Here is a 57,671-nt window from a genome sequence, read left to right on the forward strand (position 1 = left end):
GTAATAGCTTAGAAACTCTAGGGCGTGGATGTTGTGGATGGCTAAATAAGCATGGCGCTGAATTCCCTATAGTTACTGGTAAGTTTATCCACAAAACTGCAATTGAACTGTATAACTTTGATGGAGCTCTACCTAACCATTTCGCTATGCCACTTTCAGAGTTTGTCAAATCTACCAAATCACATGTTGCAACGTTAAATTATGACAAACTTTTATATGAATCATTTATAAACACAGAGGTCCTCAAAAACTATGACAGTGCTTTGATAGATGGCATGCTAGGCAGAGGATTCGAGGCTGAAAATTTCAACAGAAAATATGGCAAAGACTTTGGCTACTATATGCATCTTCATGGGTCCCCTTTATTTTTTGATGCAGATGCAAAGACCGTAAAAGCTCGGTTAAGTGGTCTATACTTAGCGATGGAAAGCTACGGACCTCATATCGTATTAACTCATGTTAAGCACAAACGCTCTGCCATTCTTAATTCGAATGTACTAACAGCATACTGGCATCAATTACAACTAGCACTACATGAAGCAACGGAGGTAATACTATTCGGTTACTCTGGCCAAGATATACATCTAAATAAAACCATTCAACCGCATGTTATTGAAGGTGGCAAGCATGTAAGAATTGTTGAATGGAGTGGCGCTGGAGAAGAAAGAGATCGAGTCGCATATTGGCATGAAATATTAGGTAGCAAGGCCACCTTGTTAAGACTAGACAGAGTATTAGATTTTACAGACTGGTAATTACAACGCCCAACGAGTCTAGGACTCGTTGGGCGTTTCATATTCCTCCACCCTTCACATCATAGGCTCAGTCACTCACGCCGCCGTCTTGCTGGTGACCTCCACAGACATCAGCTTGAGCAGTGCACCGTAGACGATGAAGGCGACCAGGACACCCACGACAGGTGGCATGAAGGGCGAGGCCCAGGCACACAGGCAGGCGATGGCGTAGGCAGCGAGCCCCGGCCAGTGATAGTCGACACTCGGCATCTCGGCGAGGCGCGGATACTGGCCTTTATGCCCAAGCCAGAAATTGGCCATGATGACGCCACCGATCGGCGGGATGAAGGTGCCGAGCAGAATCAGGAACGGGATCAACCATTCATACATGCCGAGTACCGCAAGCAATGTGCCGATGGCCGCGCCACCAAGAGTGACACGCTGACGATGCGGAGTGCGCAGCAGGTTGCAGCCGGCAATGGCGAAGTTGTAGATGGTGTTGTCCTGCGTCGTCCAGATATTGAGGAACAGCATCAACACGGCAAGGCTGACCAGCCCCTGGGCGATCATCACGTCAACGATATCGGCTTGCTGGTAGATCATCGCGCCGAGTGCGCCGGTCACGACCATCAGGCCATTGCCGACGAAGAAGGCCGCCAGCGTGGCGATCACGGCAATCTTGGGCGAGCGTGCGAAGCGGCTCCAGTTGGTGGCCTGGGTGCCGCCACTGATGAAGGTACCGATCACGGCCGTGATGGCAGCCGTCCAGCTCATGGAGTCTGCCGGCACGATGGCGGCAAGCCCCGTCATGCCACCGATATCCACCATGCCGGTATAGAGGCTGAACAGAATGAACAGCAGCATGGCAGGCACGGCCACACGCGAGAGCATGTCCAGCCCGCGATAGCCGACCATCGCCGTGAGACAGAAGGCAAAGCCGAAGATGACCATCAACGGTGTGGTCAGCCATTCCGGCAAGCCCAGCGTCTTGACCAGCACGATGGCGATGGTCGCCGTACCCCAGGCATACCAGCCAATCTGGGTGAAGCCGAGCACGATATCTGACAGACGACTGCCCTTCTCGCCAAAGCACAGACGGCCCATCAATACCGAATTGAGACCACTCTTGCAGGCGATATAGGCCAGGGCGGCTGCATAACCGCCGAGCAACAGATTGCCGATCACGATGATCCACATCAGCTCATTGAGCTCGAACGCTGCGCCCAATGACCCACCCGCCCACATGGTGGCAGTGAAGAAGGTGAAACCGAGCAGCACCATCGAGGTGGAGAGCAACCCACGTCGCGCCGACGCCGGCACTTCACTCAAGGGATAATCATTGCCTGATTCGCCGTCTGTCGCGGCGCTATTACCGTGTTCTGCCATGAGTGCCTTCCTGGAGCTCGGTCATCAATCTTCCGAGTCTCGTGATGAGTGGGGACATATTGCGCGAGGGACGCCCAGCCAGCGGGCTGCAGCGGCGCTACGGTACCAGATCGCAATATTCAGGCCAGTTTTTGCGACACAGCTGCCAAGTTGCCTCTGGCGCAACGCTTGAAAGCTGTCTCAGGCGTCAGGTTGCTGACTCGCGCGCGACAGGAAAACTCATCGGATCGCAAGGCTGAGCGGCAGATCATGCGCTTTGCCAAACTCCTTTGGCTACCGCCTGAAACTCCCCAATGCATTGGGTTGTGGCATGAAAATGCCGAACGCACCACATGGGTGCGTTCGGCATTTTAAGCGTCAGGGTCATCACTTGACGTTTGACCAGGGTTGATTCTACTGCAAGCCTCGTCGTTATCTTGACTTAGTGTTCAAGATCAAGTTTTTTGACGAACGTCGCACTCTGACGTCCAGTCGCCGACTTCATTTCTCTCAGATCAAGCACTGGCTAGCACACCTTCACTGGCATTGACCTCTTCAGTGTCCATCAGACGCAAGCGAACCGGCACCGATTTACAGGCCGGTGTATTGCTGCGCGCATCACGGTGATCCAGAGGAATCAGGTCATTGGTTTCCGGGTAGTAGGCCGCCAGACAACCGGTCGGGATGTCGTAGGCCTTGAGCTTGAAGCCGGCCATGCTGCGTTCGACACCGTCCTCCGACACGGTTTCCAGCCGCACCCGATGGCCCTCCTCGAGCCCGAGCGTCTCGAGATCCTGCGGGCTGATCATCACTACCATGCGCGTGCCGTAGACATCGCGATAACGGTCATCATTCGAGTAAACCGTGGTGTTGAACTGATCATGGCCACGTAGCGTCATCAACAGGAAGGTACTGTCCATGTCCAGCGTCTCGTGAGTTACCTTGTCGAGACCCTCCTCATCGGTCCCCAGGCCTTCGGGAAACAGGAAGTTGGCGCGCCCGGAGTCGGTATGCCAGATACGCTCACGCGGGGCGATACGAACATGAAAGCCGCCCTGCGCCAGGCGAGCGTTATAGCGGGGGAATATCTGCGGAAACACGGCCTCGATGCGCTCACGAATCCGCGCGTAATCGGCCTGCAGCCAATCCCAGTCCAGCGTGGGATGCCTAGGCAAGGTGGCCTTGGCCAGCTGACAGGCAATGGCAATTTCCGAGTGCATGCTCGGGTCTGCCGGCGCCATCACGCCGCGCGATGGCGCCACGTTGCACATGCCATCCTCGACACTGGTGGTCTGCTCCGCGCCCTTGCCATCGGCTCCTGCCTGGAGGTCACGCTCACTGTGCCCAAGGGTCGGCAGCACCCAACCGTGCTTGCCGGGCTGAAGATGGCTGCGATTGAGCTTGGTGGCGATGTGCACGGTCATGTCCAGTTCACGCACCTTCTCGACCACGCGCTTCTGATCCGGAATGGCACGAAAGAAGTTACCCCCCATGCCGATGAATGCCTTGACCTCGTCGCGCAGTATCGCTTCACAGCATTCCGACACATCATGCCCTGGCTCGCGCGGGCATTGAATGTCGAATACACGATCGAAGGCGTCCAACATCTCGGTGGTGGGCAGATTCTCGATACCGACGGTACGGTCACCCTGTACATTGGAATGCCCGCGTACCGGACAGGCGCCTGCCCCCGGCTTGCCAATATTGCCGCGTAGCAACAGCAGATTGATGATCTGCTGGATCGTATCGCCACCGCGGGCATGCTGGGTGATGCCCATGCCCCAGCAGCAGATGACACGCTCCGCTTCCATGTAGGTCTTGGCCGCCTTCTCCAGTGACTCACGCGAGAGACCGGACATGTCGACCAGGTACTGCCAATCAAGCGCGCGACAATGGCTGGCAAAAGCCTCGTAGCCATGGGAATGCTGGGCGATGAAGTCGTGATCCAGAACCCCCACCGCATACGGATCATCCGCACGCAATGTGTCATCAGACTCGATGACGTACTTGCACATGGCCTGAATCGCAGCCAGATCACCGCCGATTCGCAACTGGTGATACTGGGTGCTGATCTCCACGCCATCACGACTGAGCATGTCCTTGGGCGATTGCGGGTCAGCGAAACGGACCAGTGCACGTTCGCGCAGCGGATTGAAGGTCACGACCTCAGCACCCCGCCCGCGTGCCTCATGCAGATCGCCCAGCATCCGTGGGCTGTTGGTACCGCTGTTCTGCCCGAAGATGAAGATGGCATCCGCCTGCTTGAAGTCTTCGAGATTCACCGTCGCCTTGCCGATACCGATCGATTCCGGCAAGGCACGCGAGGTGGTTTCGTGACACATGTTGGAGCAGTCAGGGAAGTTGTTGGTGCCATACATGCGCCCAAACAACGAGTACAGGAATGCCGCTTCATTGGAGGTGCGACCTGAGGTATAGAACTCGACCTGATTGGGATCCTCGTAACGCTTGAGCCGCTCGCCGATTTCGGCATAGGCCGATTCCCAGCTCACCGGCTCGTAGCGATCTATCACAGCGTTATAGCGTAAAGGATGCGTCAGGCGCCCTTCCCGCTCCAGATGGTGGTCCGTCCACTCGCGCAACTCGCTTAGCGTGTTGTCTGCGAACAGGCTGTCACTGACTCGCTCACGCGTGGCCTCCCATGCCAACGCCTTGGCACCGTTCTCGCAGAAATTGGCACCCTTGGGCTTGTCACCATTCGGCCAGGCGCAGCTGGGACAGATGAAGCCATCCGGCTTGTTCATCTTCATCAAGCTGGTGTGGCCCTTGATGGGTAGATGCTGCTGCCAGATGAAGTGCTCCACCGCTTTCAGTGATGGCCAGCCTCCACCGGGTGAAGTGCCTACCTGGCTCCCCGCGAGGTGCGCGTCCAGCGCCGGTGCATGGGAGCCCTTGTCACTCATGATCGCGCCTTTCTGAGGCGGTATGCCTGAAGCGGGACTTTTCTGGTCAGTAGACGGTGCCTCTGCAGTAACCTGCGATTGGCGTTTGACGTCATCAGACGGTTGAGGGGTAGGCACATCGGTCATGGTCAAGCTCCAGCAGGCATGCGGGGTCATCCAGGGACAATCAGTTACCAGTACCTGCATGCGCGAAGGGCCTTTTTCAAGAGGCTGCTCCCATGTTCACCTGCTTCCCCCCTTGAAGTTGCTGTCAGTCGACACCAAGGTTATACAGACCTGACACAAGCAGACCTGACACAAGCGCGGTGATTTCATGTATTTGTCACCGCTAGAATTGCAATGACCTGACATCGATGAGGATATTGGAGATGAATAGCGATATGAAAAGCGACATGACCATCTTTGAAGCCCTGCGCAAGAGCCACGATGAACAACGCCGTCTGCTGGGCATGCTGGTGCAGACAGAAGGTGATAGCGCACCGCGTGATGATCTCTTCAACCGTCTAAAGGCTGAGCTGGCCAACCACGCCGGTGCCGAGGAACGCGCGCTGTATATCCCGATGATGGAACACGACATGACGCAGGAAAAAGCGCGTCACAGTGTGGCAGAGCACCATGAAATCGATGAGCTGGTAGAGAAGCTCGAAGCGACGGATTACAGCTCCTCTGCCTGGCTGACCACGGCCAAACAGCTTGAGCACCTGGTGACGCACCATCTGGAAGAAGAAGAGCAGGAAGTCTTCCAACTGGCAGGGCGCGCCCTTGATGACGCCGCCAAGCACACGCTGGCAGATGAATATCTCGCCGACATGAAGGCACGTGAAACTGCCTGACTGACGCTGTCAGCACTTGTTGAAACCCGGATACTGATGCGGGTAGCGGCGAGAACAGATATTGTCGTTGGCGATGTCGTTGGCGAGAGAGAGGGGCTGGCCATGATGGCCAGCCCCTCTTGCGTTGTTACCTGAATGACGCCCGTGCCTGGACTCTCCGCATGGCTTACCTGCGACGCGCTGGACGGGTGGTTGCTCCGCGCTTGTGAGCCCCCTTCGAACCGCCTTTGTCATCGTGCGATTTACGGGCAGTTACCTGAGCTTCGGGACGCCCCACATAGCGCGCAATCCAGATGGTGTGCTTGGCGCCAGAACTGCCGTGAGCATAGACCTGCTCGGCCTTGGCCTTGAATCCCGCCTTGGAGAGACGCTGGGAAAAGCGCGGATCTGCACTCGCCGACCACACCGCCAGAATGCCACTGGGCCGCAGTGCACGCGCGCAAGCCGCCAGCCCTGCGGCACTGTAGAGCCAGTCATTGTCATCTGCCGTCAGCCCTTCAGGGCCATTGTCGACATCCAGCATGATGGCATCGAAGCCGGCAGGCGCCTCACGCAGCACCTCGGCCACATCACGATTATCGACGAGAGCCCGCGGATCACGAATCGGATAACCCGCCTTCTCACCCAGCGGACCGTCGTTCCAGGCCACCACACCCGGCACCAGCTCAGCCACGATCACCTCGGCATCGGCATTGAAATGCTTGAGCGCCGAGGCCAGCGTAAAGCCCATTCCCAAACCGCCAATCAATACGCGCTGAGCCGTCCGGCTTGTCAGCAGGCGCGCCGGAATCTCCGCCAGCGCATCTTCAGAGCCATGCATGCGGGTGTTCATCAGCTGACCGCCCTTGCCACTCTCGATCTTGATGACGAAATCCTCGCCATACTCAAACAGACAGAGTGAGTCTGTCGTGCCGGGAATCGGAGCAGTATCAAGCAGCACAAAACGTTTCATGGCACATCCACAGGGGAAAAATCGCAGAGGAAGAAGTCACAGGGGCCGTCAGACCGCGCCCTGTCAACAATATCAACATGACGGACATCCACTCGACATGAAGGAGCGTTAGTCTAACAGCCTCGATGATGTTGCTGATATCCAAGAGGGAAAGTGCCGGGTAATGGCTTCAATGGCTGACGGCTGCGCTGAGCACAGCGTTGGTACGTGGCTCACGACTCAGCATTTTCTCTCTACCACACAAAGACACTCACCACCGAGACAGTCACTTTGGAGACAACTCTCAAAGAGGCTGAAGTAATATCAGGGCGTATATTGCTGGCACATTCTTCTAGCTTCTCTAATACTTCTGCTTGAGGCGTTGGAAGAATGACTGAAGGGACAGCTGAGAGAACGGCTAACACTGCGTTTTGTAATGCCTCATGTGCTATTGCAACAAACGAACGTACAACGACCCAAGCACTGCAGGCACGTTCGTGGACGTCATCACACTCTCTTGAAATAGCAACGTACCTAGAGAATCCAACGAGATTCCATTACATCGAAACCGAAAAAGGGGACATTTCGATGCCACATACCCAGCCTGAACAGCTAGCGACGATCAACACACAAAAGGTCGCTGAACGCTTTCGCAGTCTCCATCCCATCGTGGCACTCGTGTCGGCCACTCGACTCATGCAATACCTTGAACGTGAAGGCATGCAGCTGACAGAGCATCGAGCGCTGTGCGCCGACATCATCCGCAGCGCCTTGCCAAGTCTGGAAGCAGGCCCGGGGAATGACCCCAGCAATGTCCCTGTCCTCGATGGCGCACGCGAGGCAGAAATCGTCCCTTCCGTAGCCGAGCCCGCCATTGCCAATGGCATTACTGATGACATGGTCGAGGCCGCCGCGCTAGCCCCACCTGCCACTCTCAACTCTGCCTCTGTCGCGGCAGGTGCCAGCGAGCCTGCAACGGTGCATGACAAGCCCCGCGGCATGATGTCCTGAAGCGACGCCATCACAGCAGCGTGTCATCTCCCGACAGGCTGGCAAGACACTCGACAGACGGACAAGACGCTAAACAGGCTGACAATGACGCCCGTCGCTGATCCCTCAGCGGCGGGCGTTTCAGTCTACAAGTCTCTTCGTTCCCTTCGAGCAGCACACTCCCTGTGGCGAAGCAGGGAAAAGCCGCGCCTCTCCTGGATGACAAGACCCCAAATATGAGAAAAAACGCACATGAGGGTTTAAAACTCGCTGCGTATCCGCATGTCAGTGAGTGCAGGACGTTGAATATCTGAAGACGAATTTATCTAGCCTCTAGATCAACGGATAGGGAGTGTGACGACATGAGTCAATTACAGCCCCCGCAGCATCAGGACCACCAACCCGGCGATGAACATCGCATGCAGCCCGCACCGCAATACATTCGTGACAGTTACCGCGGCAGCGGCAAGCTCAAGGGCAAGGTCGCCGTCATTACCGGCGGTGACAGCGGCATAGGTCGTGCGGCGGCCGTGCACTTTGCCCGTGAAGGGGCAGACTGCATGATCACTCACCTGGGCAGTGAAGAAGTGGATGCAGAGGAGACGATTAGCCTGGTCGAGGCAGAGGGGCAGCGCGCGATTCGAATCGCGGGTGATGTGGGCGACCCGGCTTTCTGCCGCAAGGTGATCTCCGGTGCGCTGGAGGCCTTCGGCAAGCTCAACATCCTGGTCAACAACGCAGCCGAGCAATACGACTGGGGCGATGTCACCGAGATCGAGGATGCCCAGCTGGAACGCACCTTCCAGACCAACATCTTCAGTCACTTTTATCTGATCAAGGCAGCGGTCCCGCATCTCGACAAGGGCGACACGATCATCGCCACCTCCTCGGTGAACGCCTTCAAGGGCAACGATACCCTGATTGATTATTCCGCCACCAAGGGCGCCATTCAGGGCTTGGTGCGCTCACTCTCCGGCACGCTGATGGACAGAGGCATTCGCGTCAATGCCGTTGCCCCAGGCCCGGTATGGACCCCGCTGATACCGGCGAGTTTCAATGATGAACAGGTCGCCGAGTTTGGTAGCCAGGTACCGATGGGTCGCCCAGGCCAACCAAGCGAGATGGGGCCGGCTTACGTGTACCTCGCCAGTGATGACTCGTCCTACATGACAGGACAGACCCTTCATCTCAATGGTGGCGTCATCCTCAATACTTGATCATTCAACACTGGATCATGCAACGCTGAATCACACGGCACGCAATGATCCGACGCCACTGAATGACGCACTGACGGGCAGGGGCCGATGCAAGGATATCGGCCCCTGCTCGTTTCATCTTGAGCGTCACACTTGTCGTGTATCCTGCCGTGATTGCCGTACCAGACGACTCTTGAGCCTCCTCGATGGCTCTGTTCCAAGCTCCGTGGTCTGCACTCCGATGCCAGTCAGGCATCACCTCCCCCTTCCTGCGTCAGCGCAAGACGCTCTGCCGCGATTTTGCTACCCTGCGCTCCCGAGCTTCACGATCAATCGAGACTTCCTGAATGCCCCCAGCGCCACGCCTAGCTCTTTGTGTATCCGTTCGCGCCGCAGTGATCGCACTGTGTCTTTCTGCGTCTACCCTGTCACCGGCGGTACTGGCAGCGGACGGCATGGACTTCGATCAACCGGAAGCCTTCGCCACGCTCAAGAAAGCCGTCAGCTATTTCGACGAGATGGAGACGCTGCCAGAGGAGGCCTGGATCAGTCGTGACCAGACATCGGCACGCGATGATATGGACGACATGATCAAACAGGCGATGGAGGCACTGGACGTACCGGAGCTGACCCAGCTGCGCACGACGTATCGCAAGGTCGAAGACAAGATCAGCGACACACGTCAGCAGATATCGGAGCTCAAGGAAAAGCGTATCCTCGCGCCGGATACCGATGTTTCGACTCTGACACGCTTCACGCCGACCGAGACGCTGCGTGAGTTCACCGCCAGCACGCGCGGTGACTATGATCTGCTGATCAAGGCTCATGAGACCAATATCGAAGCGTATCAGGGTGAGCTGACAACGCTGGAAGGCCAGCTGGCAGCGCGGCTGAAGGAGATTGATATCACGCTGACACCCGACCAGGTACAGGTATGGTTGTCATCCGTGGTTGGTGATGACGTACTGGACATGAGTGTCGTATTCGCGAGCATCAAGTCAGTGGCACAGCAGCTGGCTGAGTTGACCCGCGATAGTGGCGAGAATCTGGAATACGCGCGCCGCTATTACGGCATGGTTGTCATGTTGCATCGCATGATCGTGACCATGCAGGAAGACTTCATCACGCGTGTAAATGATGAGGTATTGCCAAAGTTGAAAGGCTTTGCCACAGAGGCTGAGGCCACGACCCGTGACGCCCGCTCACTCATCAAGCAAGGCGGTCAACGTGAGAGTCTGGAAAACAACATCCGCGCCAATGCCCTGACACTCAAGACCATCACTCTGTATCGCACCCTGGTCAGCGAGCAGCGTGATCGGGTCAAGCAGTCGCTGAGCCAGAGCCAACGTGAACTGGCAGTGGCGACCAACACCTACCGCACCGTCAAGCTGAGCGCGCATGTCGCCGATCTGATCCGTCAGGGCGTGAAGACGTTCGATACGCTGGCAGAGCTACAGGTGCCCGTCGCGATCAGCTTCCAGAACAGCGCCATGCGTGAGGAATTCCGCAAGTTGACTGAACGGATGCAGCAAGCGAAATAATGTCGCTTTCCCTGCCTGTCACACTGCTCCTGCTTGTGACACGCACTGCTAGCCCCCCCTCATTACGGCTCACTCGCCCCGCTTCTCCATGGCATTCGTGGAAGCGGGGCTGCTGCGCAACCGAACATCGCGCAGCTTCAGTACCGTCTCAAGAGTACGCCGTAGACGTGCCGCCTCGCTGACCAGACTGTCGCCAGACAACATGCCCACGCCAAGCACCAACCCTCGTCGCAAATCCGTCTCACTGCATACCATGCTCAACGGCCGCACGATGAGATGCTCCTTCATCAATAACTGCGCCACACGCTGGTCATCAATGTCTTGTGCAAACTGCAAGCACAGACTGATGCCACGTGAGGGCGGCGATACACTGAACACACCCTTCACCTGACACAACTGGTCATGTACGACCTGCTGACGTCCCAGATAATCACGCTGAATGCGCTGGTACCAGCCATCGAGATCGCCATCGGCGATGAATTGCGCCAGCACCGCCTGATCCAGCATGCGGCCCTCACGGAAGACTTCACTGCGCAGCCGATTCATCGGACCCGCCAGTGAGCGCGGGACCACCAGATACCCCAGCCGCAAGCCCGGGAACATCAGCTTGGAGAAGGACCCGACGAGCAAGCGATTATCCGAATCCGGGTCAAACAGCAGTTCATCGCAATCATCGCCACTGAACTCATAATCATCCTCAAGGATATAGGCCGGCTGAGATGCCTCACAGAGTGCCAGCTTGTCTTCGCGGGAGGTGGGGACACTCAAGGGGTAGTGGTGTGAGCCAGTGAAATACGCCATCTGCACGGGCACACGTGGCAAGGCTGCCAGCTCATGTCCATTTTCGGGACACCACGGTATCAAGTCTGTCTCCATCCCAGCCGCCAGAAAGACATTGCGCGCCCCCCAGTAACACGGTGATTCCATCACGACGCGCTGCCCAACATCGGCCAGCGCCAAGGCACACAGTTCGATGCCGTGGTGAGTGCCCTCGGTGATGATGATCTGCTGAGTATCACAATCAATATTGCGCCAGCGGCGTAGAAAATCCCGTATCTCACGCTTCAGCGGACCATAGCCGCCACTGGAATACGAAAGTAGTAGTGCGTTGTGCGGCACCGTGACACTGGCATACAACTGGCGCCATTTACGCATCGGAAAACGCGCGATATCGGGGATACCCGGCACGAAGGCGCCGCTTTGAATCAGGCTGGCCCCCTGACCGCCCAGTACCCTGCGCGCACGTGTCGACAACGGCAGTGGCGTGATGACAGCCGTCTGTGGTGCCAGACGTTGCGGATGATGCGGCCGTCGTGTCCAGGTGCCCTGTCCATGACCGGTATGCAGATAACCTTCTGATATTAGTGACTTGATCGCCAGTGCGAGCGTATTTCTCGCCACCCCCAATGCCACACACAGACTGCGATGCGCTGGCAGTCTCGCACCCACTGGCCAGTCATGACGAATGACTTCCAGGAGCGCTTGCTCCACCCGGACCTGCTTGCCAAGGGTCTGAGACTGACGCATATAGCGCTCGATCAGCGGAGCGAGTGTCACCTGATCCATATCAATACTCCTGATCGCAGGGGTCGGTCGCTCTACGACCAAGGGGGTAGGCAACGTAGGATTATCCGACGGCGACTTCAAGTGGTCTAGTCAAAAGAATAATTGGTCCATTCGCAGACAGTAAAACCACTGCTAGCGTGTCTTTCAAGCGCCGCAGATAAAGTGTCTCCCCCGGACAGGTAGCGAGAGCGACGTTAGCTCGCACACTGCGTCGTTCTATAACAACTTCCAAAAGCATTCGGATGACTATTCATGAGCAACACTTCTCCTCCTGCACAACAACTTGTCAGAGTATTGGCCCGTGGTGATGTATTGGCACTGGCCTTCGGGGCCATGGTCGGCTGGGGCTGGATTGTCCTCACCGGTGGCATGATAAGAGACGCCGGTAGCATGGGGGCCATCATCGCCTTCATCATTGGTGGTACTGCCGTTGTACTGATTGGACTGACCTACGCCGAACTGGCCGCTGCCATGCCGAAGGTTGGCGGTGAACACGTCTATAGCTATCGTGCGATGGGCCACTTTGCATCGTTCATCTGCACCTGGACCATCATCCTCGGCTATCTCAGCGTGGTGTCGTTTGAAGCGGTAGCGCTGCCGACGGTCATCGAGAATCTGGCACCCAACTACGCGATTGGCCACATGTGGACCATCGCGGGCTGGGACGTGAAGGCTACCTGGGTTGCCGTTGGTGTCGGTGGTTCACTGGCCATGATGGCCATCAACTACGTCGGCATCACTACCGCGGCACTGCTGCAGAAAGTCGTGACCGGCATCATCCTCATCGCGGGAGTGTTGTTCGTGACCGGCGCGCTGTTTGAAGGTGACGTCGCCAACATGACACCGCTGTTCACTCAATCTGACGGTGGCGTGACCGCCGGTATCATTGCCGTACTGGTGCTGGTGCCTTTCCTGTTCGTCGGCTTCGACGTCATCCCGCAGGCCGCCGAGGAGATCAATCTGCCCTACAACGCCATCGGCAAAGTGCTGATGATGTCGGTCGTGCTAGCCGTGGTCTGGTATGCACTGATCATTCTGGCTACCAGCATGTCACTCGATCAGGAAGCGCTGAATCAGAGCAACCTGAGCGTGCCGGATGCCATGGGATCACTCTTCAACTCGCCGTGGGCCAGCAAGCTGATGATCCTCGCGGGTATCGCCGGCATCATCACCAGCTGGAATGCCTTCTACATCGGCGGTTCACGTGCCATCTACGCACTCGCTCATGCCGGCATGTTGCCTGCCGCACTCGGCAAGCTGCACCCGAAACACAAGACCCCGACCAACGCCGTGCTGCTGATCGGCCTGCTGTCCTGCATCGCGCCATTCTTCGGACGCCCGGCACTGGTCTGGATCGTCGACGCCGGTGGCCTGGGCATCGTCATCGCCTATCTGTTCGTCGCACTGTCCTTCGTGATTCTGCGCGTCCGTGAGCCGAACATGCCGCGTCCGTTCCGCGTCAAGAATGGCATGGTGTGTGGCGTGCTCGCCGTGATTCTGTCCTTCGCCATGGCCTGTCTGTACCTGCCGGGCAGTCCGTCTGCCCTGACCGGCACCGAATGGTTGATCTTCGGTGGCTGGATGATGCTTGGCCTGGTGATGTACGCCATCGCCCTCAAGCAATACGGCCGCGACTATAGTGATCGCATCATGAAACCGTCCTTCGTCGACGAGTGAGTCTGTCCTGCTTGCTCGCCCTGCACGTCCCTGCAAGACGTTTCCCCATGTACAACGCCAGCGCTTGAACGCCAAGCACTCATGACGCAAGAGGAGCTTCACATGTCCCATACCGCAGTCGAGATGTCCGCCTTCCTGAAACGCTATGTCGGTGACGGTATCTTCGTTCCCGCACTGATCGGTGCAGAGCGACGCGAGACCGGCACCACCTTCGATGTCACCAATCCGGCCACGGGCGAGCTGTTGGCGCGTGTCGCTGAAGTCAGTGCCGATGACACGCGTGATGCCGTGGCCGCCGCCGATCTGGCCGGCCAGGCGTGGAAGAAGGTGCCGGTCAAGGAGCGTTCTGCGCTGCTGCGTCGCTGGTTTGATCTGGTACTGGCACATCGTGAAGACCTCGCTCAGCTGATGACGCTGGAACAGGGCAAGCCGCTGGCCGAAGCGCGTGGCGAAGTGACCTATGGCGCCTCGTTTATCGAGTTCTTCGCTGAAGAAGCCAAGCGCATGGCCGGTGAAACGCTGCCGTCCCACGGGGCGGACAAGCGCCTGATGGTATTGCGTGAGCCTATCGGTGTCGTCGCGGCCATCACGCCGTGGAACTTCCCGCTGGCGATGATCACCCGCAAGTGTGCACCGGCCATCGCGGCGGGCTGCTCGGTGGTCATCAAGCCGGCGGAAGCGACGCCGCTGACCGCACTGGCGCTGGCGGATCTCGCCCTGGAAGCCGGCCTGCCGCCGGGCCTGATCAGCGTCGTCACTGCCATGAAGCCGATCGCCATCGGTGAAGTGCTGACCACCGATCCCCGCATTCGCAAGGTGTCCTTCACTGGGTCCACGCCGGTGGGCAAGTTGCTGATGGCGCAGTGTGCCTCGACCGTCAAGAAGACCGCGATGGAGCTGGGCGGCAACGCACCGTTCATCGTCTTCGATGATGCTGATGTCGATGCGGCGGTTGAGGGCGCTATCGTTTCCAAGTTCCGCAATGCCGGTCAGACCTGTGTCTGCACCAATCGCTTCCTCGTCCAGGACGGCGTGTATGACGCCTTCGTCGAGAAACTGGCCGCACGTGTCGCCGCCATGCAGGTTGGCGATGGCCTGGTGGATGGCAACACGATCGGCCCGCTGATCAATGATGCCGCCGTCAGCAAGGTGCAGCGCCATATCGACGATGCCGTCGACAAGGGTGCACGCCTGGTGTGTGGTGGCAAGCAGCATGCGCTGGGTCACAGCTTCTTCGAGCCAACCGTACTGGCTGATGTCACCACCGACATGCTCGTCGCGGATGAAGAAACGTTTGGCCCGCTGGCGCCGATTTTCCGCTTCCACAAGGACGAAGAGGCCATCGCGATGGCCAATGACACGCCCTTCGGTCTGGCAGCCTACTTCTATGCCAATGACTACCGTCGTATCTGGCACACGCTGGAAGCACTGGAATACGGCATGGTCGGCGTCAATGAAGGCCTGATTTCCACTGAGCTGGCCCCCTTCGGTGGCATCAAGGAATCCGGACTGGGTCGCGAAGGCTCGCACCATGGCCTGGAAGAGTTCACCGAGCTGAAGTACGTCTGCATCGGCGGCCTCTAAGACGGCCTGTTCTCGAGTGGTAGACGTCACGAGACATTCCCCGCACGCCAGGGCGTGCGGGCCCAAGACAACGAAAAGGCAGGCAGTGATCCTGCCCGAAGACTTTCAGGAGAATGACATGAGCACCGATACCACCAACGGCCTGAGCAACGCACAGCTCGACGTCCTCAAGCACAAGTACGTCGCCAAGGGTGCCGTGACTGCCACACCACAGTTCGCCGATACCGCGCTTAACGCTGAAATCTGGGATGCCGACGGCACGCGCTGGATCGACTTCGCCGGCGGCATTGGCGTGCTGAATCTGGGTCACCGTCACCCGAAGATCGTCGCCGCCGTCAAGGCACAGCTCGACAAGGTCATGCATACCGCCGCCGGCGTCATCTCCTACGCGCCGTACGTGCTGCTGAGCCAGAAGCTTGCCGAGCTGACGCCGGTGCGTGGCCCGGAGCGCAAGACGCTGCTGGTCAACTCTGGTGCGGAAGCGGTCGAGAACGCCATCAAGATCGCGCGTGCTGCCACTGGCCGTAGCGGTGTCATCACTTTCGACGGCGCCTTCCACGGCCGCACCATGATGACGCTGGCGATGACCGGCAAGGTATTGCCGTACAAGAATGACTTCGGCCCGATGCCGGGCGATATCTTTCGTGCGCCCTACCCGAATCCGATTCACGGCATCAGCGAAGAAGCGTCACTCAACGCGATCCATACCCTGTTCAAGACCGATATCGCGCCGCACCGCACCGCCGCCATCGTCATCGAGCCGGTGCAGGGTGAAGGCGGTTTCTACATCGCCTCGCCGACCTACCTCAAGGCGCTACGTGCGCTGTGTGACGAGCACGGCATCCTGTTGATCGCCGACGAAGTGCAGTCCGGCTTCGCGCGTACCGGCAAGCTGTTCGCGATGGAGCACAGCGGTGTCGAAGCCGACATCATGACCATGGCCAAGAGTCTCGCCAACGGCATGCCGCTATCCGCTGTCGTCGGTACTGCCGCACTGATGGATGCATCTGGCCCCGGCTCGCTCGGCGGCACCTACAGTGGTAACCCGCTGTCCTGCGCCGCGGCACTGGCCGTCATCGACGTCATCCGTGAAGAGAATATCCTCGAGCGCAGCACTCAGATGGGCGAGCTGTTGGCAGCACGTTTCGCCAGCTGGCAAGCGCGCTTCACCCACGTCGCTCACTCGCGCAATCTGGGGTCCATGGCAGCGTTCGAACTGGTCGATGCCGATGGCAAGCCGGATCCGGCGGCCACTGTTGCCGTATGCGCCAAGGCCAAGGAACTGGGCCTGATTCTGCTGTCGTGTGGCTTCTACTCCAACACCATCCGCGTGCTGGTGCCGCTGACCGTCGAGCCAGAAGTGCTCGAGGAAGGCCTCACTATCATCGAGAAAGCGCTGGAAAGCCTCGCCTGATCCATTGCCTGTTACAAGGCAATCGCGCAAGACAAACGTGTGAAGACAACGGTCACCTTCGGGTGGCCGTTCTTCATTTTCGCCATACGGGAATGACAAGAGTCGCTCTCTCGCACTGTCTTCGTGATACCGCCACCCAACCGCGCTATCGTCCAGACAACTGACGCGCTATGATGAGTGATCGCTCAATAAAGTATTTGAATTATTGCTTACTTCTCTCTCAATCAGTGGAGATATCGATGTCACAACTCGACATTCAAGTCGCCTACGACGTGGTCTGCCCATGGTGCTGGATCGGCAAGCGCCATCTGGATGAGGCCATCGCGCAGCTGGAGTTCAAGGATGAGATCAGCGTCAGCTATCTGCCCTTCCAGCTCAATCCGCATGTGCCGCGTGAAGGCATGGCGCGTGCTGATTACCGTCGCCAGAAGTTCGGCAGTGTCGAGCGCGGCGCGGAGCTGGATGCTCAGGTGGCGCAAAGCGGCGCGCAGAGCGGTGTTACCTTCCGTCACTCGCTGATGCAGCGTACACCCAACTCCACTGATGCCCAGCGTGTCGTCTGGCGTCAGCAGTCGGCAGGCCTGCCGGAACGCCCGTTGCTGGAGGCATTGTTTGTCGCCTACTTCCACGACGGCAAGGACGTGGGAGATAAGCAGGTACTGGCCGAGATCGCCAGCCAACACGATGACAATCTAAGCGTCGAGCAGGCACTCGCCTTCCTGCAATCCCCTGAAGGTGAGCAGGATGTCGCTGGCCAGCAGGAAGCGCTGCGCGAAGCCGGCATTCAGTCCGTGCCCAGCACCATCGTCGGCAAGTTCTACGTACCGGGCGCACAGCCGGTGGAAGTATTGGTGCAGATGCTGACAGAGGCTCGCGAGCAGCAGGTATAAAGAGGGAATGACACGCTAGAAAAAACACGCCTGTTGCAGGCGTGTTTATTTGTCTTGCTCAGGCTTGTGAGGCGCCTGCCATTGTTTGCGTATTGTGTCGATATACAGGGAAAAGTCGTGAGACATGTCTTTATAATCTGTATTCGATAACCATTGAATCTGCAGTCCATCCATGACTGCCATGATAGTTCTGGCAATGGATTCAACAGGTGCATTAGCATCGATAAGCCCATCACTCTTGGCTTCATTCAAGGCCTGACATATCGCCTCAGAGAAAGTTTGATGATGTTCCAGGAGCCAATGATTGGCGGGGTGATCAATATCTACAGCCTCACCAGAAAGCGTAGTGAACAGTTTGACAATACTTTTTTTGCTTTGGTTATGCTCAACCAGGAATACCAGATTTTCGATATAGTGCCACCCGCGTGCACGAGTTCCGGCTAGATCAATCTTTAGCCAGTCATGGGAATCACGACGTGCCATGACTGCGTTCAACAATGCATTCTTGTTGGGAAAATGATGTAACAAGCCTGTCTGACTCAAACCAGCCCCTCTGGCGATCGTCGTCATGGCAGTACTTCTATATCCATCGCGAGAAAATATGTCAGTTGCGACTTCCAGAATCCTTTCACGTCGAGCGTCGCTATCGGTATTGCGCGGCCGTCCGACGGTTCTGCGACCATTCACGGAAGAATTCATCTTGTAAACTCTTGTTATGAAAAGGAGGTAGCTGTCGCCACCTCCTTTTCAACTTACTTAGTTTCTCAAGTCAATGCAATCCGCAGTCGTTTATCTCCCAGTCCACGTGCAATGATCAGTTCTCCTTGTGCCAGTATATTCCACTGAGAAGTTGACGCATCCCAGAAATTGAATAAACGAGGATCACACTTGATGGATACAGTCCCCTGATTCCCCGCTGACACATCCACGCCTTGATAACCCACCAGGCGTATTGGTTGATGATCATCATCTGGTCTGAAGTAGACCTGCACTGTTTCCCGAGAATCCATGGCGCCTGTATTCGATAGCGTTACCTTTACAACACATTCACTCCCGGGAATATAGGAACATACACTGACGTTTTCGTAGTTCCATACGCCATATCCCAACCCACTGCCAAACCAGAACAAGGGGGCTGGCGAAATGTCCTTGTCATAGCCACGATAACCTATACAGGATTTTTCCTCATATACCAGATTCAAGTTGTCATCGGGTTGAACGGACCACGCGGGAGATGCACCATCCTCAATGGGATAGCAAGTCACAAGTCGTCCAGTAGGTTCACTACTGCCGACAATGACATCTGCTATCGCATGTCCGCCCTCTTGGCCTGGCAAGCCGGCAATCAGGATGGCATCGACATCATCTGCCCATGGCATCAAGACAGGGGTGGCTGCATTGACGATGACAATGGTCTTCTTGGCCACATTGGCGACACGAGCGACCATTTCATTCTGTCGTCCCGGTAGCGAAAGAGTTGCCTTGTCAGCACCTTCTGTCTCTGCCTCATCCGTAAGCCCGACCATGACGATAGCAATATCTGACGTTCTCGCGCTATTTTCGGCCGCGATCAGAGCCTCTTCATCAGTATGTCTTCTCGGGATTGCCGCCAGTGCAAACAGTCCTTGAGACGTCATTTCAAACATATGACTTTCATCAGGAAGGGAGATGTTCAGTTTCTGCTCCAGTTCATGACGCCAATCGATGATATTGAGATCCAGTGTTGCTCTGAGAATCTTGCCGCCTACGCGGGTAAACAGACGTGTGGTAGAAGCAGGACATATGACAGATTCACCCGGGTCAAAACTCTTGTAGGAAAGTTTTTCAGAATAGGATTCATCATCAATCGTGATGGTCCATGAACCTGCACCGATACCTCCTACCTCCCAGTCAGAACATGTCTTTGATAACCGGGTTTCAAAGATGATTCTATGCGGAAATTCTTTCACGCCATCTTCGCGTTCCAGAGTGATGGCAGCGCTGCCTTCTGACCAGGATCTCATTACCTCGTCATTTTCATCCAGGAAAACAACATGCATACCCGGCTGCCCACTCTGAGGGTCAGAAATGTACTGAGTATCAGCAGGCAAGGGTCGCTCACGAACCTCCACTCCATCGACGATTTCAAGTTCAGTCTCCAACTGCTGAGCCAGCGCATCAGCCAGTGAAATCTGGTGAGGAGGATTGACCTTGGCAGACCCACCGCCCATGCATACCGTATCAATGGCATGTCGACCTATCAGCGATATCTTTTTATCGACGTCTGACAGGGCATTGTTGAGTGGCAATACATCATTGTTGTAAAGAAGCGTCATTCCGCGTGACGCGATACGGCGCAATTGTTGTCTTCTTTGATCAGCATCGGGAGCGAGACATGAGTCATGAGAGTCGAATTTGGTATCAGAGTCCAACTTGCCTGCTCGATCAGCCAGCAGCAATAATCTACTGACATGCTCATCCACGGTGCTTTCAAGCACAGCGCCGCTTTCCACGGCGGATATAAGACGTTGCTTCCAGGGACCACCGGGGCCTGGCATCACCAGATCCAATCCTCCATTGACGGAAGAAACAGTTGATTTGGTCGCATACCAATCACTCATTATCAATCCGTCCCACCGCCACTCACCTTTCACGATGGTATTCTTGATCTTGTCCTGAGACGATGCCGGCAAGCCATTCACATCATTGTAACCAGACATCATTGACCAGACATTGGCATCTTGTACTACCATTTCAAAGGGTAAAAGATACAGTTCCCGAAGTGTGGATTCATCAACGACCGAGTTGACAAAATTGCGCAGAGTTTCTGATTCATTGGCGACCAGATGTTTCAGACACGCGCCAGTCCCGTTGTCCTGCATACCTTGCACATAGGCGGTGGCGGTGCGTCCTGTCAGATAGGGATCTTCAGAATAGGCTTCAAAAAGTCTCCCTCCCAAAGGGCTTCGATGCAAATTGATGGTAGGCCCAAGCACCACATCGACCCCTTGACGCGACGCTTCCTCGGAGAGAATCACGCCCACTTCTCTTGCGATATCATCATCCCACGAGCTCGCGATCAAGGTGGCATTGGGCAGCAGTGCGACTTTATCGCCATTGAGTGCCTTCAGCCCTCGTACACCTGTCGGTCCATCTGAAAATACCAGGGGCTGCAAGCCTATTGAGGTATTGCCGTGTAATGTGAACGCTGACTTTCCGCTCAACAACTCGACTTTTTCCGCAAGTGATAGCGTATTTATCTTGTCCGCATACTTGAGGGAACTGTTGTCAACAAAGACACTGGAGTTCATGTCATTTCACCTTTTTAATCGGAAGTATTGTAATAGCCCCCAATAAACCGGAGACCCCAGCTACAATCAACAGGAGATGATAATTCGGATCCCCTGAGGTTATATTCAATAGTATTGCTCCGATCAGAGGGGCCAAGGACTGAGGTAATACTGCGGCCATGTTGAATACGCCCAAGTCCTTGCCACATCGATCAGGATTGGGGAGCACCTCCAGGACAAGCGCCATATCAACACTGGTATAAATACCAAAGGCTGCGCCCAACAAGGCTTCGGCAATATAAAACTGCGTTACAGAATCAAGATGAATCAACGAATAGGTGCCTATCGAGAATATGACGAGAGATGCAAAGACGAAGATTTTCCGTTTCCCCAATCTGTCTGATATCTTGCCTGCCAGGTAGCCACAAACTACAAGACAAATGGTATAAGCCAGCACTCCATTGAACACTATATCCACGGCATTGTTTTCTGAACTGAAGTGTTCTATTACGTACGGCAAGCGATAGGTCGTGAAAAGAAAGGTAGAGAAGATGACAAGGAAACGGGAAAGCCAGGCATAGCCAAAATCAGAGTGCTGCACAGGATTGATCCAAAACGCTTTCAGCAAATCCTTGAGATGAAATTCTGTCGCCACCTCTTCATTGGGTGGATCTTTCAATATCAGGGCATACCCCAGCATTCCAGCAACCCCGATGAAAGCAGGTACCATGAACAGCAGGAACATGTCATCCGACAGCTTGCTGGCTAACCACGCAGCGGCAAGAACCCCAACATTCTGGGCAATGCCTATTACCGCAGAGACTTTTCCGTATTGAGTACGTGGTAATTGATCGGATAGTGTTGCAATGAATGGTCCAAATGCTGCATTGGCCCCTAATTGTGCACAAAACCATCCTATCAATAGAACGGAGGTGCTATTTGCCAGGCTTATCATATAAAGAGATAACGCCATAAACAGCACGCCACCCACGATCCAGGGGCGTCTACGACCATATCTTGACCGGGTACGATCTGAAAGATAACCAAACAATACATTGCCTATCAGTGCTGCTATGGCGCCAATCCCCAGCACATTCCCGACAATATTGGTTATTTGCAGTGGGTCGCTGGAAAGCGTCTTTGCTTTCAAGACCATTGACACCATGACAGGGCCCAATAACGCAACAAATAGGCAGAATTGTGCAAATCCCAATGCCGCTATGAACATCGCGCTCTTGGGCATTATGGCAGTGGCATCATAATTGACTAGAGAACGACTCTGATTACGATTGGGGACATAGATATTATTGTTGCTGTATGCCATTTCCTTGCTCCTATGTGAGAAATCACAGCGGCACCAGGCTGGTAAAGCAACACTAGCAGTGAATAGTTAACAGTAACTATTAACAAAAGGTATTTGCTCCAAACGTCTTTACGACTTAAGACATAACGACGCAGGAAACTTTTGACAAATAATAAACCGAAGAATAAGCGTGAAACGGCGTATCTCTATATTTAACAAAGTTAATTAACCGAAAACCCCTACACCTACCAAGTTCTCAGTCTCTGAACACGACTCAACATCCACCACCTCTCACGCCCTTCAGGACCCACTCTCAGACAAAAGACCCTCTTTCAAAAAGCCTCCGCGATTTCCCTGCCTCCACGACGGCAAGGTTGTCGGGGGAACAACAGGTACTCGCTGACATCGCCAGCATCCGCCGCAACGACACGCCCCTCTTCAGGATGGCGTGTCGTTTTTGGATCAGGCATAAAGAGAGAGTGGGTCTAAGACCGCGACAAGACACAAGAACAACACAAAAAGGACATCACCCATGACACGCTCTGTCATTCTCGATTGCGACCCCGGCCACGACGATGCCATCTCGCTGATTCTGGCACTCAGCACTGCTGAGCTTGAGGTATTGGCCGTCACCACCAGTGCCGGCAATCAGACGCCAAACAAGACACTCAACAACGCACTGCGCGTGCTGACTCTACTGGGGCGTCATGATATTCCGGTGGCAGGCGGCGCACCCAAGCCGCTGGCCCGTGAACTGATCATCGCGGACAACGTACATGGCGAAAGTGGCCTGGACGGCCCCAAACTACCCGACCCCGCCTTTGCACCGGTCAAGCAGACGGCTATCGAGCTGATGGCCGAGAAGGTGTGCGCATGTGAGCAGGCCGTCACCCTGGTGCCCACCGGCCCGCTGACCAATATCGCGCTGTTTCTTGCCGCTCACCCGGAGCTGCACTACAAGATCGACAGCATCGTGTTGATGGGCGGTGCGGCGGGTGTTGGCAACTGGACGCCTGCCGCCGAGTTCAACATCTTCGTTGACCCTGAAGCCGCTGACATGGTGTTCAAGTCTGGCCTGCCGATCGTGATGTGTGGACTGGATGTCACACATCAGGCGCAGATCATGGACGAGGATATCGAGCGCTTTCGCACCATCGACAACCCTGCCGCCCAATGTGTCGCGGAGTTGCTCGACTTCTTCATGATCTACCACCGCGATCCGAAATGGGGCTTCACCGGCGCCCCACTGCATGACCCCTGTACCATCGCATGGTTGCTCCAACCGGAGCTGTTCACCGCGGTGGATTGCTGGGTCGGCGTCGAGACACAAGGCGAATATACCCAGGGCATGACCGTCGTCGACCGCTACCAGCTTACCGGCAAGCCGCACAACGCCAAGGTGCTGTTCGATATTGATCGAGAGGGGTTTGTGGCCTTCATCGTCAAGCAGTTGAAAGAGTATTCAAAAGCCAACTAGCGTCATGAAGCGCGCCGCTTCAGACTTAGCGTCAATAGATTCAGCGCCAATGGTTCCAGCGCCAATCAATACGTGAGGCATTGCCATGCAAAACGCTCGAGGCCACGATCATGACGATACGTTCGATTACGACTATATCGTCGTGGGCTCCGGGTTTGGTGGTTCGGTCTGTGCGCATCGCCTCACTGAGAAAGGCTATGACGTCGGCATCATGGAACAGGGCAAGCGTTGGACACCTGACAGCATGCCTCGCTCCAACTGGCATATCAGACACTGGCTGTGGCGGCCCATGCTGGGCCTGCGCGGCTTTTTCACCATGAGCTTCTTTCGCCATGTCATCGTGCTGCATGGCAATGCCGTGGGCGGCGGCTCCATCACCTATGCACAAACCCTGCTCGTGCCGCCCGACAAGGTGTGGGACAACGGCCAATGGGCGGCGCTCAATGACTGGCATGCCGTGATGCCGGGGCACTACGCCACCGCCAAGAAGATGCTTGGCGTCACCACCAATCAGATCATCGCGCCGGCCGATCTCGGCCTGAAACGCATGGCGGAAGTCGCCGGCTGCGAAGACACCTGGTACCCCACCGACGTCGGTATCTTCTTTGGCCCCGAAGGAAGTCATGACAAGGCCGCGCTCGGCACGGCGTATCCAGACCCCTACTTCGATGGCGAAGGCCCCGAAAGGCACAGCTGCATCGGCTGTGGCGGCTGCATGATGGGCTGCCAACATGGTGCCAAGAACACACTGGACAAGAACTACCTGTATCTGGCCGAGAAGCACGGCGCCAAGATGCATGCTGAAACCAAGGTGATCGATGTCGTGCCGCTCAATGGCAAGGCAGATGGAGAAGACGGTTATGCGGTGACAACGGTGCCTTCCACCTTTGCCGGGCTGACTCTTGGTAGAGGCAAGCGCACGTTCACCTGCCACTCCATCGTCTTTTCCGGCTCATCACTTGGCACGCAGGAGTTGCTGTTCACGCTCAAGGACAGGGGCTCATTGCCGAACATCTCGGCGGCACTGGGTCAGCGAGTGCGCACCAATGCGGAGTCTCTGATCAGCTGTCGTATCCCGGATAGCGAGGCCGACATGTCGAAAGGTATCGCCATCGGCTCTGGCATTCATATTGATGAATACACGCACATTGAAGCCACCCGCTACCCTGCCGGCTCTGACTTCATGGGGTTGCTGTTTACCGCGATGGCCAAGGGCAAGCCCGGCTGGACACGCCCTTTTTCATGGCTGAGCGCAATGGGAAAACTCTTCGTCGCCAACCCACTGCGCGCGATGAAATTCCAGCTACCGTGGAGATTCGCAAAAGAAACGATCATCTTCCTGTGCATGCAGACGGCAGATGGTCACCTCGACATGAAGCTGAAGCGGCTATGGTATTGGCCATTCCGCAAGGCGCTGGTGACTGAGGGCAAACGCATCGCCACCTTCATTCCTGAAGCGAATGATTTCGTCATCCGTGGCGCCAAGGCCATCGGCGCCATCCCCGGCAGCAGCTTCACCGAAGTACTGTTCAATATTCCGACGACAGCCCACTGCATGGGCGGCGCGGCCATGGCGGCCACTCCGGAGGAAGGCGTTTGCGATGGCCACAACCGCGTCTTCCACTACCAGAACATGCTGATCTGCGACAGCTCAATGCTCGCCGCCAACCTCGGCGTCAACCCGAGCTTGACGATCACCGCGCTGACGGAACATGCCATGAGCCATGTTCCGATCAAAAGCTGATCTTCAGGATGCACAGTGTGGGAAGTGCCGGTGCGGGAAGTGAACAACGGCTGGTATCATTGGCCGCCTATATCGAATGACAAGTGACGAGTGACAAGCTTGATTGATCAATACGGGAGAATATGAATGAAACGAGTGTCACTCTTCAGCATGTCGAACTGCCCACACTGCAAGACAGCCAAGCAGTATCTGGAACAGCAGAAGATCGGCTTCCGATTGGTCGATGTCAGATCCCCAGCGGGACAGAAGGAATTCGCCAAGACAGGCTTTCGCAGCGTGCCCGTCCTGAAGATTGGTGATCAGTTCCTGAAGGGTTTCAGCGTGAAAGGCTTCAATCAGTTGTATAAAGAGTGAGTAAGTCACTCCCAGTATTATCTTTCTCAATAAGCTAATCAATATTCATTTAACACCCACTTCATGGGCGGCGCGCTCAAGTGAAATTACATAAAAAAGACATATATTGATATCAAAGAGACTAATATCGACAATATGAATATAGTCGTGGCCGTCCAGAACTTCCTTTTCTCCATGAGCAAAATTGCCAATACCGATGACATTAGAGGGTAGTTCATGCACTCAAATTCATTACCTATTTTTCTGACATATAAATGTACGCTAGAGTCAACTTCCATTTGCAATCATGTTTGTTCTCCGAGTGAGGACATAATCTCACAAATATAATGTCAACATTTACATTTAGCGACTTGGCAATAACCTTACAGTCAATAGGCACGTATATTTTTATCGAGGCGTGGCCTTCGCATTATATTCACAAAATCCAGGATAGCATTTAGAATATATCAATCCAAGCCTGTGGGTATATTAATATTATTCTGTTATTATTTAAATAATGATAATCACCCCACCTCATGCAATCTTTCAATATTCGCCGCCAGATCCGTAAATCTCTCCCCTTGGATATGCACGTGATCCTTCAGCGCCTGTTCCACAGCAACGGCTTGGATGGCGGCGACGATGGGTTCTTGTTCCGCGAAGGAGCTGTGCATGCGGTGGCGCACGTGCAGCTACAAGCGACGACAGGGCTTGAGGATGACGTACTTCACGCATGATTGCTTTCAAGAAAGCACTAGATCTGCCTCGCTGCAACTATTCATTAGAATAATGAGATCAAACCCATCAGATAACTATTTGAATGTCATAATGATCATCATGTCTAGTGGCAGCGATGGCTTGGCCACCGATTGGGAGGTCCGCTAGTATCGGTCGAACAAAAATACTGACCATCATGATCATCAGGGAATGAGATCAATATGAAGAAATGGAGCATTGGCGTTGTAGTGGTGGTATCAACCACCTTGGTATCGGCGGGATGCTACGCCTAGGGTGGCGCAGAGTTGGCAGTGGCAGGTGAATCCTGGCTGTCGATACTGAGAAGGCTGCCGGTGGAGTTGGCGTCGATGGCGGTCATGGTCGGGGCATTGCTCGTGACCATAAAAATCAGAAATCCCGCCATCTACTTCGCTCCGGCGTACCTGCAAGGCGTGCTACCGCTGCTCAAGTTGATACTGGTTGGACCAAGCTGGCTGGAGACAAGCACGACATCAGGGCTAGTGATGACACTTGGCCTGACAGTGGCCATCGAGTTGATGGTGGTGATGTTCGCGTTAACACTTCATCGCCTTTACAAGGCACGCCAAACTGTTAGCGCAAGTCAGTGATTGAGGTGCTCTTCTTCACGCTGAGACTCAAGCGGATGGGGGATATTTCACCGGCAGTCATTCAGAGGTTTTATAGGCGAAGCCATCTATGATGTACGTTCTATCCAGGCAGGGCTCTCTAATAAACTCACCCTGCTGCTTGATGATTTGTACGTAATTTGCCCCACGAGCCACTGCCTTTTCCCTCAGTATAATGACTGCTCCTTCAAAATCCCCTCGAGAGCCAAACAGGCCACAACCATGCCCATGCGTTGCTGTTATTGGGCCTAGATTGCGATATTTCCCGCTTGGTGCGACATTCTGAACATCAACTTCTAGCGTAGCCTGTTGCAGGCCCGACGGCCCTGCAGTACATGCAGAAAGCATCAATACTGAGACGGAAGCCATTGCCATTCGTAACATAAAAACCACCTGATGACTGGCATATGATTCATATATAAAATCAATAAATCGTATAAATACCTATAAATTCTCCACACCCTACAAGACGCAGGGTACAGCATTTTACTGACAAGCAATACACGTAATATCGAACGATAATGCCCACCTTGATATTTTATGACATCAAAACTCTGTATTACGTGCAAAACCCTGTAAATAAATTAAAAAATATCAATATCAATAAATGGCCGATCATTTACTTCAAGCTGGTTCATGCAGCCTCTCTATATTAGCTACCAGGTCTGTAAACCTTTCCCCCTGGATATGCACGTGATCCTTCAATGCCTGCTCGGCAGCAGCGGCGTCGCCCGCTTCAATGGCGGCGACGATGGCTTCGTGTTCCGCGAAGGAGGTGTGCATGCGGTGACGAACATGAAGTTGTAACCGACGGTAGGGTTTGAGGATGGCATGCAGGCGCGTGGCTTCTTCGGTGAGGAAGGCGTTGTGGCTGGCGCGGTAGAGGCAGTGATGAAAGCAGCCATTCTCGTAGTAGTAGCCATTGGCATCGTCAGCTTTGAGACGTTCACGGCAGGCGGCATGGGCCTTTTTCAGTTCGATCAGTTCTTGCGGGGTGATACGCCGCGCGGCGAGACGTCCACACATGGCCTCCAGTTCTGCCATCACTTCAAAGCGTTCGACCAGTTCTGAAATTCCCAATTGCGTGACGAAGGTGCCGCGCTTGGGCACGACCTTCACCATTCCGGAGGCAGCCAGCTGCTGCAATGCTTCGCGAATCGGCGTGCGTGAGCATTCGTACTCGCGACCCAGCGCTTCGGGGTCGAGCTTGGTGCCTGGAGGAAAGCGCCCTTCGACGATGGCGTCTTCCAGCAGGTCGCGCAGGCGTTGTGCGTGAGACATCTTGATCATCAGCGGGGGTCCTTGTGCTGTCGTCTGACAATAACGGCACTGACGGCGGTCTGTCGCCTGACAGTCACCAAAAAAGTGACAGAACAGAGAGATGACTTTAGTCGTGTTGAGCGTTGAGGCGCTTGACGCTTACACGTCAGAAGCCTATCTGTTGTATACAACAAGACAAGAAAAATATATTAGCAAAAGACGCCATACTGCCAACATGACCCCGTTGCTGATGTGTCATGTGACGCAAGCCGCCACTGTTCAGCCGCCATGAGAGACCGCCACGAGGAACCGCCGTGAACATCAATCTCAGTTTTCTGCAGGACCTGTTGACCCACGTAGGCAACCGCGCCCGTCATCAGGTGGGACTCGGGCCGAGTCAGAGCGGCAGCGAGCATCCGCTGGCTCGCCTGACCGACAACTGCCATCGCCTGACGGAAAGCAGCGGTGAAGCCTCACGCATCATGATCGCGCAGCGCGCATTGGAGGATTACCAGACGCTGAATGATGACGAACGACGCGCCTTCTTTCAGCTGCTGGCAGACGAGTATGCCGCCAATGAGGATGGCATTCATGCCGCTTACGCGGCCTATCGCGAGTCGCCGGACAACGCCTGTCTGGAGAACCTGTTTTCTGCCTGCGAGCCCAAGCGCCAGTCACTGCTGCGCCGGTTGAACCTTTGCCCCGGCGGCACCTATGAAATCGTGCGCATGCGCGCTGACCTGCTGAAGGTCATCAAGGAACATCCAGAGCTCAAGCCGCTGGACGCCGATTTCGCGCACCTGTTCGCCTCCTGGTTCAATCGTGGCTTCCTGATGCTGGAGGCTATCGACTGGAACACCCCGGCGGCGGTGCTCGAGAAGATCATCCGCTATGAAGCGGTGCACGCGATTCAGGACTGGAGCGACCTGCGCGGCCGTCTCGACCCTGAAGATCGCCGCTGTTACGCCTTCTTCCACCCGGCCATCGGCGACGAGCCGCTCATCTTCGTTGAGGTCGCGCTCTGCAAGGGCGCGCCGGACAACATCCAGCACCTGCTGGCCAACAGTGGCCAGACCACCGAGCGCGAAGCGGATACCGCCGTCTTCTATAGCATCAGTAACTGTCAGGCAGGGCTGAAAGGCATCTCGTTCGGCAACTTCCTGATCAAGCAGGTGGTGCAGGAACTGCAGCGCGAGCTGCCTAATCTCAGCCGCTTCGTCACGCTCTCCCCTGTCCCTGGTTTCAGTCAGTGGCTATCCAAGGCACGTGAAGATGAAGCACTGGAAGTCTCGGACCTGCTGGCCGAGCAGCTGGCTCAGGGCGACTGGGTCGAACAGGACGACGTGCGCCAGAAGATGGCACCGGAACTGCGCGCCCTCGCCGCCCATTATCTCGTCAACGTCAAACATCGCAGCGGCCAGCCGCTGGACCCGGTGGCACGCTTCCACCTGGGCAATGGTGCCAGTCTGCATCGCCTCAACTGGCCGGGAGACACCTCGCACAACGGCCTCAAGCAAGCCCATGGCCTGATGGTGAACTACCTCTATGAGCCGCATCGCATTGAGCAAAATCACGAAGCCTTCAGCCGCAATGACAATGTGGTGTGCAGCAGCGACGTGAAAAAAGAAGCCAGACAAGGCGCCAATACTCTCGAAAAAGACAAGCGAGCGGTGGAGAAAGATACTAAGCGTATCGCGAAGAAAGATGCCAAACCGAGTGCCCGCGAGTTGGAGGCTTCTGACGAAAGGTCCGACGAACGCTCTCAGACCAGCTGATCAATAGACGACTGGTGATCGATCAAACGCCAACGGTTTACACCAATAACAACACGCCAACGTTTTGCACCAATAACAACACGCCAATACCAGGAAGACGTCATGAACCAGAACCTTTATCAGCAGTTCGCCGTCAATTTCACGCAACGTGCCGATGCCCCCTTCATGAGCACGCCCGGCGCCCGCAGCTACACCTTTGATCAAGCACGTCAGGCAGCGGGTCGCATCGCGACCGTACTGCGTGAGCTGGGTGTCTCGCCGGGCGATCGTATCGCCGTTCAGGTCGATAAAAGCTGTGAAGCCGTACTGCTGTATCTGGCCAGCCTGCAGGTCGGCGCGGTCTATCTGCCGCTGAATACCGCCTATACCGGCGAAGAGATTCGCTACTTTTTGGGCGATGCCCAGCCGCACCTGTATGTCTGTCAGCCCAGCGTGTTGGACACCGCTCGCCAGCTTGCCAGCGAATGTGGCGTCGCGTGCGTCGAGAGCTTGGGAGATGACAACGATGGCAGCCTGATGGATAAGGCCGCCGCCGCGCAGATCAGCAGCGATGTCGAACCGCGCAGCGGTGAAGATCTGGCGGCTATTCTCTATACCTCCGGCACCACCGGACGCTCCAAGGGGGCGATGCTCAGCCACGACAATCTGGCCTCCAACTGCATCGCGCTGGCCGAGACCTGGCGCTTCACCAGCGATGATCATCTGATTCACGCCCTGCCCATCTTCCACACGCATGGCCTGTTCGTAGCCTGCAATATCGTGATGACGGTCGGGGCGTCAATGACCTTCCTGCCCAAGTTCGATGCCGAGCAGATTCTCGACCTGATGCCCAGCGCCAGCGTATTGATGGGCGTGCCCACCTTCTATACCCGCCTGTTGGGATCGGATCGCCTCAATCGCGAGACGACTGCTGGCATGCGTTTGTTCGTCTCGGGTTCGGCACCGCTCTTGAGCGAGACGCACAGCGAATTCAGCGCGCGCACCGGCCATGCGATTCTTGAACGTTACGGCATGACCGAAACCAACATGAACACCTCCAATCCCTATGACGGCGAACGTCGTCCCGGCACGGTCGGCTTGCCCCTGCCGGGCACTGAGGTGCGCATCACTGATCGCGAGACGGGCGCGACCTTGCCGCGTGGCGAAACGGGCCTGATTGAAGTCAAGGGGACGAATGTCTTCACAGGCTACTGGAAGATGCCAGAGAAGACCGCCAGCGAGTTCCGCGAGGATGGATTCTTCATCACGGGGGACCTCGGCATGATCGACGACAACGGCTATATCTCTATCAGTGGCCGCGACAAGGATTTGATCATCTCCGGTGGCTACAACATCTACCCGAAAGAGGTAGAGCTGCTGATCGATGACCTGCCAGGCATCAACGAATCTGCCGTGTTCGGCGTCGCGCATCCAGATTTCGGTGAAGCCGTCTGTGCCGTCGTGGTGATGCAGTCAGGCCAGCAAGGCCAGGCCAGCGAAGCCAGCATCCTCGCTGTACTGCAAGACAAGCTGGCTCGCTACAAGCAGCCCAAGCGCATCTTCTTCATCGATAGCCTGCCGCGCAATGTGATGGGCAAGGTACAGAAGAAACAGCTGCGCGATGAATATGCAGATCTCTTTGCCGTAAAACACGAAAAGCACGCTTGATGGGCACCTGGAGCAGGCTCGATACACGCCTGACTCACGCCTGAAAGACAGCGCGCACTGAAGGATTTCACTCTCGACCACCGGCAGGCGATATCGCCGTATCCCACTGCCGGTGGCTACCTCCACCCCTGACATCGGATCACTGATCCAACGCCTGATTCTCAACGACACACGTGTCAAAACGCCAACGTACGCCACAAGACAACACAACAACAACGAAGGTACACACGCCATGGTTATCTACGGAGTTGCCCTGCTCGCAGGGTGCATGATGGCGGGTCTCGTGATCGGTGACCTGCTCGGACAGTTACTCAATATCGATTCAAATCTCGGCGGTGTCGGTATCGCCATGCTGTTGCTCATCTTCATCACCGGTGTGCTGAAAGAGCGCGGCAAGATGGCCGACAGTACCTCCAACGGCATCAACTTCTGGAATGCGATGTACATCCCCATCGTCGTCGCCATGGCCGCCAGCCAGAACGTGGCAGCGGCCTTCAGCGGCGGCATGGTCGCCCTCGTCGCCGGTGTACTGGCCGTGGTACTTGGCCTGGCGCTGGTGCCATTGCTGACGGGCAAACGTCCGCCCGAGCCCGCTGACGAAGAGCATCCCGAAGGTGGGATGGACGAAGGCACCCGCTTCACGCCGGTCAGGACTTCCGTCACCACCGGCGCGCCAGTGCTGGACCGCAGTCGTCACAGCGCACCTGCGAGCGCGTCTTCCATCACGCCCCCCACCCACCGCCAGTAAGGAGGTAGCATCATGATCGATTCCATCGTCAGTCTGTTCGACAAGTATCATCTGGTCGCCGCCTTCGCCGTGATTGGCCTGGCGATGTATGTGGCCTACTGGATCAGCAACAACCTCACGCGCGGCAAGCTGCACGGCTCCGCCATCGCCATCATTCTGGGGCTGGTTCTGGCCTATATCGGCGGTATCACGACCGGCGGTAGCAAGGGGCTTTCCGATGTCACGCTGTTTTCGGGCCTCGGCCTGATGGGCGGCGGCATGCTGCGAGATTTCGCCATCATTGCCACCGCCTACGGCGTCAACCTGAAAGAGATTCGCCAGACCGGCTTTCGCGGCGTGATCGCACTTTTCGTCGGCGTGTTCATCTCCTTCGTCGCCGGTGCGGGTGTCGCCATCGCCTTTGGCTATACCGATCCCGTCGATATCACCACCATCGGCGCGGGTGCCGTCACCTATATTGTTGGCCCTGTCACGGGTGCCACGCTGGGTGCCAGCTCCGAAGTGGTCGCGCTCTCGATTGCCGCAGGCCTGGTGAAGTCGATCCTGACCATGGTTGCCACGCCGATGACGGCGCGCATGATCGGCCTGGACAATCCGCGTTCGGCAATGATCTTCGGTGGCCTGATCGGGACTACCAGTGGCGTGGCCGCTGGCCTTGCCGCCACCGATGCACGTCTGGTGCCCTACGGCGCGATGACGGCGACCTTCTACACCGGCCTCGGTATCCTGCTCGCCCCGACAGTGCTGTTCCTCGCGGTACGTGCGGTGATGTAAACGTTGCTCTGGCGTGAAATAGCCGTAGAAATAAAAGCCTCAAGCATCAAGCACGACGGCGGCATCAACCAGGACGAAGAATGTCCAAGGCTGATGCCGCCGTCGTGTTTTTGTGACTCTCGATTATCTAGCTGTACACGCCTGCGCGATCAGCGGGGGTTCGAAAGGCTCTCGATTACCGTGCGCGCCGCGGGCCACATCACACTGCCGTGGTCCTCGTTCTCATACAGATTCCATTGCACCTGTGCCTGTGGGCAGCGTTCACGCAACTGACTGGCGTAGTCTCGCGCGTTGTCGATCATCGCCCGCGCGACACGCAACCGATCACGCTCAGGGGCATTGCGCTCTGGCTGTGGCGATTGCTCACGTCCGCCAGCGCCGATCATGACGGGCGCCATATGGCGTGAGCAATGCAATACCGGCGGCCAATGGGCAGAGTCGTGCTCCGCCAGCCACCACAGCGACGGGCTGATCGCGAAGATGGCGCCGAAGGCTTCGGCCTGTTGCTGCTGTGCATGGAGGGCGAACAGCCCTCCCAGCGAATGCCCCGCCAGTGCCGGACGCGCCAGATTGAGCGGATAACGCGCCGCCAGCGCCGGGGGCAAGGCCTGGGTCAGGTACTTTAGGAAACGATCGCCACCGCCCATGCCCTCGTGAGCCACGCCGCTGGTGAGGGGCGGCGTGAAGTCCTTGAGACGCGCCCGTGAGATGAAGGCGCGTTCCGGGGCGCGCTCCCCCTCTCCGGCGTAGCCCACCGCGACAATGGCAAGACTCGCGGGCGCCTTGTCAAAGCCACGACGTCCCAGTATGTCGCGCGCTGCCGTGAACAGATCCAGGTGGCGATTACCATCCAGCACCAGCAATACCGGATAGCCTCCCTGGGGCGGTGCGACCTTGGGTAACGCCACCTGGATCAGGTAGTCCTGCCCCGTGGCGCTGGAGTGCTGTGTGAACACTGTTGTCGTGCCTGGCAGTGCGTTATCGTCAGCGGCGTGAGTCATGGCAATGGCCGGCAAGCTGACAGCGCCGGATGTCAGCATGATGAGTCCCCATGCCTGTCGCCGCGCGAACAGCGTCATTCGCTTCACCATCACCCTCAAGGTATTGCGGTCTCTGCCCCGCTCATCAACTGTGGTCCTCATGCTCGACCTCACCCTCAGAACTCGTACTTCATGGTGGCCACAGCACTGGCCGGACGCCCGACGAAATTGAAGACACTGGCGGAACCGGCGCGCACGTAATATTCGCGGTCAAACAGGTTGTAGAAGTTCAGCTGGCCGCTGAGCTTCGGCGTGAATTCATAGCCAAGCATGGCATCGAAGACGGCATAGCCTGGTGCATGGATGGTGCCCTGGGTATTGTCGAAGTCACTCAGCGCAGTCATGCCGGCGCCGACGGAGATGCCATCCAGCAGATTGCCCTCGAAGCGATACTGACTCCACAGATTGACCATGTTGTTGGGCATCAGCATCAGCAGGGCATCGGAGCTACCGGCTTCCAGCACTTCGGAATCCATGTAGGTGTAGCCGAAGATGATATCCCACTGCGGCGTGATGTTGCCGACCAGCTCCAGCTCCGCGCCGGTGATGCGCATCTTGCCGGAATCCACCGAGTAATCGACGCTACTGTCTGTCGAGGAGGCGGCGCGATGACTGTCGGTCAACTGGAAGCCACTGATACGCGCATTCAGCGCACCGTTCAGGTAGCTGCCCTTGATGCCCAGCTCATATTGTTCGCCTTCACGCGGGTCGATCAGATCACCATCCTCGCCTTCGCTGGTCTGCGGTTCAAAGACCTTCGAGTAGCTGGCATAAAGGGAGTGATCGGCGTCCAGATCGAAGACGATGCCACCGTAAGGCGTGACGGCGGTGTCCTGCATGTCACTGCTGCCGCCATTGATCTTGTCTTCGGAGTCCACCGAGAAACGACTGACCCGTGCGCCCAGTATCACCGCCAGTGGTGAATAGGGTCGCAGCGTCACCTTGCCATACAGGCCCTGCTCATCGAGCTGGGTGCGCGTGCGCGACAGGCTATAGCCACTGACACCGTCGCGGGCGTTGCCGAGAATGTCGACATAGGCCAGGTTGTTCAGCTCGCTGATGCTGGCGCTGGAGCCGGTCAGATCGCTGGTACGGGCAGCGGTGGTGTCGGTATCGGTGGTCTTGTAATCGACCCCGACCACGAATTCGTTCTGGTTGCCGAAGGCATCGAAGCCCTGGGTGAAGCTGGCATCGACAGTCACCGAGGTCTCATCGGTAAAGCCGGCGTAGCCCGCGACACTACTGATGTCGCCGCTGTCAGTGAGTGCGGAGCCACTGTAGGCGTACTCATAATCCGCGCTGCGATCACTGTAACGCGCCGCCAGACGTCCATAGCCGCGCGAACTGAAACGGTGCGTCAGCTCGGCGATGACATCGGTGGAATCACTCTCGAAGCTGTTCCAGTCCGCGCCATAGAATGCGGAACTCCGGCCATAGCTCAAGTTGCCATCACTGTCGACGGGCTGACCCTGGTTGACGGTGATGTCCTTGGTGTTGTGAATCACACCCAGTGACAGCTCGGTATTCTCGTCAAGATCAATGTCCAGCGCGCCATAGAAATCATTCAGCGTGTTGTCGTTGTCATCGACCCACTGCGCCTGCTCGGTAGAGCGTGTCACCAGGCGTCCACGAATACGTCCGGCTTCATCGATGGGCCCGGAGATATCGACAGTGACACTTCTGTCATCCAGAGTACCGACACTGCCGCTGATGGAGCCCTGGAAGGTATCGGTCGGACGCTTGCGTACCAGATTGATGACACCGCCCAGCTCGCTCGTGCTGTTGAACAACCCCGACGGCCCGCGCATGATCTCGACCCGGTCTATCGCCGTCAGTGACGGCACGGAGCCGGTCAAGCTGGACATCGGCGCCGACAGGCCATCGATGCTGTAGGCGTCGTATTCATAACCGCGCGCAAAGATGGAAGAGCGCCCGCTGTCATTGCTCAACACCCGTACGCCAGGGGTGCGCTCCGCCAATTGATCCAGCGTGATGAAGTTCTGGTCTTCAATAGCGTCATGGGTCACGACGCTGACGGACTGCGGTATATCGCGCAAGGAGGCCGGCACCTTGGAGCCAACTGTCGCGGCGTCCACGCTGTAGCCACCACTTTCTTCACTGGACGCCATGTCATAAAGGCGCACTCCCGTCACCCGCTGGGTATCCAGCACCATCGTCGACTCTTCTGCCTGCGCCGGCAGACTCACCAGCACCACACCCGCGCCGATCATCCACCGACGAGTCCCAGCCCCACGCAGAACGCGCCCGTGTGAATTCATCATCTTCATCATGTCCCCTTGCTCGCTCATTTTTAATGAGAATTATTTGCACTTGGCGAAACAAGCGGGCATTTTGGCACTCCATGACGATAAAAACCTTTGCGAATTCCTCCCCAATGTTTGCAGGTGCGACAAGATGAGCGATGCCTCTCGCCTCCCCCCCCTTACTCGTTCCGTGATGACATCCTCGGCGGGCAGCACGCCACCGGCCATCATCGAACTCGAGGCCGTACACCGAATGGCACGTGCGCTGACGCGTGAGCATCAGTGTCAACCCGTGGAAGGCCAGTCAGGTGACGGCGCCCTGATCGGCAACATGCACATGCAGGAAGTGCAGCCGGGTCTTTTCATGCGACTCAATCGATTGCGCAAGCGCGCGGACCTCAGGATTCAGGCCTCGATCGATCCGTCACTCAAGATCTCCATCGTATGGCGGGGACAGCCAACGGTATGCTTCGGCAACAGCCCGCATCAGCTCAAGCCGGGTATCGCCCTGTGCATCGCGCTCAATGAAAGCACTGAGTTCAGCCTGCAAAGCCCAAGGAGTGCACACGAACACAGCGCGATACTGACGCTGACACCCGCCTGGCTCACACAGCATCTGGGAATCACGACTCCCAGCGCCGCCTTGCAGCTCAATCAGCATCTCGCCCATCACTACTGGCAGCCATCAGCGCGACTGATAGAGCGACTGGATGCGCTCAGCAAGCAGACACCAGAGCGACTGTCTCAGCGATTGGGGATGGAGTCCGCCGCCCTGGAAGCCATCAGTGAATGCCTGGCGTCCATCGCCTCGCCACTGGATACCGCATCCCGTCGCGGTGAAGACTGGCAGACACGACTGGACAGCTGGATACACAGCGGCGAGGCGGCCTACCTGAGCCAGGCAGAGATGGCGGCCCAGCTGGGCATGAGTCTTCGCCAGTTGCAGCGTCGTTACCGCGACACCTATGGCAGCTCGCTGGCACGTGACTTGCGGGTGCGACAGCTCACGCGTGCCGCACATCTGCTGATGGATCGCAGTGTCACGGTGGAAGCCGCCGCGGAGCTTGCGGGCTATCGCAGTGCGGCCAATTTCGCGACTGCCTTTCGCCGCCAGTTCGACCTCTCACCGCGCCAGCGTGAGCAGATAGCCCACCGCCTGAGCACGCCGCCGACAGCCATCGCCTCGCCCCAAGGGGCGGCGTGACGACAAGCTTTCGACTTGGTCTTGCTGCCTTGCTACTGTGGATGGCCGCCGCTCTCGCGCGATATGCGGCTCCTGGAATCCCCCGCTCACACCACGCCCACGTCACGCACGCTCAAGGACACTGTCATGTCGGTTGATAACATGAAGCTGGAATCGCTGGCCCTGCATTACGGCTATGAATCGGAAGCCACCACCAAGGCGGCAGCGGTACCGATCTACCAGACCACCTCCTATACCTTCGATGACACCCAGCACGGCGCGGATCTCTTCGACCTGAAGGTGCCGGGCAATATCTACACCCGCATCATGAACCCGACCAATGACGTGCTGGAACAGCGCATGGCGGCGGTGGAAGGCGGCATCGCGGCATTGGCCGTGGCCTCTGGCATGGCAGCCATCACCTACGCCATTCAGGCATTGGCTCAGGTCGGCGACAACATCGTCAGTACCAGCCAGCTATATGGCGGCACCTACAACCTGTTCGCCCACAGTCTGCCGCGCCAGGGCATTGAAGTGCGCATGGCAGCGTTTGATGATTTCGCCGGACTTGAAGCACTGATCGATGACAAGACCAAAGCGGTGTTCTGTGAGTCCATCGGCAACCCGGCAGGCAATATCGTTGACCTGCAGCGTCTGGCTGAGATTGCACACAAATACGGCGTGCCATTGATCGTCGACAACACCGTGGCGACGCCGGTACTGTGCCGCGCCTTCGATCACGGCGCCGATATCGTGGTGCACTCGCTGACCAAATACATCGGCGGCCACGGCACCACCGTCGGCGGCATCATCATCGATTCCGGCAAGTTCGACTGGGTTGCCAACAAGGACCGCTTCCCGATCCTCAACGAGCCAGACCCGTCCTACCATGGCGTCGTCTATACAGAGGCCTTCGGCCCGGCGGCATTCATCGGGCGTTGTCGTGTCGTGCCGCTGCGCAGTACGGGGGCGGCGCTGGCACCGCACAGTGCCTTCCTGTTGCTGCAAGGCCTGGAAACCCTGAGCCTGCGCATGGAGCGTCATTGCAGCAATGCGCTCACGCTCGCCGAGTATCTGGAGCAACACCCAAGCGTCAGCTGGGTCAACTACGGCGCACTGCCCAATAGCCCCTTTCATGCCACCTGCCAGAAGATTACCGGCGGCAAGGCTTCTGGCATCGTCAGCTTCGGCATCAAGGCCGCGGATGCTGAGGCAGGCAAGATCGCCGGCGGCAAGTTCATCGATGCGCTGCAGATGATTCTGCGCTTGGTCAATATCGGCGATGCCAAGTCATTGGCCTGCCACCCGGCCTCCACCACTCATCGTCAGCTGAATGAAGAGGAGCTTGCCAAGGCGGGAGTCTCTGCCGATCTAGTGCGTATCTCGGTGGGTATCGAACATATCGACGACATCATCGCTGATGTCAGCCAGGCGCTTGAGAAGGCCACGGCGTAAGGTTTGAGGTGTAAAGCGAAGACGTAAAGGCTTGAGACATGCTGCCTGATGGCATGAAGCATCCCCCTGCTATTCAAGCACGGGGGATGCTCGTGATGCTGTCTGATCGTGGCAGTTGTCGTGATGTACCCTGCCCGGATACCGGATGTTGATTGAGCCATTCAAACAACAAGCAAGATAACGGTATATCTATCATTGTATAACCATCATGAAACACTCTCTATTGGTAGCTGGAGGGTACTGAGACCTCGTTGTTGGGCAAGGGGGCACACTGACATAAACCTGGTTAATACCAAGAATAAAAAATTGCAACTACCGAAATACACGTCAAGAACACACTCTTGGATCAAGGCGCACATAGAGGTGCCTGCACAACGATAACAACTCCAAGAGGTGTCTCGATGAAATCCGTCCTGTTGAAGCCTGCTCTACTGAGCGCTGCCATCGCGGCTGCCACCGCCCTGCCACTGAGCGCCGCTCAGGCGCAGGATATCAAGCTGGGTCATGTTCTTGCCCCGACGCACAGCTGGAACATCGCTGCGGAAGGCTTCGCCAAGGATGTGGCTGAGGCGACCGACGGTCGCGTCAATTTCCAGGTCTTCCCCAGTGGTCAGCTTGGCAACGAAAAGACCGTCGTCGAAGGCATGCAGATCGGCAGCGTACCGGCTGGCGTGATCGGCTGTGGTTCCTTCCAGCCCTTGGATGCCCGCTTCGGTATCGTCGAGCTGCCCTACTCCTGGCCGGACCGCGAGCACGCCTATGCCGCCTACGATGGCAAGCTGGGCGACGCGCTCGAGGCACTGGCCGCCGAGCACAACATGAAGATTCTGTCGTGGTGGGAAAACGGTTTCCGTCACGTCACCAACAACCGTGGCCCGATCACTTCGCCGGAAGACCTCGCTGGCCTCAAGATTCGCGTCACGCCAGACAAGATGCGTCTGGACACCTTCACCGCACTGGGTGCCAGTCCTGCACCGCTGTCCTTCGGTGAGCTTTACTCCGCGCTGCAACAGGGCGTGTTCGATGCCCAGGAAAACCCGCTCTCCATCATCTATTCCTCATCCTTCAGTGAAGTGCAGGACTACGTCTCTCTTACCGGCCACGTGTGGGCACCGGCCTGTCTGACCCTATCCAACTTCACCTGGAATCAGCTCTCCGAAGATGACCAGGCCGCGGTGCAGCAGAGCGCCGATGTGTGGCGTGACAAGCAGCGTGCCATGACGCAGCAGGACGACGCCGAGCTGGTCGCCAAGCTGGAAGCGGCGGGCATGAAGGTCAATGAGGTTGATACCGCGCCGTTCAATGCGCAGGTGCAGGGTGTGTGGGCAGAGTATGCCGACGTCTTCGGGCCTGAGCTGATGGGCCTGGTCGAGCAGTACCGCAAGGGCGAGTAAGCATGGCTTTCCTCTCTCCTTCCGCCAAGCCCTCAGCCATGTCTGCTGCGCGCGTCTTGATCATCACCCTGTCACGCTGGGTCTGCCAGGGCTGTCTCACCCTGGCGGCCAGCGGCGTGGCGCTACTCTCGGCACTGGTGATCTGGACGGTATTCATGCGCTGGGTCATGGGTCAGCCACCGCACTGGGCAGAAGAATTGCCGCAATTGGTGCTGGTGTGGACCACCCTGCTGGCCGCCGTCTCTTGCACGCGCAACCGCACTCATCTGAGTGCGGGTCTACTGCCGCTGCTGGTGCGTTCACTCAAGGTGCAACGTATCACTGGCCGCATCACCGATGCGCTGATCTTGATCATGTTACTGATGCTGGCCAAGGCCGGTTATGACCTGTCCGTGATCACCATGCGTCAGACCACCACTGCGCTGCAGATTCCCGCTGGCATCGTCTATCTATCCGTGCCGTTTTGCTGCGCCGCGATGGCGCTGATTCAGCTTGAGCATCTGCTGACGCCGTCACCCCGCCAAGGAGATGCCTCATGACACTCGGCGCCCTGGCTCTGCTCGGCGTATTCGCGCTGGGCATCCTGATCGACATTCCCATTGCCTTCGCGCTGTTGATGTCGGCACTCGTCTACCTGCTGGCCTTCGGTGCGGCACCGATGATGGTGTCGGCGCAGCAATTCGTCGCCGGCATGGAAAGCTTCACACTACTGGCGATTCCGCTGTTCGTGCTGGCTGCCCAATTGATGAACCGTGCCGGACTGACCGAGCGTCTGGTCAAGCTGTGCATGGCGATGGTCGGCAACATTCGCGGCGGTCTGGCCGTGGTCGCGGTACTGGCCTGCATGATGTTCGGTGCGCTGTCCGGTTCCGGTGTCGCGGACGTGATCGCCATCGGTAGCATGTTGCTGCCCACCATGGCGCGCAACGGCTATGACAAGGGCTTCAGCAGTGCGCTGGTCGGCACCGCCAGCTCCATCGGTACCGTCATCCCGCCCAGCATCGTGATGATCGTCTACGGCACCACCTCCAACACCTCGGTGGGTCAGCTGTTCATGGGCGGTATCGTGCCGGGCCTGATGCTGACCGCAGCACTGGTCGGCGTCGCACTCTATACCTCACGCAAGCATGGCTGGTCCGGCGGGGTCGCCGAGCGCAAACCCGGTGAACGGCGCCGCGCCTTCATCAGTGCACTGCCTGCGCTGATGGTGCCCGTGATGATCATCGGCGGCATTCGCTTCGGGGTCTTCACCCCTACCGAAGCCGCGGCCTCCGCGATTCTCTATGCCATCGTCATCGGTACCTGCGTGTATCGCAGCCTGACCTGGCGCGGCATGCTGGATAGTGTCAAGGCGACTGCTGAAACCACCGGCGCCATCCTGCTGATCATCGGCGCCGCCGGCATGTTCGCCTGGGGCCTGACCTATGAGCAGGTGCCACAGGCCATCGCCCAACTGATTGGTGACTTCACCGATAGCCGAATCAGCGTGCTGCTGCTGTTGACCGCCGTGCTGCTGGTGCTCGGCTCTTTCATGGAAAGCGTGGCGATCATCATCATCGTGACCCCGATCGTGATGCCGCTGCTGGCCCAGTACGGCATCAGCCCGGTGCACTTCGGGGTGCTGCTGACCGTCAACCTGGCCATCGGTGCCAACACGCCACCGTTGGGCATCGACCTGATGGCCGCCTGCCGCATCGCCGGCATCAACGTCAGTGACTCGCTACGCCCGTTGGGACTGATGCTCGGCGCGATGATCTGCGTGCTGATGCTGATCACCTTCATTCCTGAACTCGTGCTGTTCCTGCCCAATCTGATGGGGAGCTAAGTGATGACCACTTCCGTTGATCAGACCCTGCCACAGCGCTGGTTGTTCGTGCCCGGCGACGATGCCGCACGACTGGATGCCGCATTGGAAAGTGGTGCCGATGCCATCGTGGTGGACCTCGAAGAGTTCACTCCCGCCGCAGGCCGCCAGCTTGCCATCAGTCGCTTCGCCACCTTCGCCCGACGGGCGCGTTCGCTCAACGTCTGGCCAGCCGTGCGCCTCAATCTGCTGGAGCAAGGCGGTCGCGCAGAACTCGCAGCACTGATTTCTAACGCTGCTGGCGCACTGGAAGACTGCCCGGCTGTCGTCTTCATTCCCGCCGTCGAGCACCACGCGCAACTGATCGCGCTGGATGACGCGCTTGCCGAACAGGAGCATCTCTACCGCCTGCCCGCTGGCAGTCTGCGCAGCATCGCGACGCTTGAGAGTCAGGCAGGGCTGCTGGCCGCCGATGCATTGCTTCGCCCCTGTGAACAGACCCCACACTTGTTGGGTGCACTGATCGGCACGGGGGATCTGGCAACGGATCTTGGCCTGTCAGCCACACGGGACCCGGTGTTGATCACCGAGACTCTGAAGCCCTGGCGCGTGCGACTGGCGACAGCCTGCCAGACACATCAGCGGCTGGCCATCGACGGGCCATGGCGCTGGAAGAATGGCCTGGGCACCGATCAACACTGGGCCAATCAGCAGGGCTTCAAGGCACGCTGCGTGATTCACCCCGAACAACTGGAAGCGCTGAGCGACCTGATGCCGCTGGCGACGCCACTTCTCGAGCCGACGTCTCGATCCCACTTCTGATCTCCTCAACAATAACGAGAGCACTCCCATGACTCAGGCCACCGCTGCTTCTGACACCACCGGCACCTCCACTGCCTCTGAATACCCGCTGCGCAATGGCGGACAGATCCTCGTCGATCAGATTCGTCTGCACGGCACCAAGCGTGTCTTCCTGGTGCCGGGTGAAAGCTACCTGCCGTGCATCGATGCGCTCAATGAGCACAAGGGCGCCATCGAGCCCATTGTCTGCCGCCAGGAAAGCGGCGCCGGCTACATGGCTGAAGCCTACGGCAAGCTGACCAACGAGCCGGGCGTATGCTTCGTCACCCGTGGCCCGGGCGCGACCAACGCCTCCATCGCCGTGCATACCGCCTATCAGGATTCCACGCCGATGATTCTGTTCATCGGTCAGGTCGGGGGCGATTTCATCGAGCGCGAAGCCTTCCAGGAAATCGATTACCGTCGCATGTTTGGCGAGATGACCAAGTGGGTCGCCCAGATAGACGACACCTCACGCATTCCGGAATACATCGCCCGCGCCTATCAGGTCGCGCGTAGTGGTCGTCCCGGGCCTGTCGTACTGGCACTGCCGGAAGACACGCTGTGGGGCGAGGCGCAGGTTGCGGACGTCAAGCCGCATCCGCGCCTGATGACTTACCCGGGCCAGCCGCAGCTGGATGAACTCAAGCGCCTGCTCGCCAGTGCCGAGCGCCCCTTCCTGCTGGTCGGTGGCAGCGGCTGGACCCGCGATGCCCAGATCGCACTGGAAGGTTTCGCCCAGCGCTTCGATATCCCGACCGGCGTCGCCTGGCGGCGTCTGGAATGTGTCGATGCCGAACTGCCTCAATTCGTCGGTCACGTCGGCATGGGCATGCACGCTGAATTGCGTCAGCAGCTGGTCGAGAGTGACCTGGTGATCGCCGTCGGTACCCGTATCGGCGAAGCCACCAGCGAAGGCTATAGCTGGATCCAGTCGCCGGTGCCGGCCCAGAAGCTGGTGCACATCTACGCCGACCCGGAAGAGCTGGGCCGCGTCTATCAGCCCACGCTGGCCATCAACACCGACGTCAATGGTTTCTCGCTGGCACTGACCACCCTGTCACCGGTCAGCGCACCGCGCTGGTCTGACATCACCCGCAACGCGCGCGCTGCTTATCTGGCCACGCTGGAAGAGCAGCCGTCACCTGGCCCGCTGAGTCTCGACAAGGTCAGCCTGACGGTTGATCGCATCCTCGACGGCAAGGGCTGCATCACCGTCGGTGCGGGTAACTACGCCCTCTATGCCCACCGCTATGTGCGCTTTCGTGGTCTGGGCAGTTCGCTGGCACCGACGGTCGGTTCCATGGGCTACGGCCTGCCGGCGGCGATTTCCAGCAAGCTGGAGTTCCCGGAGCGCCCGGCCGTTTGCTACGCCGGCGACGGCTGCTTCCAGATGAACATGCAGGAGTTGGGCGTGGCACTGCAGTATCGCGTCGGCATCGTGGTACTGGTGTTCAACAACGGCATGTGGGGCACCATCCGCGCGCATCAGGAGAACGACTTCCCGGGCCGTGAGATCGCACTGACCTTCACCAATCCTGACTTCGCGGCGCTGGTGACGGCCTATGGCGGTCTAGGTCAGGTCGTCGAGAAGGACGAAGACTTCGAGGCAAGCTTCACCCGCGCACTGGAATTCGCTGATCGCGAGCGCCTGCCGGCACTGATCGAGCTGCGCTATGACCCGGACGGCATCGCCCCGGGCAAGCTATTGAGCGGCATTCGTGAAGATGCCCTCGCACGCAATGCCGCCAACGACAAGGCAGGAGTCTGACATGAGCACAACATCTCCCCAGTCACCTCATCATGTTCTTGAAACGCTCGACCTGCGTGTCGATGGCCAGCGCCTGTGGGAAGCGCTGATGACCTTGGCCAAGATCGGCGCCACCCCCAAGGGCGGCAACTGCCGTCTGGCACTGACCGAGGAAGATCGCGCCGGCCGCGAGCTGGTCACCGGCTGGCTCGCGGCCGCGGGCCTGACACTGCGCGTCGATCAGATCGGCAATATCTTCGCGCGCCGTGCAGGCCGTAACAATGCCCTGCCGCCCATCGCCACCGGCAGTCACATCGACACCCAGCCGACCGGCGGCAAGTTTGATGGCTGCTTCGGCGTGCTGGCCGGACTTGAGGTCATGCGCGTGCTGGATGAGCGCGGCATCGAGACCGAGGCGCCGCTGGAAGTGGTGATCTGGACCAACGAGGAAGGCAGCCGCTTCGTGCCGGTGATGATGGGCTCTGGTGTTCACGCGGGCCTGATCACGCTGGAGAAGGCACTGGCCGCCACCGATCGGGATGGCGACAACGTTGCCGCCTCGCTGGAACGCACCGGCTATGCTGGTGACGTGCCGGTGGGTAGCCACGAATTCGGTGCCTATTTCGAAGCGCATATCGAGCAAGGCCCAGTACTGGAGCAAGAGGAAATCACCATCGGTGCCGTCACCGGCTCCCTCGGCCTGCACTGGTTTGATGTCGTCGTCAGTGGCCAGGAAGCTCACGCCGGCCCGACACCGATGCCCTACCGGCGCGATGCGCTGAAAACCGCCTGCGCACTGGTCAGCGAGATTCTGACGCTGGCCGACGACTATCAGCCCAACGGTCGCGTCACCTGCGGTGAATTCAATGTACACCCGAACTCGCGCAACGTGATTCCGGGTCAGGTGCGCTTCAGCGTTGACCTTCGCCACCTGGAACCGGCAGTGCTCGCCGAGATGCACGCCAGGCTCAAGGCGCTGTGTCTTCAGCATCATGCGGCCAATCAGGGTGGCAAGCAGCAGGTTGATGTCGAATTGATCGAGGTGCAGCACATTCCGCCGACGCCCTTCGCACCACCCTTGATCGAGATGGTGCGCAGCGCCAGCCGTCATCTAGGACTGAGCTTCCGCGACATGGAAACCGGTGCGGGGCATGACGCGGTGCAGATCGCCGGTATCAATCCAGTCGCGATGATCTTCGTGCCCTGTGAAGACGGCATCAGCCACAACGAAAGCGAGAACGCTGAGCCGGCGGATCTGGAAGCCGGCGCCAATGTGCTGCTGCTGGCGATGCTGGAACGCGCCGGTGTCGTTGCCAATCCGCAGGAGGCTGCGCAATGAGCACCTCTTCTGATCAGGCGACTTCGGTTCAGGCCTCTGTCGCCCCGTTGACGCATGCTGATTGGCAAGCACGCGCGGCAGGGCTCGTCTTCGAGACCCGTGCCTTCATTGACGGGGCGTATGTCGAAAGCACTGGCTGCGACACCTTCCCGGCTTACAACCCGGCGACCGGTGAAGTGCTGGCCCATATCACCGCCTGCACCGAGCAGGACATTGACCGCGCCGTGATGGCCGCGCGGCGTGCCTTCGACTCTGGCATCTGGTCGCGTCAGTCGCCCCAGGCACGCAAGGCAGTCTTGCAGCGTTTCTCGGCATTGATCAGCGAGCATGCCGAAGAGCTGGCATTGCTGCAGACACTGGAGATGGGCAAGCCGATCGGTGATAGCCTCGGCTTTGATCTGGCGGAGACCGCCCGCTCGGTGGCCTGGTATGCCGAGGCCATCGACAAGCACTATGACGAGATCGCACCAACGGGCGAGAACGTCCACGCCACCATCACCCGTGAAGCACTGGGCGTGGTTGCGGCGGTAGTGCCATGGAACTTCCCGCTGATGATCGCGTCGTGGAAGTTCGCGCCGGCACTGGCGCTAGGCAACAGCGTGGTGCTCAAGCCGGCGGAATCCTCAAGCCTCAGCGCGCTGCGTCTGGCGGCACTGGCTGATGAAGCCGGCCTCCCGGCGGGCGTGTTCAACGTCACCCCAGGCCTGGGCGCGGTGGCGGGTCAGGCACTCGGCCTGCACATGGAAGTCGATGCACTGGCCTTCACCGGCTCTACCGCGACCGGCAAGCGCTTCATGCGTTATGCCAGCGAGTCGAACCTCAAACGTGTGTGGCTGGAGTGCGGCGGCAAGTCGCCGCACATCATCTTCGCTGATTGCCCGGACCTCAATCTGGCGGCGCGCGCGGCGGCAGACGCCATCTTCATCAATCAGGGCGAAGTCTGCATCGCGGGATCACGCCTGTATGTCGATGACGCCATCTATGACGACTTCATGCCACGGCTGATCGCCTGCGCACGCGCCATGCCGGCGGGCGATCCGCTCGACCCGGCCACGCGCATGGGCGCACTGGTCAGCGCTGATCATCATGAAAAGGTGCTGGGCTTTGTCGAGACGGCGCTCAAGGAAGGCATGACACTGCATCAGGGCGGCAAGGCCATCGCGCCCAGCGATGCCTGCGCCGGCGGCTGGTATCTGGAGCCGACCATCGTGGAAGGCGACCAGAACAGCACCGTGATGCGCGAGGAAATCTTCGGCCCGGTGCTGGGCGTGACCCGCTTCAGCGGCGAGGAACAGGCCATCGAACTGGCCAATGACTCCATCTACGGTCTGGGCGCGGGGCTGTGGACGCGTGATCTGGCACGTGCACACCGGGTATCGCGGCGCTTGAAGGCAGGTCTGGTGTGGGTCAACTGCTACGCCGATGGCGATATCAGCGTGCCCTTCGGTGGCGTCAAGCAGTCTGGCTTCGGGCGTGACAAGTCACTGCACGCCCTCGACAAGTATTCAGACCTCAAGACGACCTGGATCAATCTCGACTACTAGGTATCCGCAGGCGGCAGTGTCAGGGAATCGATCATTCGCGGCGTATCGGACGATCGATTCTCTGGCGCTGCCGTCCTGGGATCTGGTTCTGGCGCACGCACGGACTCAAGACCGCGATGCAGGCGATCTTCCAGCGGTACCTTGGCGAGTGCGTTATGCAGGAAGTCGACGAAGGTGGATTCGGCCGCACTGAAGCGCGCCTCGCGGTGCCACATCAGATGCAGATCGATATCCGCGACACCGCCATAGGGCGGCAGCGGCCACAGCTGACCCTGTTCGACTTCGCGCCTGACGATGTGTTCCGGCATGCAGCCGATGCCCCAGCCGGCATGCACCATGCGCTGGATTTCCTGCAGGCTGCTGGACTGGCCGACCACTGGCCCCTGCAGGCCTTCCTTGGCGCGAAACACCGCCAGCGGTGACAGCACGCCATCCAGCTGCTCGCTGCCAAACGAGATGTAACGCTCGTTGCGTAGCGCCTCAAGGGGCAGATTCTGGCGCCCGAACAGCGGGTGCGTCTGGCCACAGAAGTAGTGATAGCTCTGGCGCACCAGCACCTGGGACATCAGGGAATCAGGGGTCTGTCGTGCCAGACAGATGCCAAGCGCACCCTGGCGCTGCAACAGGCCTTGCTGAACCTCGTGACTGGACATGTCCTGTATCGAGAAGGTGACCTGGGGAAAACAGCGATGAAAGCGCGCGAATACGCTATCAAGGAAACGGCATTCAATGCCGGTCACGAAAAGGAGCGAGACATGCCCGGAAATCTCCGTTTGACTATTGCCCACCTCCGACGCCAGACGTGCCACGTTGGCGTAGATCTCCACCGCCTCGCGGTAGACCACCTGCCCCGCCGATGTCACGCGAAAGCGGTGACTGTCACGCTCGATCAATCGCTGCCCCAGCCTTTCTTCCAATCGTTTGAGTGACAGACTGACCGCGGGTTGAGACAGGTAAAGACGTGCGGCTGCCCGACTGACACTTTCCTCCTGGACAATGACGATGAAGGTACGCAGTAGATTCCAGTCCAGCGTGTCGTGAATGGGCCGCATGTCACTTGTTCCTGTATAACGTGAGAAAATCCGTGCGACAGCAGTGGTCATTTGCGCAGCACGCAGGCATGACTCACGCTGTGATGACGTGAAACACAATACCAAAAAAGCGGAAATAAAGACGATGTTCAATAGCCGAGAAACCTTCATTCTCTCGATCATGATCATAGCATGTGGCGTATTTCTGATGGGGCTTTCGCTCTATTTCTTCCGTCGCATCAAGACTTATGACGACTACAATGTTGCCGGACGCTCCACCGGTACCTTCCCGTTGATCTGTACACTCATTGGTACCGCCGTCGGCGGCTCCACGTTATTGGGATTCGTCTCCAAGGGGTATGCTTTTGGCCTTGGCCAGCTGTGGCTACCGGTCGGCATGACCGTTGCCGGTTTGGCGCTCTACTTCTTCATCGCCAGGATACACTCTGAAGGTGAGCGCCTTAACATGGTGACCCTGGCCGACTTTCTGGTCAGTCGCTTCGGGGAAGGCGTAAGAACCCCGACCCTGATCAGTGTGCTGTGTGCCTACTCCGCCATCACCGGCATGCAATTCGTCGCAGTGGCCACGGTGCTCAAGCTGGTGTTCGGGCTAGCACTGCCGGCGGGCATCCTGCTGACCTGGGCGCTGCTGACCGCCAAGACCTGGCTGGGGGGCCTGATGGCGGTGATCTGGTCAGATGCCATCCTCGGCACCCTGCAAACGCTGGGCATTTTCTTCTTGCTGGGCATGGTCTATTTCGCCAGTGGTAGCTGGGAAGTGATGTCGGCCACGCCGCTGCCCACAGACACTCCTGACTTCCTGAGCCTGACCGGTATTTCCGGCCACGAACTGACGGTCTACATGCTGACCATCGGTGCCTATCAATTTGTCCGCCAGGATCTGTGGCAACGCTTCTGGGCCGCACGCAGCCTCAAGGCGGCCCGGACCGGTTACGCTGTCGCGATCGTCTTCACTCTACTGGTCGGTGCGGCGGTGGTCTTGATCGGCAGCTTCGCCAGGCTGGGGCTGGACATTGCGGTCACCAATCCGGATCTCTCCTTCTATGCCATCATCAAGGCGACCCTGCCATTGCCGTTGATGGTCAGCATGGTCGTGGTGCTGCTGGCGACGATCATCTCGTGTGCGGATTCGTTCTTCATCGCGGGTGCCTCGTCGATTGCCAATGACGTCATCAAACCGCGCATGAAAGGCCGTGATGATGCCTTCATGCTACGCATGAGCCGCCACTCCGTCATCGCCATGTCATTGATTTCACTGGGACTTGCGCTCTATGCACCGCGCCTGCTGGATATCTGGATCCTGGGCAGCGCCATGTTGGTATGCGGGGTACTGGTCCCCACGATAGTGGCGCTGTGTTGCCGTACGCCGAATCCGCGTGGCGGTCAGATCATGATGTGGGGCGGTCTCGCCACTGCCGTCATGTGGCAGATACTGGGGCATCCGTTCGGACTGCATCCGGTGATGATTGGCTTACCCGTTTCACTGGCATTGATGCCACTCGCCTTGCGTCAGGCACGATCACCACTGACAACAATGTCCAGTGCAAAGTGAGAGTGCTTGCTGGCGTTGATTCAGCGGCCGTGTCAACTGCATTCAGTAGCTGAATTCACGAAGTACGTGCAGATAGTGACGCTGGATTTCAAGGCACTTTCGACACCCCTTACCGCTCCCTCATGAGGACCCGGAAAGGGGTGTCGTGCGTTTCTGGCAATAGAACTCTGGTATTTATCGATCTGATATTGGCGAGAAATTCAGTCAATGATCACTGCGATACGCGTGGATTTAGCGGCGATGATAATGCGCTCACCTTGACCATCAACATAAATTTATTAACTAACATAAACCATATAAATACCAAGTATTGAAATTTGAAAAGCCAAAAGGAAGATGATTCGTTGACCGCTGCCTGAGCGACTCATAGATTGAAGGCGTACCATCATGTTGATGACAGAGAAGGCACCCCTAGTGCTTACCAAGGATGCCACCTGTTCCTGGCTACTTGGTCAGTATTCACCACTGCCTCCAGCTTCCAGATCGCATGATCTCGGGAACTCAAAAATAACGATAACGCGGATAATTCCATGAAAACATTCAAGCCCGCCCTCCTGCTCCCGCTATTTGCCCTGCTCCCTGCAACCTCAGCAATGGCGACCGAGCTGCGCATGCTCGCAAGCTACGATCAAACCAGCGCCTACTCACGCGAGATTGCCCAACGCTTCATCAAGGAAGTCGAAGCCAACGATGCAGCCGACATCTCCATCAAGCTGACCGGCCCGGATGTCGTCTCTCCGTTCGAACAGCTGCAGCCAGTCGCCGCAGGTGTCTTCCAGTTGCTGTACACCCATGCCGCCTACCACACCAACACGACCGGTGTTGGCGCCGCGATGGATGCGGTCAAGGTCAATCCTGAGCAGACGCGTGAATCCGGCCTTTGGGACCTGGTCGATGAGCACTACCAGACACTCGGCCTCAAGCTGATCGCGATTCCGCCGCTGGGTAGCAGTGGTTTCCAGTACGTGCTCAAGAAGCCGATTGAAGGCTCGCCGGGTCTTGATGGCCGTCGTCTGCGCGGCAGCCCGACTTACACCAACGTCACCAAGGGCCTGGGCGGTACGCCGGTGCTGATGTCGAGTGGCGACGTCTACTCCGCCATGGACCGCGGCGTGATAGACGGTGCCGCTTGGGGGTTGAATGGCGTCAAGGACATGGGCTGGCAGGAAGTCGCCGGCTACTTCTCAAAGCCGACCTTCGGCCAGACCTACAACTTCGTGCTGATGAACCTCAATGCCTTCAACAGCCTGTCCCCGGAAGAGCAGAAAGTCCTGCTGGACCAGGGTCGCCAGCTTGAAACCGAGATCGCGCCTGTGATGGACAAGCTGGCCATCGACGAGTGGAAGTCGCTGGAAGCAGCAGGCATGCAGCCGACCGAGTTCTCACCCGAAGATGCTTCACGTCTGGATGCGCTGGTCACCGACGGTATCTGGCAGCTGGGCATCGACAAGTCGCCGGAAGCCGTCACCGCCATGCGCAAACTGGCCATCGAGAAAAACCTGACCACCGTCAGCGAGTAAGGAATCTCTCATGCTAACCCTGCTTGCACGTGTACATGACGGCGTGACGCGAGCAGGCTTCCTTCTGGGCGGTGTCACCTTGTGTGGCATCGTCCTGTGTTTCTGGCTGGAAGTCATCGCGCGCTATTTCTTCAATTCTCCGACCCTGTGGTCCGGCGCGATGGTCGCCTACCTGCTGTGCCTCTCGATTTCACTGGCCACGCCTGAACTGGCTCGCACTCACGGTCATATCGCCATCACGGTATTGCCCGAGCGTCTGTCGCCTGCCACACGCGCCCGCTATGACCGGTTCCTCGCCGTGCTCACCGGTATCGTGTGTGCCGTTGCCGGCTGGATCTGCGTGCAAGAAAGTCTGCGCCAGTTCAACTACCACACCACCACGGCACTCGGCCTCGATATCCCCAAGGTCTGGGTCTCGGCCTTCATCGCCTATGCGCTGGTGAGTGCTGCGCTGCATTTCCTGCGTCACGGCTTCGGTCGCTCGGCGGCTCAGACGGTGCCAGACACGGGCACGTCGGCACCTGCCAAGTCAGCACCTGCTGTCGACCCCACAAAAGGACCCTGAGTCATGGAATGGTATCTCTCTCTGGGCCTCGCCATCGCCGTGCTGATGGGCCTTTTTGCCCTCGGCATTCCCGTGTTCGCCGCCTTCTTGACCATCAACGTGCTCGGCACGCTGTGGTTGATGGGCACCGCCGGTTTCGGCATGTTCGCCAACAGTGTCTACGACAGCATGACCTCGGAGACGCTGACCACCATCGCGCTATTCGTACTGATGGGGGAGCTGTTGTTCCGCTCTGGCTCCATCGACGTGATCTTCGATTCCCTCGATACCCTGATGGGCCGCATGAAGGGCCGCCTCTACTTCTTCGTCGTTGCGCTCTCGACGCTGTTCGGTGCCCTATCCGGCTCGGCGCTTGCGGTGACGGCCATGCTGAGTCGCTCGGCGCTGCCGACCATGCAGCAGCGTGGCTATGACGACAAGCTCTCCATCGGCCTGATTCTGGGCGGGGCAAGCCTGGCCCCCATCATCCCGCCGAGCCTGCTGGTGATCATCATCGGCTCGATGGTCGATGTCTCGATTGCACGCCTGCTGATCGCGGGCATTCTGCCCGGTATCCTGCTGGCTGCCATGTTCATCCTCTACGTCAAGATACGCATCATGCTCGACCCCAGTCGTGCACCGGCGGTGGATGAAAGCGGCGGTGGCACACCTCAGGAAAAACGCCGCGCACTGACCAACATGCTGCCGTTCACCGTCATCATCTTCGCCGTGCTCGGGCTGATCCTGCTCGGTATCGCCACGCCGTCCGAGTCAGCGGCAACCGGTGTGATGGGCGCATTGCTGGTGGCCGCCTACTACCGCAAGTTCTCGTTCAAGATGGCGGGCGAGGCGGTGATGTCGTCGCTGAAGGTCAGCACCATGATCATTCTGATACTGGCCTGCTCGAAGCTGTTCTCGCAGCTGCTCAGTTTCACGGGCGCCACCAGCGGGCTGGTCAACAGCGTGACCGGCATGGATCTCGATCCCGTCTGGATGCTGCTGCTGTTGATGTTGATCCCGCTGATCGCCTGCATGTTCATCGATCAGATCGCCTTCATGATGGTGGTCATCCCCATCTACGCGCCGCTGGTCAAACTGTATGAGTTTGATCCGGTGTGGTTCTGGACACTGTTCCTGATCAACATCTCGGTCGGCAGTCTCACCCCGCCCTTCGGTTATAACCTGTTCGCCGTCAAGGGCGCTGCACCGCAGATGCCAATGCAGACCATCTATGCCGCCGCCTGGCCTATCGTGATCTGCTTCCTGTTTGCGATGTTCATGCTGTACTGGATTCCAGCGCTGACCACCTTCCTGCCCAGCCTGATCTGACAGACCACGACGAGAGACTTCCATGTACCAACTCAATGACATGCCTGCGCAGGTCGCGCCCGAACTGCTGGCACAGCTCAAGCAATGCGAAACCGCCACCATTGGCCACTTCCATACCCACGGTTTCGTCGAACCGGCCATCGCCTCGATGCTGTCACAAGTGCGTGTCGTCGGCACCGCCGTCACTGTCTCGTTACCGCCAGAAGACGGCACCCTGCTCAATCACGTGATGCGGCTGGTGCGCCCGGGTGATGTGCTGATCGTGCATCGTCAGGGCGACCGCCACCGTGCCTGCTGGGGCGGCGTGATGACGACAGTCGCCTCCGGTATTGGTGTGGCGGGTGTGGTGATCGACGGCATGGCGACCGATGCCGTGACCATCCGCGACAAGCAGTTCCCGGTCTGGAGTCGCGGTGTCGCCTCGCTGACCACCCGCTTCGCCGGTATCGGCGGCGCGCTCAACGTGCCGGTCAGCATCGGCGGCGTGGTCGTCAATCCGGGCGATGCCATCCTCGCCGATGAAAGCGGCGTCATCGTCATGGTTCCCGAGGAAGTCTCCGCCATCGCCACTCACGCCATCGAGGTACAGCAGGCCGAAGAGGTGTTGCTTGCCAAGATCGCCGACGGTGCCTGCCTGCCGGACCTCACCGGCTCAAGCCAGTTGATCGAGGAAGTGAACGCACGCGGTTGATGGACATGCCACTCTGCATGCAACTCGGCACACCACGTGCGCTACAACCCAAAAGACCACCAGATTGATTCTGGTGGTCTTTTGGGTTGTGCGATATCGTCACAGGTTGCTCACGGTTGTTGCGGTGTATCGCCTACAGTACTCAGCGAGGTTACCCCTTACCCTTGTTGGCCTTGCCTCAACCTCACTCTGACAGGATGTCTCGCATGTCGATTTCGGTTGTCTGGCGCCCTGCCTCGGCTCGGTACGCCGCAAGGGTGCGTCGTATCTCCGCTGCCCTGATGCTCGGCGGGGCTGGCGCATTGCTGTCTGCCATCCCTCCCGCGAAGGCTGCCAATTTCCAGCACACTCAAGTCGTCCTCAATAACCTGGGCGGCAGTTACGGCTTCATCGTGGCGCAGGACGTCACGCTTTCGCGGATAGCACAGCAACATCCAGAGCTTCAGGATCAGGTGCGCGCAACCGCCACCGAGTTCGATAATGCCTTCCCAAACATCACCCAGCGGCTGACACGCGCGATAGAGTCTCTTATCGGTCGCGAGGCGACGGCCAACGCCAAGCAACGCATCGAGCAGCGGGTCCACGAGAAATTGGTCGCCATGCTGGCCCCGGAAGTCTTGACGACCGACTTTGCCCATCGCTTCTTCGCGACCCTTCATCGCCGCGCCGGTGGGGATGATATCCCCTCTCCCTACCTCGAATACCTGCTGGCAACCACCTACCAGGACGAGCCGGTGTATGAGCTATATGACGGCTACTATCAGCAATTCAATACCCAGGGGCATGCCAAATCGAGAGGGGTAGACTTCACATTGCGTCTGCCCGCCTCCTGGAGCGCCAAGGAAAGTCAGCAACCGCATATCGTGCAGAAATGGCGCAGTCAGGCGGGCACCGGCATGCAGCTGATCGTGCTGGAAATCTATGATCTCAACGGGGTCACCATCAACACCCGACAGCTCAAGATGATGCAAGCCAACCGACAGCTCAGCCGGTGGGCGCCGCAGGGCAGCGAGATGCTCGACTCTGGTGTCACGACCATCAATCAGCGTCCGGGCTACTGGTTTGATATCTCGATGGCACAGCAGCATAAAAACAAGCGCACCCTCTCGCATACCCGTCAGTACGGCACCTTCATCAATGACAAGATGATACGGCTAAGCTGCAGTGCCTATCAGGCGCTGCCGGAGGGGATGACAGAGGTGAAATCGCCTCGCGATCGAGATTCCAACAGCGAATTCGAGTCACTCAAGACACTATGTGGTGGAGTGATCAAGGGCTCGGCGGTGATGCAGACATACGAGACCAGCGTCAGCCGTTAGAGAGGATGCTATCTCGTTGCTCCCCCCCCCTCCAACACTTCTCCCATGAATCCGCCTGATCACCGATAACTCCCTCGCATCATCATCACACCCAATACCGGCGGGCCTGCTGGTTCGATATCGCCATAACACAACGACACCAAGGCACGCCCATCACCTCGCAGACATGCGAATATGGCCTCTTCCTCGACGACAAGCTGATCCGCCTGCACTGCACCCGCTACCATCCTGTCGCCGACGGCACCACCTACGCCAAAACCAAGACAGACCTCGCCGTCGATGAAGGAATGGCAAGCCGAACGGTGGGAGTTATTCACTAAGTTCGTAGTTAATCAGACGGGACCCGACAACTAGACGATAACGTCTTTCACCTAGACTTAACTCTAAAAGAATCATAAAAATCACCTGTTATAAAGTAGTGTACAAATATTACACTTTAGCACTTAAGTCTTTTTTAGTTTTCGTACCACCGATGGCTGACTAATCCCCGCCCTCTTGGCTATCGCATAGGTACTGGGCAATTCCGCTGCCATCTCGAGTAGCCATTGTGCTTCGATGCGTGCCAGGCCTTCCTTGAGAGTTTCGTTGGGGCCGAGTTTGGGTATTGGCATAGCTACCGCCCTCTCAGCGGTAGACTCTGAGAGGGAACTACCGTTGTTGAAATTGTTGGCAGGCGCATCTCTTTTATTTACGCCTATTTCTTCATATTTGTTATTACCGAATTTAAATGAAACACCTAGTCCATTAGCGTTATTCGCTGAATAAGGGTTTATTAGTGTTTGCAGTGAGGCAGCGTCAATAACATCACCTGCGGCACTGAGCCAGGCGCGTTCCAGCCAGTTTTCGAGTTCACGGATATTACCCAGCCAGTGCTGTTGCAGCAGCAGCGACCACAGGGTGGGGTCAAGCAGCTTGTCACGCCCATGACGCTGATTGAGCCGCGCGAGGTGTTGTTCGACCAGTGCCGGGATATCTTCCGGGCGCTCCCGCAAGGGTGGGAAGTTCACTGGCAGCACATTGATGCGGTAATAGAGGTCCAGCCGGAAGCGCCCCTGCTCCACCAACGCGGCGAGATTCTGGTTGGTGGCGACAACGAGGCGGAAGTCGGCGCGGCGGGTGGTGGTGTCACCGAGTCGCGTGATCAGCCCATCCTGAATCACCTTGAGCAGCTTGGTCTGGGTGGCCAGTGGTAGCTCGCCGATTTCATCCAGAAACAGCGTGCCGCCTTCAGCCTGTTCCATCAGGCCAGCCTTGCCGCGATTGCCTGCGCCGGTGAAGGCGCCAGGTTGATAGCCGAACATCTCCGCCTCGAACAGGTTCTCCGGAATCGCCCCACAGTTGACGTCTATGAACGGCCCCTTGGCGCGCTCGCTCCAGCGATGCAGTTGATGGGCAAAGGCCGTCTTCCCGACGCCAGACTCCCCCAGCATCAGCACCGTGGCATTGGTGGGCGCAACGCGCTTGAGCAACAGCGCTATCTCACGCATCACGGGGCTTTTGACCTGAAGCTGGCCGCAGTCGATCTCCCCGCAATCCCTGTCACTCTCCCCATCATTCATGATGGCCTGTCCGGTGCGCATGGATGCCTGGTCCCGCGAGCTGCGCCGCAGGTGATCACTGAATCGTTGCTGAAGCACCGCGTATTCCTGCTGCAACAGCTGAATATCGGTGAGGTCCATCGAGCGGCTGACCACCCGTACCAGCCGTCCCTCGAC

47 protein-coding genes (2 of these 47 only partly in view) are annotated in these 57,671 nt (G+C 57.8%); 32 read left to right on the forward strand and 15 right to left on the reverse strand.

What is annotated here, in order from left to right; genetic code table 11:
* A protein-coding gene (locus tag GQR90_RS09240; RefSeq protein ID WP_199269394.1) for a hypothetical protein crosses the window boundary here: on the forward strand, positions 1–755 show its 3' portion. The gene continues 172 nt to the left of window position 1, outside the view; 755 of the gene's 927 nt are visible here — the last part of the coding sequence; its start codon lies beyond the left edge, outside the window; it ends in the stop codon at positions 753–755.
* Between the two features lie 75 nt (positions 756–830).
* On the opposite strand, the gene codB is transcribed toward GQR90_RS09240, so the two are convergent.
* Together codB and GQR90_RS09250 are read right to left on the reverse strand one after the other, a co-directional pair.
* Entirely contained in the window at positions 831–2,120 is a 1,290-nt protein-coding gene (gene codB / locus GQR90_RS09245) for a cytosine permease (RefSeq protein WP_158773858.1), read from the reverse strand.
* 494 nt (positions 2,121–2,614) lie between these two features.
* Positions 2,615–5,146, reverse strand: coding sequence for an FdhF/YdeP family oxidoreductase (locus GQR90_RS09250; RefSeq protein ID WP_233266181.1), 2,532 nt, complete (start codon positions 5,144–5,146; stop codon positions 2,615–2,617).
* Between the two features lie 242 nt (positions 5,147–5,388).
* On the opposite strand from GQR90_RS09250, the gene GQR90_RS09255 reads away from it, so the two are divergent.
* The gene (locus GQR90_RS09255; protein ID WP_442778521.1) at positions 5,389–5,853 is read left to right on the forward strand and encodes a hemerythrin domain-containing protein; all 465 of its coding nucleotides are present in this window, start codon (positions 5,389–5,391) and stop codon (positions 5,851–5,853) included.
* Positions 5,854–6,019: 166 nt separating this feature from the next.
* On the opposite strand, the gene GQR90_RS09260 is transcribed toward GQR90_RS09255, so the two are convergent.
* The gene (locus tag GQR90_RS09260; protein ID WP_199269395.1) at positions 6,020–6,805 is read right to left on the reverse strand and encodes a hypothetical protein; all 786 of its coding nucleotides are present in this window, start codon (positions 6,803–6,805) and stop codon (positions 6,020–6,022) included.
* A 567-nt stretch (positions 6,806–7,372) separates the two neighbouring features.
* Between GQR90_RS09260 and GQR90_RS09265 the strand changes: the two genes are divergently transcribed.
* From GQR90_RS09265 to GQR90_RS09275, 3 genes are all read left to right on the forward strand, one after another.
* The gene (locus GQR90_RS09265; protein WP_158773859.1) at positions 7,373–7,795 is read left to right on the forward strand and encodes a hypothetical protein; all 423 of its coding nucleotides are present in this window, start codon (positions 7,373–7,375) and stop codon (positions 7,793–7,795) included.
* A gap of 341 nt (positions 7,796–8,136) precedes the next feature.
* Positions 8,137–8,991 (forward strand): SDR family oxidoreductase, encoded by an 855-nt coding sequence (locus GQR90_RS09270; RefSeq protein ID WP_158773860.1) that lies wholly within the window; start codon positions 8,137–8,139, stop codon positions 8,989–8,991.
* Positions 8,992–9,317: 326 nt separating this feature from the next.
* Positions 9,318–10,511 carry a hypothetical protein gene (locus GQR90_RS09275; protein ID WP_158773861.1) on the forward strand — a complete coding sequence of 398 codons (1,194 nt, stop codon included), beginning with the start codon at positions 9,318–9,320 and terminating at the stop codon, positions 10,509–10,511.
* A gap of 69 nt (positions 10,512–10,580) precedes the next feature.
* Here the strand turns inward: GQR90_RS09275 and GQR90_RS09280 are convergent, their stop codons facing one another.
* Positions 10,581–12,077 carry an aminotransferase-like domain-containing protein gene (locus GQR90_RS09280; protein WP_233266183.1) on the reverse strand — a complete coding sequence of 499 codons (1,497 nt, stop codon included), beginning with the start codon at positions 12,075–12,077 and terminating at the stop codon, positions 10,581–10,583.
* 252 nt (positions 12,078–12,329) lie between these two features.
* Between GQR90_RS09280 and GQR90_RS09285 the strand changes: the two genes are divergently transcribed.
* From GQR90_RS09285 to GQR90_RS09300, 4 genes are all read left to right on the forward strand, one after another.
* Complete coding sequence (locus GQR90_RS09285) at positions 12,330–13,754, forward strand: APC family permease (protein WP_158773862.1); 1,425 nt, start codon at positions 12,330–12,332, stop codon at positions 13,752–13,754.
* A 123-nt stretch (positions 13,755–13,877) separates the two neighbouring features.
* On the forward strand, positions 13,878–15,338 hold the full coding sequence (locus tag GQR90_RS09290) for an NAD-dependent succinate-semialdehyde dehydrogenase (RefSeq protein ID WP_158775421.1): 1,461 nt from the start codon (positions 13,878–13,880) through the stop codon (positions 15,336–15,338).
* Positions 15,339–15,456: 118 nt separating this feature from the next.
* Positions 15,457–16,752 carry a 4-aminobutyrate--2-oxoglutarate transaminase gene (gene gabT / locus GQR90_RS09295; RefSeq protein WP_442778522.1) on the forward strand — a complete coding sequence of 432 codons (1,296 nt, stop codon included), beginning with the start codon at positions 15,457–15,459 and terminating at the stop codon, positions 16,750–16,752.
* A 239-nt stretch (positions 16,753–16,991) separates the two neighbouring features.
* Complete coding sequence (locus GQR90_RS09300) at positions 16,992–17,642, forward strand: DsbA family oxidoreductase (protein ID WP_158773863.1); 651 nt, start codon at positions 16,992–16,994, stop codon at positions 17,640–17,642.
* A gap of 45 nt (positions 17,643–17,687) precedes the next feature.
* Here the strand turns inward: GQR90_RS09300 and GQR90_RS09305 are convergent, their stop codons facing one another.
* The 3 genes from GQR90_RS09305 to GQR90_RS09315 all read right to left on the reverse strand — a co-directional run bounded on the left by GQR90_RS09305 (position 17,688) and on the right by GQR90_RS09315 (position 22,235).
* Positions 17,688–18,341: a TetR/AcrR family transcriptional regulator gene (locus tag GQR90_RS09305; RefSeq protein WP_158773864.1), complete on the reverse strand. Its 654-nt coding sequence runs from the start codon at positions 18,339–18,341 to the stop codon at positions 17,688–17,690.
* 65 nt (positions 18,342–18,406) lie between these two features.
* The gene (locus GQR90_RS09310) at positions 18,407–20,932 is read right to left on the reverse strand and encodes a beta-glucosidase (protein ID WP_158773865.1); all 2,526 of its coding nucleotides are present in this window, start codon (positions 20,930–20,932) and stop codon (positions 18,407–18,409) included.
* A 1-nt stretch (position 20,933) separates the two neighbouring features.
* The gene (locus tag GQR90_RS09315; RefSeq protein ID WP_158773866.1) at positions 20,934–22,235 is read right to left on the reverse strand and encodes an MFS transporter; all 1,302 of its coding nucleotides are present in this window, start codon (positions 22,233–22,235) and stop codon (positions 20,934–20,936) included.
* 511 nt (positions 22,236–22,746) lie between these two features.
* On the opposite strand from GQR90_RS09315, the gene rihA reads away from it, so the two are divergent.
* The 3 genes from rihA (at position 22,747) to GQR90_RS09330 (ending at position 25,789) form a co-directional block, all read left to right on the forward strand.
* Complete coding sequence (rihA, locus tag GQR90_RS09320) at positions 22,747–23,691, forward strand: pyrimidine-specific ribonucleoside hydrolase RihA (RefSeq protein ID WP_158773867.1); 945 nt, start codon at positions 22,747–22,749, stop codon at positions 23,689–23,691.
* Positions 23,692–23,776: 85 nt separating this feature from the next.
* Positions 23,777–25,435: a GMC oxidoreductase gene (locus tag GQR90_RS09325; protein ID WP_158773868.1), complete on the forward strand. Its 1,659-nt coding sequence runs from the start codon at positions 23,777–23,779 to the stop codon at positions 25,433–25,435.
* A gap of 126 nt (positions 25,436–25,561) precedes the next feature.
* On the forward strand, positions 25,562–25,789 hold the full coding sequence (locus tag GQR90_RS09330) for a glutaredoxin family protein (protein WP_158773869.1): 228 nt from the start codon (positions 25,562–25,564) through the stop codon (positions 25,787–25,789).
* Positions 25,790–25,834: 45 nt separating this feature from the next.
* Here the strand turns inward: GQR90_RS09330 and GQR90_RS09335 are convergent, their stop codons facing one another.
* Both GQR90_RS09335 and GQR90_RS09340 read right to left on the reverse strand, forming a co-directional pair.
* Positions 25,835–26,011, reverse strand: a complete 177-nt coding sequence (locus tag GQR90_RS09335) for a hypothetical protein (protein WP_158773870.1) — start codon at positions 26,009–26,011, stop codon at positions 25,835–25,837.
* A gap of 281 nt (positions 26,012–26,292) precedes the next feature.
* Positions 26,293–26,442 carry a hypothetical protein gene (locus tag GQR90_RS09340; RefSeq protein WP_158773871.1) on the reverse strand — a complete coding sequence of 50 codons (150 nt, stop codon included), beginning with the start codon at positions 26,440–26,442 and terminating at the stop codon, positions 26,293–26,295.
* Positions 26,443–26,796: 354 nt separating this feature from the next.
* Here GQR90_RS09340 and GQR90_RS09345 point away from each other — a divergent pair, with 354 nt between their 5' ends.
* Positions 26,797–27,114 carry a hypothetical protein gene (locus GQR90_RS09345; protein WP_158773872.1) on the forward strand — a complete coding sequence of 106 codons (318 nt, stop codon included), beginning with the start codon at positions 26,797–26,799 and terminating at the stop codon, positions 27,112–27,114.
* 642 nt (positions 27,115–27,756) lie between these two features.
* On the opposite strand, the gene GQR90_RS09350 is transcribed toward GQR90_RS09345, so the two are convergent.
* Entirely contained in the window at positions 27,757–28,422 is a 666-nt protein-coding gene (locus GQR90_RS09350; protein WP_158773873.1) for a GntR family transcriptional regulator, read from the reverse strand.
* A 284-nt stretch (positions 28,423–28,706) separates the two neighbouring features.
* Between GQR90_RS09350 and GQR90_RS09355 the strand changes: the two genes are divergently transcribed.
* The 4 genes from GQR90_RS09355 to madM all read left to right on the forward strand — a co-directional run bounded on the left by GQR90_RS09355 (position 28,707) and on the right by madM (position 33,336).
* On the forward strand, positions 28,707–30,167 hold the full coding sequence (locus GQR90_RS09355; protein WP_233266187.1) for a malonyl-CoA decarboxylase: 1,461 nt from the start codon (positions 28,707–28,709) through the stop codon (positions 30,165–30,167).
* A 102-nt stretch (positions 30,168–30,269) separates the two neighbouring features.
* Entirely contained in the window at positions 30,270–31,814 is a 1,545-nt protein-coding gene (locus GQR90_RS09360; protein WP_158773874.1) for a malonate--CoA ligase, read from the forward strand.
* A gap of 232 nt (positions 31,815–32,046) precedes the next feature.
* The gene (gene madL, locus GQR90_RS09365; RefSeq protein ID WP_158773875.1) at positions 32,047–32,562 is read left to right on the forward strand and encodes a malonate transporter subunit MadL; all 516 of its coding nucleotides are present in this window, start codon (positions 32,047–32,049) and stop codon (positions 32,560–32,562) included.
* A gap of 12 nt (positions 32,563–32,574) precedes the next feature.
* A complete protein-coding gene (gene madM, locus GQR90_RS09370) occupies positions 32,575–33,336 on the forward strand; it encodes a malonate transporter subunit MadM (RefSeq protein WP_158773876.1) in 762 nt (253 codons plus the stop codon).
* A gap of 149 nt (positions 33,337–33,485) precedes the next feature.
* On the opposite strand, the gene GQR90_RS09375 is transcribed toward madM, so the two are convergent.
* Both GQR90_RS09375 and GQR90_RS09380 read right to left on the reverse strand, forming a co-directional pair.
* Entirely contained in the window at positions 33,486–34,478 is a 993-nt protein-coding gene (locus GQR90_RS09375) for an alpha/beta hydrolase (RefSeq protein ID WP_158773877.1), read from the reverse strand.
* A gap of 14 nt (positions 34,479–34,492) precedes the next feature.
* Positions 34,493–36,658: a TonB-dependent siderophore receptor gene (locus GQR90_RS09380; protein WP_158773878.1), complete on the reverse strand. Its 2,166-nt coding sequence runs from the start codon at positions 36,656–36,658 to the stop codon at positions 34,493–34,495.
* A 133-nt stretch (positions 36,659–36,791) separates the two neighbouring features.
* Here GQR90_RS09380 and GQR90_RS09385 point away from each other — a divergent pair, with 133 nt between their 5' ends.
* The 9 genes from GQR90_RS09385 to GQR90_RS09425 all read left to right on the forward strand — a co-directional run bounded on the left by GQR90_RS09385 (position 36,792) and on the right by GQR90_RS09425 (position 47,949).
* Positions 36,792–37,844, forward strand: a complete 1,053-nt coding sequence (locus GQR90_RS09385; protein ID WP_158773879.1) for a helix-turn-helix transcriptional regulator — start codon at positions 36,792–36,794, stop codon at positions 37,842–37,844.
* A gap of 141 nt (positions 37,845–37,985) precedes the next feature.
* Positions 37,986–39,278: an O-acetylhomoserine aminocarboxypropyltransferase/cysteine synthase family protein gene (locus tag GQR90_RS09390; protein WP_158775424.1), complete on the forward strand. Its 1,293-nt coding sequence runs from the start codon at positions 37,986–37,988 to the stop codon at positions 39,276–39,278.
* Between the two features lie 401 nt (positions 39,279–39,679).
* Positions 39,680–40,672 carry a TRAP transporter substrate-binding protein gene (locus GQR90_RS09395; protein WP_158773880.1) on the forward strand — a complete coding sequence of 331 codons (993 nt, stop codon included), beginning with the start codon at positions 39,680–39,682 and terminating at the stop codon, positions 40,670–40,672.
* Positions 40,673–40,674: 2 nt separating this feature from the next.
* Complete coding sequence (locus GQR90_RS09400) at positions 40,675–41,211, forward strand: TRAP transporter small permease (RefSeq protein ID WP_233266188.1); 537 nt, start codon at positions 40,675–40,677, stop codon at positions 41,209–41,211.
* Entirely contained in the window at positions 41,208–42,497 is a 1,290-nt protein-coding gene (locus tag GQR90_RS09405) for a TRAP transporter large permease (protein WP_158773881.1), read from the forward strand. Before GQR90_RS09400 ends, GQR90_RS09405 begins: the two co-directional genes overlap by 4 nt.
* Positions 42,498–42,500: 3 nt before the next feature.
* The gene (locus tag GQR90_RS09410) at positions 42,501–43,298 is read left to right on the forward strand and encodes an aldolase/citrate lyase family protein (RefSeq protein WP_158773882.1); all 798 of its coding nucleotides are present in this window, start codon (positions 42,501–42,503) and stop codon (positions 43,296–43,298) included.
* A 28-nt stretch (positions 43,299–43,326) separates the two neighbouring features.
* Complete coding sequence (locus GQR90_RS09415; RefSeq protein WP_158773883.1) at positions 43,327–45,087, forward strand: thiamine pyrophosphate-binding protein; 1,761 nt, start codon at positions 43,327–43,329, stop codon at positions 45,085–45,087.
* Position 45,088: 1 nt separating this feature from the next.
* Positions 45,089–46,405, forward strand: a complete 1,317-nt coding sequence (locus GQR90_RS09420) for a Zn-dependent hydrolase (protein ID WP_158773884.1) — start codon at positions 45,089–45,091, stop codon at positions 46,403–46,405.
* Positions 46,402–47,949 (forward strand): aldehyde dehydrogenase, encoded by a 1,548-nt coding sequence (locus GQR90_RS09425; RefSeq protein WP_158773885.1) that lies wholly within the window; start codon positions 46,402–46,404, stop codon positions 47,947–47,949. The genes GQR90_RS09420 and GQR90_RS09425 overlap by 4 nt, the downstream gene beginning before the upstream one ends.
* Here the strand turns inward: GQR90_RS09425 and GQR90_RS09430 are convergent.
* Complete coding sequence (locus GQR90_RS09430) at positions 47,946–49,001, reverse strand: LysR family transcriptional regulator (protein ID WP_158773886.1); 1,056 nt, start codon at positions 48,999–49,001, stop codon at positions 47,946–47,948. The two genes, GQR90_RS09425 and GQR90_RS09430, sit on opposite strands and share 4 nt — an antisense overlap.
* A gap of 124 nt (positions 49,002–49,125) precedes the next feature.
* Here GQR90_RS09430 and GQR90_RS09435 point away from each other — a divergent pair, with 124 nt between their 5' ends.
* From GQR90_RS09435 to GQR90_RS09460, 6 genes are all read left to right on the forward strand, one after another.
* The gene (locus GQR90_RS09435; protein ID WP_158773887.1) at positions 49,126–50,553 is read left to right on the forward strand and encodes a sodium:solute symporter family protein; all 1,428 of its coding nucleotides are present in this window, start codon (positions 49,126–49,128) and stop codon (positions 50,551–50,553) included.
* A 530-nt stretch (positions 50,554–51,083) separates the two neighbouring features.
* Positions 51,084–52,073 (forward strand): TRAP transporter substrate-binding protein DctP, encoded by a 990-nt coding sequence (gene dctP, locus GQR90_RS09440; RefSeq protein ID WP_158773888.1) that lies wholly within the window; start codon positions 51,084–51,086, stop codon positions 52,071–52,073.
* Between the two features lie 10 nt (positions 52,074–52,083).
* A complete protein-coding gene (locus GQR90_RS09445; RefSeq protein WP_158773889.1) occupies positions 52,084–52,638 on the forward strand; it encodes a TRAP transporter small permease in 555 nt (184 codons plus the stop codon).
* A gap of 3 nt (positions 52,639–52,641) precedes the next feature.
* Positions 52,642–53,946: a TRAP transporter large permease gene (locus GQR90_RS09450; RefSeq protein WP_158773890.1), complete on the forward strand. Its 1,305-nt coding sequence runs from the start codon at positions 52,642–52,644 to the stop codon at positions 53,944–53,946.
* A 22-nt stretch (positions 53,947–53,968) separates the two neighbouring features.
* Entirely contained in the window at positions 53,969–54,637 is a 669-nt protein-coding gene (locus tag GQR90_RS09455; protein WP_233266192.1) for an RraA family protein, read from the forward strand.
* A gap of 206 nt (positions 54,638–54,843) precedes the next feature.
* On the forward strand, positions 54,844–55,956 hold the full coding sequence (locus tag GQR90_RS09460) for a hypothetical protein (protein WP_158773891.1): 1,113 nt from the start codon (positions 54,844–54,846) through the stop codon (positions 55,954–55,956).
* 59 nt (positions 55,957–56,015) lie between these two features.
* Here the strand turns inward: GQR90_RS09460 and GQR90_RS09465 are convergent, their stop codons facing one another.
* Positions 56,016–56,273 carry a hypothetical protein gene (locus GQR90_RS09465; protein WP_158773892.1) on the reverse strand — a complete coding sequence of 86 codons (258 nt, stop codon included), beginning with the start codon at positions 56,271–56,273 and terminating at the stop codon, positions 56,016–56,018.
* A gap of 126 nt (positions 56,274–56,399) precedes the next feature.
* Positions 56,400–57,671, reverse strand: the 3' portion of a protein-coding gene (locus GQR90_RS09470) for a sigma-54 interaction domain-containing protein (RefSeq protein ID WP_158773893.1). Its footprint extends 288 nt past the window's final position; 1,272 of the gene's 1,560 nt are visible here — the last part of the coding sequence; the start codon falls outside the window, past its right edge; the stop codon is at positions 56,400–56,402.

Source organism: Cobetia sp. L2A1, from assembly GCF_009796845.1.
GTDB lineage: Bacteria > Pseudomonadota > Gammaproteobacteria > Pseudomonadales > Halomonadaceae > Cobetia.

Excerpts from the sequence above, each read along its gene's own strand:
- GQR90_RS09315 (WP_158773866.1), bottom strand. The coding sequence starts at position 22,235 with ATGGCATACAGCAACAATAATATCTATGTCCCCAATCGTAATCAGAGT.
- GQR90_RS09400 (WP_233266188.1), top strand. The coding sequence starts at position 40,675 with ATGGCTTTCCTCTCTCCTTCCGCCAAGCCCTCAGCCATGTCTGCTGCG.
- GQR90_RS09310 (WP_158773865.1), bottom strand. The coding sequence starts at position 20,932 with ATGAACTCCAGTGTCTTTGTTGACAACAGTTCCCTCAAGTATGCGGAC.
- GQR90_RS09390 (WP_158775424.1), top strand. The coding sequence starts at position 37,986 with ATGAAGCTGGAATCGCTGGCCCTGCATTACGGCTATGAATCGGAAGCC.
- gabT (WP_442778522.1), top strand. The coding sequence starts at position 15,457 with ATGAGCACCGATACCACCAACGGCCTGAGCAACGCACAGCTCGACGTC.
- codB (WP_158773858.1), bottom strand. The coding sequence starts at position 2,120 with ATGGCAGAACACGGTAATAGCGCCGCGACAGACGGCGAATCAGGCAAT.
- GQR90_RS09360 (WP_158773874.1), top strand. The coding sequence starts at position 30,270 with ATGAACCAGAACCTTTATCAGCAGTTCGCCGTCAATTTCACGCAACGT.
- GQR90_RS09425 (WP_158773885.1), top strand. The coding sequence starts at position 46,402 with ATGAGCACCTCTTCTGATCAGGCGACTTCGGTTCAGGCCTCTGTCGCC.
- rihA (WP_158773867.1), top strand. The coding sequence starts at position 22,747 with ATGACACGCTCTGTCATTCTCGATTGCGACCCCGGCCACGACGATGCC.
- madM (WP_158773876.1), top strand. The coding sequence starts at position 32,575 with ATGATCGATTCCATCGTCAGTCTGTTCGACAAGTATCATCTGGTCGCC.
- GQR90_RS09375 (WP_158773877.1), bottom strand. The coding sequence starts at position 34,478 with ATGAGGACCACAGTTGATGAGCGGGGCAGAGACCGCAATACCTTGAGG.
- dctP (WP_158773888.1), top strand. The coding sequence starts at position 51,084 with ATGAAAACATTCAAGCCCGCCCTCCTGCTCCCGCTATTTGCCCTGCTC.
- GQR90_RS09270 (WP_158773860.1), top strand. The coding sequence starts at position 8,137 with ATGAGTCAATTACAGCCCCCGCAGCATCAGGACCACCAACCCGGCGAT.
- GQR90_RS09330 (WP_158773869.1), top strand. The coding sequence starts at position 25,562 with ATGAAACGAGTGTCACTCTTCAGCATGTCGAACTGCCCACACTGCAAG.
- GQR90_RS09450 (WP_158773890.1), top strand. The coding sequence starts at position 52,642 with ATGGAATGGTATCTCTCTCTGGGCCTCGCCATCGCCGTGCTGATGGGC.
- GQR90_RS09460 (WP_158773891.1), top strand. The coding sequence starts at position 54,844 with ATGTCGATTTCGGTTGTCTGGCGCCCTGCCTCGGCTCGGTACGCCGCA.
- GQR90_RS09445 (WP_158773889.1), top strand. The coding sequence starts at position 52,084 with ATGCTAACCCTGCTTGCACGTGTACATGACGGCGTGACGCGAGCAGGC.
- GQR90_RS09350 (WP_158773873.1), bottom strand. The coding sequence starts at position 28,422 with ATGATCAAGATGTCTCACGCACAACGCCTGCGCGACCTGCTGGAAGAC.
- GQR90_RS09340 (WP_158773871.1), bottom strand. The coding sequence starts at position 26,442 with ATGCACAGCTCCTTCGCGGAACAAGAACCCATCGTCGCCGCCATCCAA.
- GQR90_RS09455 (WP_233266192.1), top strand. The coding sequence starts at position 53,969 with ATGTACCAACTCAATGACATGCCTGCGCAGGTCGCGCCCGAACTGCTG.
- GQR90_RS09265 (WP_158773859.1), top strand. The coding sequence starts at position 7,373 with ATGCCACATACCCAGCCTGAACAGCTAGCGACGATCAACACACAAAAG.
- madL (WP_158773875.1), top strand. The coding sequence starts at position 32,047 with ATGGTTATCTACGGAGTTGCCCTGCTCGCAGGGTGCATGATGGCGGGT.
- GQR90_RS09275 (WP_158773861.1), top strand. The coding sequence starts at position 9,318 with ATGCCCCCAGCGCCACGCCTAGCTCTTTGTGTATCCGTTCGCGCCGCA.
- GQR90_RS09405 (WP_158773881.1), top strand. The coding sequence starts at position 41,208 with ATGACACTCGGCGCCCTGGCTCTGCTCGGCGTATTCGCGCTGGGCATC.
- GQR90_RS09430 (WP_158773886.1), bottom strand. The coding sequence starts at position 49,001 with ATGCGGCCCATTCACGACACGCTGGACTGGAATCTACTGCGTACCTTC.
- GQR90_RS09380 (WP_158773878.1), bottom strand. The coding sequence starts at position 36,658 with ATGATGAATTCACACGGGCGCGTTCTGCGTGGGGCTGGGACTCGTCGG.
- GQR90_RS09290 (WP_158775421.1), top strand. The coding sequence starts at position 13,878 with ATGTCCGCCTTCCTGAAACGCTATGTCGGTGACGGTATCTTCGTTCCC.
- GQR90_RS09385 (WP_158773879.1), top strand. The coding sequence starts at position 36,792 with ATGAGCGATGCCTCTCGCCTCCCCCCCCTTACTCGTTCCGTGATGACA.
- GQR90_RS09325 (WP_158773868.1), top strand. The coding sequence starts at position 23,777 with ATGCAAAACGCTCGAGGCCACGATCATGACGATACGTTCGATTACGAC.
- GQR90_RS09305 (WP_158773864.1), bottom strand. The coding sequence starts at position 18,341 with ATGAATTCTTCCGTGAATGGTCGCAGAACCGTCGGACGGCCGCGCAAT.
- GQR90_RS09250 (WP_233266181.1), bottom strand. The coding sequence starts at position 5,146 with ATGACCGATGTGCCTACCCCTCAACCGTCTGATGACGTCAAACGCCAA.
- GQR90_RS09260 (WP_199269395.1), bottom strand. The coding sequence starts at position 6,805 with ATGAAACGTTTTGTGCTGCTTGATACTGCTCCGATTCCCGGCACGACA.
- GQR90_RS09415 (WP_158773883.1), top strand. The coding sequence starts at position 43,327 with ATGACTCAGGCCACCGCTGCTTCTGACACCACCGGCACCTCCACTGCC.
- GQR90_RS09285 (WP_158773862.1), top strand. The coding sequence starts at position 12,330 with ATGAGCAACACTTCTCCTCCTGCACAACAACTTGTCAGAGTATTGGCC.
- GQR90_RS09420 (WP_158773884.1), top strand. The coding sequence starts at position 45,089 with ATGAGCACAACATCTCCCCAGTCACCTCATCATGTTCTTGAAACGCTC.
- GQR90_RS09410 (WP_158773882.1), top strand. The coding sequence starts at position 42,501 with ATGACCACTTCCGTTGATCAGACCCTGCCACAGCGCTGGTTGTTCGTG.
- GQR90_RS09395 (WP_158773880.1), top strand. The coding sequence starts at position 39,680 with ATGAAATCCGTCCTGTTGAAGCCTGCTCTACTGAGCGCTGCCATCGCG.
- GQR90_RS09255 (WP_442778521.1), top strand. The coding sequence starts at position 5,389 with ATGAATAGCGATATGAAAAGCGACATGACCATCTTTGAAGCCCTGCGC.
- GQR90_RS09280 (WP_233266183.1), bottom strand. The coding sequence starts at position 12,077 with ATGGATCAGGTGACACTCGCTCCGCTGATCGAGCGCTATATGCGTCAG.
- GQR90_RS09435 (WP_158773887.1), top strand. The coding sequence starts at position 49,126 with ATGTTCAATAGCCGAGAAACCTTCATTCTCTCGATCATGATCATAGCA.
- GQR90_RS09300 (WP_158773863.1), top strand. The coding sequence starts at position 16,992 with ATGTCACAACTCGACATTCAAGTCGCCTACGACGTGGTCTGCCCATGG.